The sequence below is a fragment of the Ligilactobacillus salivarius DSM 20555 = ATCC 11741 genome, assembly GCF_001435955.1.
Classification (GTDB): Bacteria; Bacillota; Bacilli; order Lactobacillales; family Lactobacillaceae; genus Ligilactobacillus; species Ligilactobacillus salivarius.
Genome location: NZ_AYYT01000016.1, coordinates 1 through 45580, shown reverse-complemented (window position 1 = coordinate 45580; position 45580 = coordinate 1). Strand labels below are relative to the sequence as shown.

The following is a 45580-nucleotide window of genomic DNA, read 5'->3' as shown; positions in this document are numbered from 1 at the left end:
ATGTCTTTAGACTGGGGTAGTTGACAAGATGATTATACCATTTTAAAAATAAGTTGATTATTTATTAAGAAATTTATAAGTGTAATTTTTACTGATAAAAAAATGATATAGTATAACTGTAAAATATTTTAAGAAAGAAGGTTAAAGAAAGTAAAAAATTTAAATTTTGGTTTTGTGTATTGTAAGCGTGAATAATTTCCTAACTATTTTTGTTTTGCAAGATTTAAGACATAAATTAGGAAAGGAAAACTTATGAAAGAACCATATCAGATAAAGAAAGAAGAATTATCTAACGTTTATAAAAATAATAATTTCAAGCAAGGATTGACTTCAAAGGAAGCATTAGAGAGATTAAATGCAGATGGACCTAATACTTTAGAAGTGAAGCAGACTCCCAAATGGAAATTATTTTTACGACAATTCAATAATGTAGTTATATATATTCTATTGTTGTCGGCACTGTTGACACTTTTTATCAAACACTATACAGATGCAATCGTGATTATTGCGGTAGTGGTTATTAATTCCTTGATAGGATATTTCCAAGAGACTAGTGCTGCTAATGCTTTAGCTAAAATTAAGAATTTAATGGCTCAAAAAGCAACAGTTTATCGCGATGGAATACGTAAAGATATTGCAGCAGCTGATTTAGTTAAAGGGGATATCGTGTTTTTAGAAGCTGGAGATAATGTTCCAGCAGACTTGAGAATTGTAGAAGCAGATAATTTAAGGATAGAAGAGTCAGCTTTAACTGGTGAAACTAATTCTGTAACTAAAAGTGACGTTGCTTTAAGTGAAGAAAATATTCCACTAGCTGAACGTACTAATATGGCATATGCTTCAACTGCTGTAACAACAGGTAGTGGTCTAGGTATCGTTGTAGCAACAGCTAATGATACTGAAATTGGTAAAATCTCTCGTGAAGTTTCACAAATAAAATCAACTAAAACACCATTAATTAAGGAAATTGATGGCGTTGGTAAGGTTGTATCATATATTTCAATTATCGCATCGATCATCATCTTTGTAATAGGGTTCATGTTGAAGATATATGCCTTGCCAGCACTAGCTTTAGCAGTTGTAGCGATGTTAGTAGGTGCTATTCCAGAAGGGTTACCAGCAACTACTTCTGTGATTCTGGCTTTTGGTGTAAGTAAAATGGCTCGTGAACATAAGACTATTATTAAATCGATGCCAGCAGTTGAAACTCTAGGTTCAGTAGATATTATCGCCACAGATAAAACTGGTACTTTAACTAAAAATGAAATGACAGTTACCGATTTATGGGTAGGAAATCAGAAATATCAAGTAACAGGTAGTGGGTATGAGCCTTTAGGTAAACTTCTACAGGACAAGAAAGAAGTAACTATGACTGATAAGATTGAACAGTTTATTGAAGCTGGCTATCAAGCAAATGATACAATCTTATCTGAACATGATGGTAAGTGGCAGATAAATGGTGAAGCGACTGACGGAGCTTTCTTAACTTTATACCATAAATTAAAAGGTAAGAATGCCAAGAGTCCATACCATGAAGTAGATTTATTACCATTTGATTCAGACTATCGTTATATTGCGAAATTGGTAGAAAACGATGCTGGTCAACAAATGATATTTGTAAAAGGATCACCAGATAAATTATTGGAAATGGCGCAAATAGCTGATAATAATTTTGAGACAAAACTATGGATAGATCGAGCAGCAACTTGGTCTAAAGCAGGTAAACGAGTGATTGCTGTGGGTTACCAAGAAGTGAAAGGTAAGAAATTATCAGAAGTAACCCATCAAGATTTGTACCAAGGAATCACATGGCTAGGAATGGCAGCTTTACAAGATCCACCAAGAGAAGAAGTAGTGGTAGCTCTTCAAAAGATGAATCAAGCTGGTGTTGCAGTTAAGATGATAACTGGTGACCATCCTGAGACAGCTCGAGCGATTGGAAAGCAATTAGGTTTAACTAAAGGTAAGATTAAAGCAATAACTGGGCAACAATGGGATGCTTTAACTAAGGAAGAAAAGCAGAAGGCAGCACTTGAAAATCAAGTTTTTGCTAGAACTACTCCTCAAAATAAGCTAGAAATTATTACGTCTTTACAAGAAAAGAAGAAAGTAACCGCAATGACAGGTGATGGTGTAAATGACGCACCTGCCTTGAAAAAAGCAGATATTGGAATTGCGATGGGGATAAAAGGTACTGATGTGGCTAAAGATGCTGCTGATATGATTTTGGCAGATGACAACTTCGCAACAATGGCAACTGTTATCAAAGAAGGACGTAGGATTTACGATAATATCAAGAAAAGTATTCTCTTCCTATTACCAACGTCTTTTGCTGAAGGGTTAGTGGTAGCTTTTTCAATCCTGACAGGACAACAAGTACCGCTACAACCTGCACAATTACTGTGGATCAACTTGATTTCAGCAATTACAATTCAATTTGCTTTTGTTTTTGAAGAAGCAGAAAGTGATTTGATGGATAGAAAACCACGTTCATTGTCACAAAAGTTAATGAATATGAGTGAAATTAGACAAATGGGATTTGTTGCAGCTCTAATGGCAGGTTTTGCCTTAATTGCTTATGAGTGGTTCATCAGTATGGGAGTCAGTGAGATCAGTGCCTCTACAATGATGGTTAACATGATTGTCATAAGTAAGATTTTTTACTTCTTTAGCATTCGAACAGATGATTTTGCACTAGGTAAAGCTATCTTAGAAAATAAGCATGCTTGGTGGATAATTGGATTAATGATCTTATTCCAATTATTCCTAACATACACACCATTTATGCAAGTAGCATTTAAAGTGACGGCGATGTCACTATTAGAATGGGTAGTAGTAATTCTATTTTCTATTTTGATTTTGCTCATAGTAGAAGGTAAGAAACGATTAACTAAATAATACAAAAAGCAGTTTCTTGAGTAGATTAGGACTAAAAAATCCTAAAATCTCAAGCAAACTGCTTTTTAGCTATATAGCAAAACTTGTAATAATCTTTCAGCGTCGCTCCAATGTTGAGCTTCTTTAATGGCAACATGTAGTTGAGAAACATTATCAGTAACAATGCCATTGACACCTAAACTCAAAGCTTTATTAATGGCTAATCTGGAATTAGGGGTCCAAGCATAGACTAATTTATGTTTCTGCCGATTAATTGCCACAAAATCAGGTGATAAAGTTGAATAACGCATGCCATATGCATGAATGTTTTCTTCGGGAATAGTTAAGTTATATGGCATTAGATAATTTAAATTTCCCTTCGGAATATCATTTTGTAAAATCATCAAAGTTTGAAAATCTAAAGTGTGGAGTTGATGATGATTTTCAATGATATTAGCGTAGTATCTCTTAGCAAAAATATTAGCGAAATCAGTAGCGTTGTTAGGAGTAGTTTTTAACTCAATTAACAACTTTTGATGATGCTGATTTGCATATTTGAGATATGTGTCAAAATCAGTTAATTTCGTCTTGTGATTATTAGCTGTAACATTAAGCTTTTTAAGTTCAGCTAGAGTTAAATCTTCAGGATGAGCCTTAATACCAGCTAGTTTTTTTAAATTGTTATCGTGCAAGACAATGAATTTATTATCTTTAGTCATATGAACATCCATTTCGATGTAATCAGGATGATACTTAATCGTCTTTTTTAGTGATTCAAGTGTATTAGGCACACCGTTTTTCTGATTAACACCTCTATGAGCAATTGTCACAGGATTAATAGGGTGATTGAATAAAACCTTTCCTGTTGCAAAGCTCAAAGTGAAGGTGATAGCTATTAGTAAAAATTCTAATAAGAATGTTCTTCGCGGATTAGTAATCTGAACTTCTGTATAAGCCAGAGTTATACTTATGCCCAAACTAACGATGCCCCAAAGACTAAATAAAGCATAATTAATAGCTAGTAAATTATATGTTGGTAAAATCCAATCGGCTATAACTTGAAATAATAATATTACTAGATATCCACTCCAAGCAATAAGGAAAACTTTGATAAGAGCTAGCCAGAACTTTTTCCAGAAATTCTTAGTACTTGTGGTTTGCCAACTTATTTTTAAAGAGGAAAGAATACCTTCATTTTCCAAAACCATGAGGGGTAAGACAAGGTAAAATCTAATTAAAAAATACAGCAAACATATATAAAGTAGCTGCCCACCAACTAAAGTAATGGGATTCCTGGATACAAATTCAGTCACCATAGAAGTTAAAGTTAGATTGCTTAGCCAAGGTGTTTTAAATAAAAAGTGTAAAAATGGCAAAAAACCTAGTAAATAAACTCCAGTAATAATTCCACCTAACAAATGATATCTACCAAGTACTTCTAATGACTTTTGAAAAAGAGTATCCCAATTAAAACTCTCTGTAAGCAGCATTTTAAAGCCAATAATGGCAATAGTAGCTAGCCAAAAAGTTAATAGTAAGAAAACAATAAATTCTATTACTAACCCAGTGGCTACAAATGGATGTTTAATAATAATATTAGTTATATTGGTAAAAGAAATTAATGGAACAGCAGCCCGTTCTAAAAGAAAAGTTGAGAAGATTCTAAATAGAAACAAGCCTATCCAAGCAATTAAATTAATTAATAAACATAGCGTAAAAATACCATGCTTAAAGTTTTTAAATGAATGAAAGATAACTACCACAACCTTTAGACATTTTCTATAAATTATAGCATTTATATATAGAAATGAGATTGAAAAAGTTGTACTATATTGATAATAATAAAATTAAATAATGATTAGGAAGGATAGATTTCTATGAGGAAAATGGCAGTAATTGGTTTAGGACATGTAGGAGCAACAGTTGCTTATACTTTAGTTTCTCAAGGAATTGCTGATGAGCTTGTATTAATTGATACAAATGAGAAAAAAGTAGTTGCTGAAAAACTAGATTTTGAGGATGCAATGCCTCGTCTACCTTACCATGTAGAAATAAAGACACAAGATTATGCTGAATTAAAGGATGTTGATGTAATTATCACAGCCTTTGGTGACATTGATGCAAGTGTTAGAACTGGAAATCGTTTTGCAGAGTTCGAAATTAACACTAAGAATGCAGTAGAAGTAGGTAAGAAGATTAAGGAATCTGGTTTTAGTGGTGTTATTATTGATATTTCTAATCCTTGTGACGCAGTTACTTCTATCCTTCAAGAAACAACAGGATTACCACGTAACCAAGTGTTAGGTACAGGTACATTCTTAGATACAGCAAGAATGCAACATGTAGTTGGTGATGCTTTAGGACAAGATGGACGCAATGTAGAAGGTTTTGTCTTAGGTGAACACGGTAATTCTCAATTTGTAGCATGGTCAACAGTTAGAGTTAATAACAAGCCAATCACTGAATTCTTTACAGAAGAAGAATTAGAAGAATTAGGTAAGAAACCAGCAGAAGGTGGCTTTAAGGTAGCTAACGGAAAAGGATACACATCTTACGCAATTGCAACATGTGGCGTTAAGTTAGCACAAGCAGTATTATCAAATGCTCATTTCTTTGGACCTGTATCAACATATGTTGAAGAAGTTGGAACATACGTTGGATATCCAGCAATAGTTGGTGCTAAGGGTGTAGAAAAGGTAGTACCTTTAGTGCTTACTGATGAAGAAAAAGCAAAATTAGAACAATCCGCTAACTATATTAAAGAACATTTAGATAGCTTAAAATAAGAAAGAATGGTAGAGAATTATCGTGAAGATAGTTTTCTACTATTTTTTTGCAAGCATTTGCGATAACGGTTGTAATTTTAGAACAAATAAATTAAACTTAACTTGATATGTGAAACATGTCAGCGATGCTGTGTTTCACAAAATTTTGCAAGGAGTAATTTAATGACACCAGAAGAATTCCGTCAAAGTTTAGCAGAACAAGGATTGAATCTAACAGATGAACAAATGCAACAGTTTGAGCTGTATTATGAATTTTTAGTTGAAACCAACAAAAATTTGAATTTAACAGCAATCACTGAAAAAAATGAAGTGTATCTAAAACATTTCTATGATTCTTTATTATTAGCTTTGACAGTAAAGGATTTACAAACAGAAGAGTTGAGTTTATGCGATGTCGGAGCAGGAGCAGGGTTCCCATCTTTGCCAGTCAAAATAGCATTTCCACAATTGAAGATTACAATAGTTGATTCATTAAATAAGAGAATTAAATTTTTACAAGAATTAACTCAAAAACTAAATTTACAAGATGTTCATTTTCATCATGCACGTGCTGAAGAATTTGGTGGTAAACGAAGTGTTCACCGCGAACGCTATGATCTTGTAACAGCTAGAGCAGTGGCTAGAATGTCTGTATTATCAGAATTATGCTTACCACTAGCTAAAATTGGTGGAAGATTTATAGCTTTGAAAGCACAAAAATCAGATGAAGAGTTGAAGAATGCTCAAAAAGCAATCGAAGTTTTAGGTGGAAAAGTAATAGCAGATTACGCTACAGAATTACCACAAATTCATGATGAACGTCATATTATTGTTGTTGCAAAAGAGAAAGAAACCCCTAAAAAGTACCCTAGAAAAGCAGGAACACCAGCGAAATCTCCGATTGAATAAAGATTAATCGCAAAAAAGGAGTGATTTGGGATGGCATTTTCATTTTTTAAGTCTAAAAAAGAAGAGAAAGTAGAAGACGATACACAAGAAAAGGTTCAAGAATTACCAATTGAACAAGTAGAAGTTAATGAAGATCAGCCAAGACAAGTTTTTTCTGAAGAAAGTATCGCTGAATTAGCTGAAACTATCCAATCTCATGGCTTGTTACAACCAATTATTGTTAGGCCAGTTGGTGACAATAAGTATCAGATTATTGCGGGGGAAAGACGTTATCGTGCGATTAAAAAGTTAAATTGGCAAAAAATTCCAGCAATTGTGAAGAAAATGGACGAAAAAGAAGCTGCTTCAATGGCAGTTATTGAAAATCTACAACGTGAAGGGTTAACTGCAATTGAAGAAGCTGAATCCTATCGAAAATTGATGGATTTAAATCAACTTACACAGTTAGAATTGGCACGAGCAATTGGAAAGAGCCAAGCTTTTGTAGCTAATAAATTAAGGTTATTAAAGTTATCTCCATTAGTACAAAGAGCTATTTTACAAAGAAAAATCAGTGAACGACATGGTAGAAGTATTGTTTCTTTACCAGAAAAGAAGCAAGTAGAAATCCTAAAAAAGATTATAGATAAGAAATTATCTGTTAAAGAAACTGAAAAGATTGTAGCTCAGTTGAAGACTCCACCTGTTAAAAAAGAGAAAAAGAAGACTAATCGCAAAGGAACAGCATTAGATTGGCGCTTAGCCGAAAATACAATCAAAGAGTCAATTAAACTGGCAAGTGAAAATGGAATCGAATTAAAAACTAGTGAAGAAGATCATGGTGAATTTCACCGGATCATTATCGATATTCCAGTTAAATCAAAGAAGAAATAAGGAGGCACCAGAGTTTAATGGGAACAGTTATCGCAATTGCTAACCAAAAAGGTGGCGTTGGTAAAACAACCACAAGTGTTAACTTGGGTGCTTGTTTAGCTAGAGCAGGACAAAAAGTATTGTTAATTGATACTGATGCCCAGGGAAACGCAACAAGTGGTATTGGTGTAAGAAAACACAATATTGAAAATGATGTGTATGATGTGATTGTTAGTGAATTGCCGATTAGAGAAGCAATTATGCCTACTTATATCGATAATTTGGATGTTGTGCCGGCAACAATTCAGTTAGCCGGAGCAGAAATAGAGCTAACAGCACAAATGGCTCGTGAAAAGAAATTGTATGACGCAGTCCAAGATGTTAAAGAAGAGTATGACTTTATTTTAATTGATTGCCCACCTTCTTTAGGACTATTAACAATCAATGCTTTTACAGCCAGTGATTCAATTTTAATTCCAGTTCAAAGTGAATATTACGCTTTGGAAGGATTGAGCCAATTGATGAATACTATTCAACTTGTTCAAAAACACTTCAATCCTGATTTACAAATTGAAGGTGTATTAATGACAATGTTGGATGCAAGAACTAATCTAGGTAATCAAGTTGTTGAAGAAGTAAAGAAATTCTTCAAAGAAAAGGTATATAAAACAGTTATTCCAAGAAATGTTAGATTATCAGAAGCACCTAGTCATGGCATGTCAATCATTGATTATGATCCTAGATCACGAGGTGCGGAAGAATATGAAGCATTAGCCAAGGAGGTGTTAAAAGCTCATGGCAAGTAGATCTAAAGGACTAGGACGAGGAATCGATGCTTTATTCCAAGAATCTAAAGAAGAACAACAACCAGATGAACAAGTGGTAGAACTCGAAATTAGTGAGATTAGACCTAATCCCTATCAACCACGTAAGACTTTTAATGAAGAGGCATTAGAAGAACTAGCAAAATCGATCAAGAAATCTGGAGTTTTCCAACCAATTATTGTGCGTAAATCTTCAGTTAAAGGATATGAAATCATTGCTGGTGAACGTCGCTATCGTGCATCTAAGTTAGCTAAAAAGACAGAGATTCCAGCAATAATTCGTGAATTTAACGAAGAACAAATGATGGAAGTGGCAGTGTTAGAAAATCTTCAACGAGAAGACTTAACACCACTAGAAGAAGCAGAAGCCTATAACACTTTGATGGAAAAATTGAATTTAACTCAAACTCAAGTATCAGAGCGACTAGGAAAATCTCGTCCATATATTGCTAATTATTTGAGATTATTAGGTTTACCAGGTAAAGTAAAACTAATGCTACAAGATGGAAGCTTATCGATGGGACAAGCTCGTACTTTATTAGCAGTTAAAGATAAAGAAAAATTAATGGAATTGGCTGAAAAAACTGTTAAGGAAGGCCTAACTGTTAGACAATTAGAACAGTTAGTAGCACAAATTAATGGTAAAAAGCCAAAGAAAGCTAAGAAACAAACTAATCCATATGAACCTTACATTAAGCAAACAGAAAACTTACTTCAAGAAAAATTTGGAACTAAAGTTGCCGTTAAAGCTAATGCTAAGAGTGGTAAGGGAAAGATTGAAATTGATTATTTAAGTATTGATGACTTCAATCGAATTATGGATATTTTAAAAATTAAGTTAGACTAGTGAGAGGATGAGGGCGATGTACGATTTACATGATATTGTTGAAATGAAAAAGAAACATCCATGTGGGGTAAACCGCTGGGAAATTGTGCGAATGGGTGCAGATATTAAAATTAAGTGTACTGGTTGTGGTCGTCTGATTATGATGACTAGACGAGACTTTGAAAAACGTATGAAAAAAGTTCTAGAAAAAGCAGAACAAGAAAATAATTAGAAAGAGTGATTTAAGAAATGGCATTAACAGCAGGTATTGTTGGCTTACCTAACGTTGGTAAATCAACATTGTTTAACGCAATTACAAAAGCAGGAGCAGAAATGGCAAACTATCCATTTGCTACAATAGATCCTAATGTAGGGATGGTTGAAGTACCAGATAGTCGTTTAGCAAGAATTGACGAAATTATTCCTGCTAAGAAGATTGTACATACAACTTTTGAATTTACTGATATTGCGGGAATCGTAAAAGGTGCTAGCAAGGGTGAAGGTTTAGGAAACAAGTTCTTGGAAAATATCCGTCAAGTAGATGCGATTGTTCATGTGGTACGTGCTTTTGACGATGATAATATTACACACGTGGCAAACAAAGTTGATCCTTTGGAAGATATTGATACTATCAATATGGAATTAACTTTAGCTGACTTGGAATCTGTAAATAAACGTTATGCTAGAGTAGAAAAAGTTGCTCGTACTAAGGATAAAGATGCTGTGGCTGAATTTGCAGTTTTACAAAAAATTAAGCCAGTTCTTGAAGAAGGTAAGCCAGTTCGTAGTATTGAATTCAACGATGAAGAAAAGAAGATTGTTAAGGGCTTATTCTTATTGACTTCTAAGCCAGTATTATATGTGGCAAATATTGCCGAAGAAGATATGGCAGATCCAGAACAAAGCGAATACTACCAACAAGTTAAGAAGTTCGCAGAAGATGAAGGTTCTCAAGCATTAGCTGTATCTGCAAGAACTGAAGAAGAAATTGCTGAACTTCCTGATGATGAAAAGCAAGAATTCTTAGAAGCTGAAGGTGTAGAAGAATCAGGTTTAGACCGTTTAATTCGTGCTTCTTACAAGTTATTGGGTCTAGCAACATTCTTCACTGCTGGTGGTAAAGAAACTCGTGCATGGACATTTAAGCGTGGTATGAAAGCACCTCAAGTTGCAGGGGTTATCCACTCTGACTTTGAACGTGGATTTATTCGTGCAGAAACCGTTTCTTTCGATGATTTAGATAAGTACGGCAGTATGCAAGCTGTTAAAGAAGCTGGTAGATTGCGTCTTGAAGGTAAGGAATACGAAGTTCAAGACGGTGATATTATCGAATTTAGATTTAACGTCTAATAGCGTAAGAAGGGAAGATTTTTAAATAGATGGCTGAAGAAAAAACAGTTCGTGAAAAGAATCAAGAAGCTGCCAAGAAACAAGCTGAAGCAGTTTCTCAACAAAAGAATAAACAAATCATGGAATTCAATGAAAAATTTGAAGGTTTAACAAAGCGTAATCAAGACTACATGTTCCATTTAAATAAGGCGTTAGCTGAAAAGAATTATGCAGAACGTGAAAAAGTTGTTAGTGAAATGTACAATGAATTGATGGAAAAACAAAAGCAAGGCGTTGTAGCTAACAAGTTATATGGAACAGTTAATGAAAAGGTTGAAGCAATTCTTGCTGGTCCTAAGAAAGAACCTAAGATGCCTACTTTATGGGAATTATCACTTGATAATGGATTGATGATGTTAGCTTTATTCTGCATCATGTACGCTTTCTTAGGTATGTTCTCTAAGAGCAATCAAAATGCAGCAAATGGTGGAATAATCACATTGATTGTTACATCTATTGTTGCTGGTGTTGGTTTAGGTTATTTCTACCGTGCGATGATGCCAGGCCAAAGTAAACGTCGTGGTTGGTTAAACATTATCTTTATGATCGCAATCTTAATGGTAGTATGGGTAGCTGCATTCGGTATTGTTGCAATTATCCCACCAACAATTAACGTTGTTCTTCCACCACTAGCTTATGCAGTACTTGCAGTTGTTGCCTATGGTATTCGTTGGTACCTAAAGAAGAAGTTGAACTTTATTAGTCCAGCAGATTTTAGAAGAAATAGTCAAAATTAATATTAAAACTAAAAAATAATAAGATATTGTAAGATTATTTCAAGCAAAAAAGAGACATACTAGATGTAGTATGCCTCTTTTTTCATTATTTACTTTTACTATGCGAACGAATAAATATGTAAAGCCAAGAAATTGCTGCTAGTAGAAGCGAAAAATGGCTTAAAGTAGTTGGAAATCTTGGTCTGATGAGTACTCCAGTATAGGTAATTGTCGTAAACTGGGCACATGTCCATGAAATAAAAATACTCGCTCCCAAGAAAAGCAAAGGTATTTTATATTTTTTCATATGTACAGTGTAACACTAATTTTTGGTTTAAACATTAAGAATTATAAAAACTCTGTTAATAGTTTGCTTTAAAAATAGTTTCTGACAAGGTATCATAGATATTGAGAAGTCCTTTAAGGAAAAACGGGAGTGTTTTTTATGAAGAAAAGTATCAAAATATTCATGGCTATATTGGTGGCATTAACTTTAGCTGCTTGTGGCAATGAAAATAATAAAAAATCAAGTTCATCTGAGACGAAAACGACACAAAAGTCAAATGTGTCTAAAGAATCCAAAAAGACAGAACAAAGTAGTGAAAGTTCTTCATCTTCAAGCTCATCAAGCTCTGAAAGTTCTAGTAGTGAAGTTAGTTCTTCAAGTCAATCTGGTCCACAACAAGCCAAAGTTACAGGGGATAATAATACCCAAAGAATGGCTCAAATTGCTGGAGCATTGAAGTACTTTTTAGGAAAAGATGCCTTAGTGCCAACTAAAGCAGGGATTAGTAGTGGTGTGGTAAATGCCTACTATACTGGCGATGGTAATAATTTTACGGTTTACTATATCAAAGATACAGAAGGAAAGAATTTCAATGATCCTAGTTTAAAAGATAAAGTATCATATATAACATTTTCCAAGAAAACTTATGGTTCTGAAGAAGAAGCTGAACAAGCTGTAAATTACATTTCAGGCGAGTCAGAAATGGGTCTACCTAAGGTTCCATTAAGTGGAAATGTAAATGCTACATTGAATTCTGGTGCTGGACAAAGATATCTGCATTGGAATTCTGGTAAATGGTCAGTAACAATTCATGGTACAGCCGGTAAAGATCCTGTTCCTACAGGTCGAAAGGTAGTCGCTTTATTAAATAATGCTTACTTACCAGCTCCTGAGTCTAGAGGTGCAGCGAGCTTTACAGCAGGTTCTGGTTCTGGCAATCAAAAGATTGAATGGAACAGTGGTAAGGCAGTATATACTATAAAGGGTTCTAACATTAATTCTCTAATTGAATTAGCAGGATCAATTCAAAAATAATGATTAATTTAACAGCATTTGTAGTTAGTAAATAGCTATAAATGCTGTTTTTTATATATTTTTCAAAATTTTTAAATCGTAATGTAGAAATAAAAAATCCCCAAATAATAGTAAATTAGAATTTCTAAATCGTAATAAGCCGAAATGCTGCTATTTCAAGCAGTTGACAAGTTAATTTTATTTTATTAGGATATAAAAAGTAATGATTACTATATAAGAAAGAGTGATTTTTTTGAAAAAAATACTAAGTTTAAGTTTAGGAATAATTGCATTATGCTTATTCTTCCTACCTAGTAATGTTAGAGCAGATAAAATAAAAGTTGTAACAACGACAGATTTTTATGGACAAGTTGCAGAAGAAGTTTTGGGCAATAAAGGGAAAGTAACTTCAATTATTAATAACCCTAGTGTAGATCCACATGATTATGAGCCAACTACACAAACAGCTAAGCAAGTTTCAAATGCAAATATTGTTATTTATAATGGATTAGGATATGATTCATGGATAACAAAACTTAGTAATGGCAAAAAGAAGATAGATGTTGCGACAGACGTAATGCATGCTAAGGATGGGGATAACGAACATTTATGGTATAACTCAAAAACAATGGGTAAGCTTGCAGATTATTTAGTTAAGGAATATGCGAAGCTAGATCCTAAAAATGAAACTTACTATAAAAAGAATGCAGAAAAATATAAACAAAAATTAACTAAATTACAAACTTTAATTGCAAAGATTAAGAAAAATAGTGATAATAAGGAAGTTGCAGTAAGTGAACCTGTTTTTGATTATGCTTTAAAAGATATGGGATATAAGATTGCTAATAGACATTTTGCTAAAGCTACAGAAGATGGTAGCGATCCTTCCTATAGTGATATTAAGAAATTACAAAATGATATTAAACATAAAAAGATAGCATTTTTTGTAGAAAATACTCAATCTGATAGTAAAGTAATTTCAAGTATTGTTAGTCTATGTCAAAAGTATGATGTTCCAGTTATAAAAGTGACTGAAACAACACCTAAGGGAAAGGATTACTTACAGTGGATGAGTTCAGAATATGAACAAGTTCTAAAAATTCAAGAAGACAGGAAGTAATTATGGAAAATATAGTTTCAGTTGATGGTCTGAATATAGATTTGCCTGATCGTCGTTTATTTGAAAATTTAGCCTTTGATATTCCTAGAGGGGCTTTAACATGTATAACTGGAGAAAATGGTGTTGGAAAAACAACATTAGTTAAGCACTTATTACGTGATTTAAAAACTAATTCGCATAACCATTTTGTTAAATTTACTATTGAACGTGATGAAGCTTTCTATATGCCACAAATCAGAAATATTGATGAAGATTATCCTTTAGCAATTAAGGATTTTGTATCACTGGGTTTTAAGCATCGATTATTACCATGGAATACAGTAGTAATGAATGATAAATTAAAACAGATTTTAAAAGAAACAAAACTAGAAAATCTAGCTAAAAATCCACTAGGTAAATGTTCTGGTGGTGAAAAACAAAGAACATACTTAGCACAAGCGTTATGTTCAGATCCCAAATTATTGATCTTAGATGAGGCGACTGCTAATTTAGATCAATCATCTAAACATGAACTGATGCGACTTTTAAAAAAATTGATGCCAATTCATGGAATTACAGTATTATTTATTACACACGACGCAGAGTTAATAGAAGATTATGCAGATTATGAATTACATTTAGAAAATAAATCAGGTAAATTGATGAAGAGAGAGGCGAGATATCGTGTTTGATTATGATTTTATGCGTTATGCATTTATTGCAGGGATTTTTATTGCCTTAATTTCTTGTGTGATGGGAGTCTTTGTGGTTGCACGTCAAACTTCTTTTTTCACGCATACATTATCTGAAATCGGATTTTCAGGAGCAGCATTTGGAGTTTTTGCAGGTATTTCTCCATTGACAGGGATGCTAATATTTACGATGACATCTGCTATTTTTGTCGGATTATCTGGAGAAAAGGTAGGTAGACGAGAAGCATCTATTTCAGTGTTCTCCGGCCTATTCTTAGGGTTAGGTATCTTATTTTTATCTTTGTCCGATAAGCAAGCAAGTTATGCAACTAGCATCTTATTTGGAAGTATTGTAGGAATTGATATTAACAATTTGTACACTTTAATTGGACTAAGTGTCATTTTGTTAGTCGTCGTCAGTGCACTTTTCAGAAGACTAGCATATAATTCTTTTGATTCCCAAGGTGCTGAATATAATCAAAGATATAATCAGATTGTTTCGATTGTATTTTTGTTGTTATTAGCACTAACTATCAGTATCACAGCTCAAATCGTAGGAGCTTTGTTGATCTTTGTTTTATTAACAATTCCTGCTTCTGCCGCTAAGTACTTTGCACATACACTTTGGAAAATGATCGGTCTAACTTTTATTTTTGTATTAGTCGGAATCTGGTTAGGTTTATATCTAAGTTTTGTTACAGACTGGCCAGTAAGTTTCTTTATTACAGTTATCGAAGCACTATTTTATGGGGCTGCCATCGTTAAGGAAAGAATGTCCGCTTCTAGATTATAAAAATAAATTCATGTTTTTAGTAATGTTCGGATATAGATACTAGGAATTAGATGTATTTCGTGGTATAGTTAGGACCTAAGGGGTAGGAATCCTTGCGTAACGGACTAATGGAACGGAATGTGAACATTAGTAGATTAAGTCTGATATGACTTAGCGTTTGGTTTCCGCATTCACCATCAATAATTTAATATCAATGGTGCTTGTCTCTACCCTAAAAAATTATTAGGGAGATGTCTATTATGACACTATTATCATGGAAAAGTCCGAAATTAACCGCCCGGACGATAGCAATGGCGGCAATTTTAATTGCGATGCAGATTGTCTTATCTAAGCTTTCAATTGGACCTGACAATCTAGTTAAGTTTTCATTTGGCTTTATCGCTACAATGTTAATGGGTTACTATTTAGGCCCATGGTTGACAGGTGTAGCAATGGCAATAAGTGATATTCTTACTAACAGTGTTTTTTCAACGGGTGGTAATTTCTTTATCGGATTTACTTTTAGTGCAATTATTTCTGGAATAATCGCCGGAGCATTTTTGTATAACCAAGAGATAACATTGAGAAGATTGTTCATTTATGAGTTTGTTCAAACTCTAGTTACGAATATTTTCTTTACAACTCTTTGGATTCATATTATGTACAAAGCACCTATTATGGCTTTGTTAACTGTTCGAGTACCTAAGAATATTCTTACATGGATTGTATATTCAATCGTAGGATTCTTAGTTTTACGTGCAGTTTCAAGGTTAAACTTACGTAGTAATGATAATACGTATTAATAAGTGAAGTTGATGCCAATGAGAAGTAATTCTTGTTGGCTTTTCTTTTAGAGGAAAGGGGATTTTCCAATGGTAAATGAATATCCGCAAGTAATGACAATTGCTGGTTCTGATTCAGATGGATCTGCAGGAATGCAAGCAGACATGAATACTTTTTTGGCTCGTAAAGTATATGGTACTTCAATTTTAACAGCCGCAGTTGCGGGGAATTCTTATGGAATCCATGCTAGTCATGCTTTACCAGTTGATTTTATCAAAGCAGAGTTTAAGGCAATTGCAGATGATTTTAAAATTTTGGCGACTAAAACCGGCATGTTGACAGATACTAAGACGATTCATTCTGTAATTGAAAGTTATAAAAAATACGATTTTGGACCACTAATTGTTGATCCAGTTATTATTACCAAGCATGGAGCGATGTTACTGGAACAAGAAGCATATGAGACAGTGCGCGATGAATTGATTCCATTGGCAACTGTGATTACACCTAACTTCTATGAAGCACAAAAGTTAGTAGAGTCTGAACTCCAAAATGAAGATGAAATTATTGAAACAGCTAAAAAGTTACAAGCTATGGGTGCCAAAAATGTAGTTATTAAGGGTGAACATAATGGTGACTCTGAAATTGTTAAAGATTATGTTTTGCTCGAAGATGGTAAGAATTTCTGGTTAGAAGATGAGTATATCGATACAGAACATATCAATGGAACTGGCGATACTTACTCAGCATGTATAGCTGCAGAACTTGCCAAAGGAGCAAGCATTGAAGAAGCAATTAAAATAGCTAAAAAATATACTCATGATGCAATTAAAAATGAAATTGCAGTAGGTCATAAATTCGGACCAATCAATCATTGGGTATAGGATAAATTAAAAAGATCACGTCTAATTAGTGTTATAATGAAAAAAGTAACATTAATAGGACGTGATTTTTTTGAAAGTACTAGGTATTTTAGGCTCACACAAGAGTAATGGAGTTACTAGAATGATGCTAGATGCAGTTCTTAATGGAGTTGAAGCTTCAAATGAAGTAGAGTTACTTAACTTGAATGACTATCAAATTAAGCCACGTGTTCCAGGTGAAGATAATCCAACATTAGACTTAATAATTGAAAAGCTCAAGGCAGCTGATGTATGGGTTCTAGCAGCTCCTACTTACTGGGGTGGACTATCTGGAGTAATGAAGAACTTTTTAGACTGTATTAGACAAGAAGTTTTACGTTTTGATCGAAAAGGTGATCCACATCCTATTCCAGAATTCGCACACAAGCATTATGTTACATTGACGAACTGTTACGTAGGTAAAGCAGAAAATATGCTAACTGGAATGACAGACTCAGCTTTTAGAACAATGGATAAGGCGATGACAACAGCTGGCCTAATTAAATTAGGTGAAGGGGTTCAAACTGCGACTTATGGTTTAAAACAATTAACTGATAAAAAGCAGACAGAGCTAGAAAAATTAGGCAACAAGATTAATCGAACACAGAGAAAGGATGACCAAACCTTGAAACGTTATATTGAATTGTTCTTTATTGTAGCAGCGATGGCATTAATAACAATGGTAATTCAAGCAGGAATATTAAAATTATTAGGACAAGCACTTAGCTTTTGGACAAATTATATTTCCTTTGTCTTGATATTCTTTATTTTATTAGCAATCACACTCCACTTCTTCACAGTAGTAAAACATAAACGTAAATGATAGAGAAATACCCCATGGAATCGGCTGGATTTCATGGGGTATTTGTTACTCTTCCGATAGTTTCAAATCATTTGTTGCTTGGGTAAGTTGTGAGTCATAGACATTAATCTTATGTTGCAAATAGGCTCTAGTTTCTTGAAGACTAGCAATTCTTTCATCTAATTTTTCAGCTTCTTCTTCTAAGATTCTTTTACGTGCTGGAATGGTACGATCGTCATTCAACGAATAAAGATGCATGTATTCGTGGAGGCTTTCGATAGATAAACCAGCATGACGCATGCATTTGATGAAGTCTAGTCTTTGGATGTCTAAGTCGGTAAAATCACGTACACCATTTTTGTTGCGATTAATAGGTGGAACAAGTCCAATGCGTTCGTAATAGCGGATAGTATCAGGGGTGATCTCTAACTGTTCACTAACTTTTTTGATATTCATAGTAATTACCTCATCTATAATTCTTACTGTCTAAAGTTTACACCTTGGAGTAGACTCTAAGGCAAGGATTTTAAGCAAGAGAATTCCATTCATTTTTAAATTCTGTTAGAAAATCAAGCATGACTTGTTGGCGATGCTCCGCAATCTTCTTAGCAGTTGGAGTATTTAACATATCTTTTAACTTCAAGAGTTTTTCGTAGAAGTGGTTAATGATAGTTTCATCATCGAGGTTACGGTATTCTTCTCTAGTCATATTGGTGCGTGGAGCTAATACCGGATTATAGATTTTTTCGCCATGATGACCACCGTAATAAATTGCTCGAGTGATGCCAATTGCGCCAATCGCATCTAGCCAGTCAGCATCTTGTACAATTTGTCCGGATAGGGGAAGTTGGAAGTCATCATCTTGTAGTGAATGTGCAAAAGACATATGTGTGATGATAAAGCTAATTTCTTCAATTTGTGCTGAAGTAAATTCTAAAGATGCTAGAAATTCTTGAAGTTCGGCCAAAGCAGATTTTGGATCAGAGACAAGTTTATCATCAATCGTGTCATGTAAATAAGCTGCAGCTAGTGTAACTAACTTATCGGCAGATTCATTTTCTAGAATTTTTTTTGCCATAGTTACGACGCGTTTAATATGATCATAGCCATGTCCAGTTTTATCGGCTCCAAGCTTAGATTTAGTATATGCTTTAATTTTGGATAATTTAGTAAGTTCGTTCATATAGTAGATCACTTCTTTCTTAGAAGATAGTATAACAAAAAAGAAGTTGAATCTACATCCAACTTCCACGTGTTTATTATAATCTGAAAGAAAGCTTAGGTCTAGGAATAATAAGCAAGGCGATGATTAGAAGGATAATATCGATGTATTTTTTAGCATCGTACTCGCCCAGATAACCAGAAAATAGGACAAAAGCCATAATACCAACTGAAAATAATAATCGTAAAGTCTTACCGTTCATAATTATCACCATCCTTAAAAAGCTATTCTATTCATATAAATTATAGCATAAAATTATCGTCTTTGGGAACCGTTTACATTTAAAAATAAGAATAAAAAAGATTTTATTTACAAAATTACTAATTTACAAAATTTCTAAATAGAACTATGATAATAGTGTAAAATTTATTGAAGAGAGTTGAGAATGTATGATGACTAAAGCCCAAAGAAAAGCTTTTGTATTTACTTTATTGTTAGGAACTTTTACCATGTCGATTAGTCAGTCCTCTTTATCGACAGCTTATCCTACTTTAATGAAGTTTTTCAATGTAGATGCACCAACGATTCAATGGCTAACAACCGGTTTTATGCTGATTATGTGTATCATGATGCCGGTTAGTCCTTGGTTGTTGAAGAATCTATCTTTTAAGAAAATGTACTTAACGGTACTAGCAATCTTCGAATTAGGAACATTAATGATTATTTTAGCTCCTAATTTTCCAATCGCTCTATTAGGGAGAGGTCTAGAAGCAGTTGCGGTAGGTATTTTATTTCCATCTTATCAATCAGTCTTAATGACGATAACCGCTAAAGAAGGACGCGCCGAAGTCATGGGATTGGCTGGTTTAGTTATGGGATCAGCCTTAGCTTGTGGTCCAATTATTTCTGGTATTATTTTAAATTATATTAGTTGGCAAGGCTTATTCTGGTTCTTCTTGTTAGTAATTGCGTTAATCTTTGTCAGTGCGATCTTTAATATGCGCGATGTAATGGAACGTAAAGAAAGCCAGTTAGACTTCATCTCCGTTATCTATTCACTTAGCTTTATCGGATTGTTGTATTTTGTAAATGAATTAGGCACTAAGCAGTTAACTTTGCCATTATATTTGATTTTAATTGTTAGTGTAATCTTGTTTATAGCCTTTATTTTGCGTCAATTTAGAGTTAAGGATCCCTTGCTTCAATTACGAGTTTTGAAAGTAGCGAACTTTGATATTGGCGTTCTATTAACAGGTTTTGCTTACATTTCATTGATTGTAGTAACAATCGTATATCCATTGTATTATCAACGAATTTTGCATGTTAATCCGTTAGTGTCAGGTTTAGCATTAGTTCCACCAGCAGCTTTATTGAGTATTTTGAATCTAGTTTCCGGTCGTTTAGCTGACAAAGTAGGATTTAAAATTACACTGTTGATAGGTATGGTAATGCTAGTTGTAGGTTGGGCAATTCTATTTATCTTCAGCTACCATCTAAATGTACTGGGAATGATCCTAATTGCCTGTATCATTGAAGGAGGTAACGCCTTTGTCATGATGCCAGCTACAACTATGGGAGCCAACTCACTTCCTGAAAATATGATTCCTCATGGAACTGCGATAACTACGACTGTACGTCAGTTGTTAGGTAGTCTAGGGGTAGCTTTGGCGATGATTATTATAGTAGCTGGCGGACACACATTAAGTGAAATAATTGGTTATCACTATGCCTTTGGATTTTTCTGCATCTTGGAAATTGTAGGATTAATTTTGGCAATTATCTTGCGTGATGACAGTAAAAAATAACGAATAGAACATATCCTGCGACCTTTCTAGTGAAATTTGTTAGAATGATAATAGTAACTTTTAGATATTAATCATGGAAGGGTAGGACTATGAATTTGGATTTAGTAATATTTGACATGGACGGCGTTATTTTTGATTCAGAAAAGGTTTATTATGAAGCTAATCAAATAGCTGCTGATAAGCTTGGCATGGATTACTCATTGGCTTATTACAAGCAGTTTATTGGTGCTGGAACAGATGCGATGAGAGCACAAATGATTGAAGATTATGGTGGCGATGCTCAACTCATTGATGACTTTTTGCGTATTAGTGAAGAAAATGTTCATCCTTTAGTTGAAGCAGGAGAATTGAAATTAAAACCAGGTTTCGTAGAGCTATCACAATATCTTCAAGCAAATGACATTGCTTATACTTTAGCTTCAAGTAACTACAAGAGTGAAATCGAATTTTTCTTAGAACATACAGATGTTGATCCAGCTTCTTTTGAGACGATTATTTCTGCAGATGATGTAGCTGAGGCTAAACCAGCACCAGATATATTTAACAAGGCTTGGAAGAAGAGTGGGGCACCTGCCAAAGAAAAGACGATAGTAATAGAAGACTCATTTAATGGAATTAAGGCTGCTAATAACGCTGAAATTCCAGTAATCATGGTTCCTGATATCATCCAACCAACAGAAGAACAAAGAAAGACGACAGTGGCTGTTTTGGATGATTTGATTTCTGTGCGTGAATATCTAAAAAATAATTATTAGAAAAGGGAGTCAATTTTGAAGAAACCATATCTAACAATTAAAGAAAACGGCGAAGCAACGATTGAAATAAAAAAATCAGAGTTTATCTGTTCTTTGGCTCGAACTGAAACGGAAGAAGAGGCCAGAGCGTTTATAGATGAGATTAAGACCAAACACCGTAAGGCTACACATAATTGTTTTGCTTATATGATTGGATTGAATGATGAAATTCAACGTGAAAGTGATAATGGTGAGCCTTCTGGGACAGCAGGAGTACCAATTCTAGAAGTTTTGAAGAATCTTGAATTGCATAATGTCACAGCAGTAGTTACTCGCTATTTCGGTGGTATCAAGCTAGGTGCTGGTGGTCTAATCAGAGCTTATAGTAATGCGACTTCTAATGCAATCGAACATGTTGGAGTAGTAAGAAAAGTAGTTCAGACAGAATTATCATTAAAAGTTAGTTACTCTGCCTGGGGTAAATTGCAAAACTATCTTGAAAATAATCAGGTAAATGTAAGTGATACGGTATTTATGACTGATGTTACGGCAGTAGTTTATGTTGATACGCCAGAAGTTGAATCTTTTACTGCGACAATTGTTGATTTAATGAACGGACAAGTTGAAGTAGAAGAAGGTCAGGAAAAATATGTCGAAGTGCCATATGAACTATATAAATAAAAATGAGGTTGGGATTTGAGTCCCAGCCTCATTTTTAATTGAACAATACTGCAATAAACGGAGCGTTATTTAAAATATGAAGGGTTAAACTGTTAGAAAGATTTCGAGTATGTACATAGACATAAGCTAAAATCCATCCCATTGTAACGTAAACTAAAGCAGAGATGAAGTTTGTGCTAGAATGCATTAAACCAAAGATAACCCCACTCATAGCTACTTGCCAAAATGGCTGGTTTTTAAAGAAGAAACTCGTAAACACACCACGATAAAGCAATTCTTCAGTAATAGGAACCAAAACAACAACTAATATAGTCATTAATAAAGCAGTTCTATCAGTGACTAAAGCATTTAGAGCTTTATCATTAGCGCTTGTTGTTTGATGATAAACTTTTGTCATTAAAGTCAACAAAATACCCTTAGCGAGAATCATAACAACATAAGCTGCAAGAATGAATCTAACATTTTTCCCTGTGATTTTTTTAAACGGTGATTCACCTTTTACGCGTTTAACGATATAAAGCAGGATTCCAATTAATATTAGATAACAGAGGATAACGAGTGGCGCGATGATCCCCATTGAATAATGACTTTCAATAAGTAGCAATGGCAACTGTGATAACACGATAAAAACAATAAACAAGAAGATCTTACCAAGTAATGATAAAAAATTTCGCATAAAATACCTCACTTTCGTAATATCTATATACTACTAAATTTATGGAAATTAGTGAAATGGACTTTAATAAAGTTTAAAGAATAATACCCATGACAAAATTTTTTAAATACAATTTGCTAATATTATGATATAGTAGTGAAGGTAGTAATTAATTTTATGAAATTGATTACAGAATAGATTTCTTAGTGAAATTTTATTTAATTATTTGTATATCTAAGTGAGGAGAAATCTCTTGGAAAAAAAGGTAGAAGTAGTAATTGCTACTCACAAGAAATATAAAATGCCTACGGATGATTTGTATTTACCAATTCATGTAGGTGCCGAATTGAATAAAGATAAAGACTTAAGATATCAAAAAGACAATGTTGGAGATAATATTTCTGATAAAAATGATAGATATAGTGAATTAACAGCTTTATATTGGGCATGGAAGCATGTAGATGCTGAATATATCGGCTTAGCTCATTATAGACGTCATTTTGGTGGAAAGAATTATCATCATGGTAAGGATAGGCTTAATTGGCTTGTTACAAAAGCTGAATTAGAACCAATGCTAGATAAGTATGATGTGATATTACCTAGAAAGAGAAGATATTATATTGAAACTCTATATTCACATTATAAGCATACACATTATTCAAACCAGTTAGATGTAACTTCCGATATTATTAGGGAAAAATATCCAGAATATGCTGATACATATGAGAAGGTAATAAATAAGACTTCAGGATATATGTTTAATATGGTTATTATGAGAAAAGATTTGTTAGACGCCTATTGCACATGGTTATTTGATATCTTATTTGAACTTGAAAAACGTCTGGGAACGCAAAATTTGGATGCTTTCCAACAACGTTTCTATGGACGTGTAAGTGAAATTATCTTTAACGTTTGGCTAGAAAAACAATTTGAAAATGGTGTTATTGATAAGAAACGTGTCAAAGAGCTACCAATTGTATATGTAGAGGGAGTAAATTGGTGGAAGAAAGGCACAGCATTTTTAAAAGCTAAATTTTTTAATAAAAAATATGAAAATAGCTTTTAAGCATTACCAATAAGGGGAGAAGAGCTAGCAAATTTTGCTGGCTTTTTATTTTATCAGGGCAAAAGAATAGGATGTGGAAATATGGATATCACATTTTCGTTTATAATACCTACATATAATTCGAAAAAGACAATTATTAGGGCAATTGAAAGTGTTACGAAACAGCTAGATAAATCAGAATACGAAATCATCATAGTCGATGATGGTTCTCAAGATGGAACGGTTGAATTAGTCCATGATTTTATGAAAGACAATGGCAACATCCATTTTACTAGTACAATTGGTGGCGTATCTTTCGCAAGAAATAAGGGAATTAATCAAGCGCAAGGTGAGTATCTCTTATTTTTAGATTCTGATGATTATTATGTAGAAGGATCATTAAAGAATTTAAAAAATATAGTTGCACAAAGTAACAGTGATTTGGTGATATTCAACTTTGAACATGGTAATACTCCAGTATTACTAGCAGAAGTACCTAATACTAGGGTTGAAGCTTTATCTGTAATGTTGAGTAATCCAACCAAATATATGACGGTTTGGGGAAAAGCCTATCGAACTGAAACAGTACATGAGAACAATGTAAGGTTTAATGAAGACTTGAAATTATCAGAAGATAGTGAGTTTTTAGTAAGATATATGCAAAAATGTAAGAAGATAACCTCTGATAATACAATTCTATATCATTACTCAATAGATAATGTTTCAGTAATGAGAGGAAAAAATAAACAAAGTAAGATTCCTGGATATATAGAGTCTCTAGAGGTTGTACAAGAGGATATCTTCAATAATATTCCAGAATTAAAACAAGCATTTTATCAATACACAGTAATTCAAATGAATATCATGATGGTTAGAGAGATATTTAACTATGGTGATAATAGTGATTATGGCTCTAAAGTACGTAAATCTAACGAATTATTAAAAAATAAAACAATCAATGAAGCTATCAAGCAGATGAAATTAAAGGATTGCATGTCACCAAGATTTTTACCAGTATTTTTCATAAAACTGAAAATGCGAGCGCTAGCTAGATTGATGTTTAGGTTGCGAAGCTGGAGTAATTATAGGAAGGAATTAAAATAATTGAGGGGGGAAAAGATGAAAAGAAGTAACCTAATATCTAAAATAATGTTAGCACTATTTTTTTTAGTACTAGCTTTCATATCAACTTATCCAGCGTTTATAGGACATTTCTTTAAATTAACAATGGATGGTCAAATACATTTAATAAGATTTGAATCTGTCGCAGATGCTATAAAAAATAAGGAATTACCACCAATTGTAAACTTCATGGGTTATGGTAATGTGGGAGAGGTATTCAATGGAATGTATCCGTGGCTATCAGGATTAATATTTATTATCCCTAGAGTACTGTTAAATAGTCCTATGCATGCATTATTCATAGGTTTTTATCTATTGAACATATTAACAATTTTAAACACTTATTTGTTAGTGAGGAAGTTGAGTAATAATCATTATATAAGATTAATGGGTGTAATTCTTTATCAACTTAATGCTTATCATTTAACGTTGATGTACTCGAGAAATGCGCTAGGAGAGGCTTTAGCCTATGCTTTTTTACCATTGACGATGTTAGGGTGTTATCTAATTTGGAATAATAAAAAGATAGGAATATTATACTTAGCACTAGGTATGGGAATGATTATTAACTCACATATGATATCATCGATTTTGGCATTTTTATTAATTATTGTTGCTGAAATATATAGTATATTTACGAGAAAATTAAGTTTAAAAGAGATAGGTTATTTTACTAGTGCAGGAATATTAACAATACCAATAATTATATTCACAGTTGCCAATATTGCAAACATATCACTGCAAAATAGAATAGCAACAACTTGGCGTGGAATAAACTCTATTGATATGTGGGAGTCATTAAAGGCGATGTTGCAGAATAACATAGCTGATAAAAGCATAATTTTCAACATAGGAATTATATGTTTTGTATTACTATGTATCTTGTTAGTGACATCTATAGTATCTAAAGCTAATGGAAGCTGGAAAAAATATATTTTAGGAGCGGGGATTATATATATATTGACCTTAAATATAATTCCGTTGCCAGCTAGCTTACCACAAACTCCAGTAGGGATCATTCAATTTACAGGAAGATTGTTATCAATAGTAATGATTTTATTAACAGTAAGTTGTGTTTTATTTTTGAAAGAAAATTCTAACAAAGTAAATACAAAGTCAAGTTTTATTTTCCTATTCATGATTATGTCATTACTGACTGTAGGATCTGTTAGGACATATCATAATACTGTGAATGACGATCCAATCAGATATTATATAAACAATGACAATTATGTTGGAGAGATTTCAAAACTAACAGAAGGGGATATGGACTACGCTTTAATTGGGAAAAATAAACAAGTTATAATTGGCAAAATGAGTCATAGATACACTGTGTCTAAGACAAGTTATAATAGTATTATTTTAAAGGTAGATAAAAAAGCAAATCAAGTACCATTTTTTCTATATAAGGGTATTCCTTATGAAGTAAGGGTAAATGACAAAAATACAAAGATAAAAGTAGGTAGTATTTTAAAATTAAAAGTTGAACGCGGAGATATAATTCAAATTAATTCTAAGGCTACATGGTGGAACTATGTGACGTTCATAATAAGTACTATTGCAATACTTATTATTAGTATAAGTATTGTATTTTGTAGGGGGTTGGAATAGTGAAAAAATTAAACTTTTTATGTAGTGAATTATCCGGTACAGGTGGCACAGAAACCGTATTAATAAAAGTATTAAATCATTTAGTTAATAAATATGAAATTACACTCACACTAAGTAATATTCCTGAAGAAAAAGAATGGCTAGAGAAGATAGATACGAGAGTAAAAATAAATATGTTTAAAGGGAAGGGAAATATTTCTAAGTTACTTTTTATTTTAAGATTATTTTTATTTGAAAAAAATACAGACTATATATCACTGAGTCCCAAAATGGTTTTACTAGGTAGTAAAATCAAAAAATTCTTGAATAAAAAATATCAAGTTATATCATGGTTCCATTATTCATTAACTGATCAGGATATGTTTGATACTGAACATACTTTGCCTTATGCAGACGGGCATCTAGCCATTAGTAGAACAATTGAAAAACAACTAGAAGATTTAAAAATACCTAGAGAGAAGATTAAATTAATCTTCAATCCAATAGAAGAATATGATGTGTTACCGGAAACGAATAATAGTAAAAAAATTAATCTATTTTATGCGGGTAGAGTCATGTTAGACGGACAAAAGAATTTACGTGAAATGTTAATGGGAATTAAAGAGATAGATAATGTTCATCTAGATATTTATGGTACGGGTGAAGAACTTGAGTTTTGTCAAATTTATGCTGGAAAGATGGGAGTTTCAAAAAAAATCACTTGGCATGGTTGGACTCCAGATTTATGGGATAAGATAAAGGAAAGGCCATCAGCTTTAATAATGACTTCAAAGTATGAGGGACTTTCTATGGTAATGTTAGAAACTGTGGCTAGAGGTATACCTGTGATAACAAGTAAATTTAAGAGCTATGATGATATTGTAAAAGAAAATATAAATGGATATAGCTATCCACTAGGAAATATAAGAGAATTAACTAAAGCAATTGAGAAAGTAGCTAATAATAATTTAAACCCAATAGATGTAAAAAATAGTATTAGTGAGTATTATCCTGAAGAGTATTTTAAAAGATTAGATTCATCATTGGAATATTTTTTAGATAATTAGGAGAGAAAGAATGAAAAGAAAAAATTTAATACAGAAACTGATTTTACTAATGTTCTTTTTATTATTAGCTTTGATATCAACATACCCAGCTTTTATAGGGCATACATTTAGATTAACATGGGACGGTCAAATACATCTAATAAGATTTGAATCTATTGCAGATGCCATAAAAAATAAGGAATTACCACCAATTGTGAACTTTATGGGTTATGGTAACGTGGGGGAAGTATTCAATGGAATGTATCCATGGTTATCTGGATTAATGTTTATTATCCCTAGGGTACTACTGAATAGTCCTATGCACGCATTGTTTATAGGTTTTTATCTATTGAATATATTAACAATTTTGAATACATACTTACTAGTCAGAAAGTTAAGTAAAAATTATTACATAAGATTGATAGGTATAGTTCTTTATCAACTTAACGCCTATCATTTAACTTTGATGTATTCAAGGAATGCACTAGGCGAAGCTTTAGCCTATACTTTTTTACCATTAGTAATGTTGGGATGCTATTTAATTTGGAATAATGAAAAATTAGGAATATTATATCTAGCATTAGGAATGGGAATGGTTATTAATTCGCATATGATATCATCAATCTTAGCATTATTACTGATTGTTGTTGCTGAATTATATCGTATTATTTCTAGAAAAATAAGTTTAAAAGAAATATATCATATAGTTAGTGCAGGATTTTTATCAATTCCTCTTGTTGCGTTTACAATTATCAATATTGGCAATATAGCATTGAAAAATAGAATAGCAACAACTTGGCGTGGAATAGGTGCTATTGATATGTGGGAAACACTACAAGCAATGTTGCAGAATGATATAACTGAGAAAAGTACAATTTTTAATATAGGAATTATGTGTTTTATATTACTAAGCATCTTGCTAGTAATAGCTGTGACATCTAAAAATAATGGAAAATGGAAAGGATATATCTTAGGGGCAGGAATTGTATACATATTAACTTTGAATGTAATTCCATTACCAACTAAATTATCACAATCGCCAGTAGGTGTTATTCAATTTACAGGAAGGTTATTGTCAATAGTAATGCTTTTATTGACAATTGGTTGTGTTTTATTTTTGAAAGTAAATTTTGACAAAATAAATGTGAAATCAAGCTTGTTTTTTTTATTTATGATGATGTCAGTATTAGCTATAGGATCTGTTAGAACGTACCACAATGCTGTGAATGACAACTTAATAAACAATAGTAATTATATTAAGAAAATCTCTACTCCATATAGTGGTTGGGACGATTATATTTTGATTAATAAAAATAAACAACCTGTACTAAATCGAGGTATTCCAAAATCAAATATAGTTAAAGTAAGTTATGACAGCATAACTTTGAGAATGGATAAAAAAGCTAACCAAGTACCTTTCCTACTGTATAAAGGTATTCCTTACGAAGTAAAAGTGAATGGAAAAAATACAAAGATAAAAGTAGGTAGTATTTTAAAATTAAAAGTTAAACGCGGAGATATGATTCAAATTAGTTCTAAGGCAACATGGTGGAATTACCTCACATTTGGAATAAGTGTCTTAACGCTATTATTAATAGTCCTTGGAATAGTTGCAACCGAATTTGTAAATTCAGGGAAGGAGTATAAGAATGAAACTATCAATAGTAATGACGACATATAATGGAATAAGATATATAGAAGAACAACTTGAATCAATTGTTAATCAGGAAAGAAAAGCAGATGAAGTTTTAATATTTGATGATGGATCAAATGATGGAACTCCTGAATTCATAGAAAAATATATTATTAAGAACAACTTGAATAATACTTGGAAAGTAATAGTTAACGAAGAAAATAAGGGTTGGAGAAGAAACTTTGTAGAGGGGATATGGAGTTCTACCGGAGATTTAGTATTTCCTTGTGATCAGGATGATATATGGCATAAGGATAAATTAAAAGTCATGGAAGATATTATGATTAATAATCCTCAAATAAAAGTTTTAACAACAAATGTAACTAATTTATATGATAACAGTAAGCGAGAACAAAGTAGTGATCAAAACGAAAAATTAGAAAAAGTTTCATGGGGAAAACATATATTCAAAGTTGATGCACCAGGGTGTGTATTTTGTATTAGAAAAGAAATAGTAGAAAAAAGTAAGAATTATTATAATTTAGAATACGCACACGATGACTATTTTTGGAAATTAGGTCTATTTGCAGATGGACTATATAATTATAACAAAGATATGATAGATTATCGTAGACATGATGATAGTACTTTTTCAGTTGAAGTTAGGAAAAATAGAAACTCAGAAGCACGTATCAAGTGGATTAATATGGCATTGGATTATTGTAAAGATCTAATTGATTATGTAAAGGACGATGATACAATAACTGAAAAGGATAAGAAATTAAAAATTATAAAAAGAAATAGAAAATATCTAAACATAAGGAATAAATTTTATAAAACAGGTAATCCATTACTAATAGTACCTATGTCAATGTATAAGGATTGTTACCTTCAATCTAGACAGTTATTAGGGGATATATATATAAAGTATGTCTCTAGATAATTAGTACCTAGATTATAGAGTAACGGTATAGTATTATAAAAGTGTATTATATTATTAATTAGTTAGGGTAGGTAGTTATATGAAAGGTATAATTTTAGCTGGTGGTAGCGGTACACGTCTTTATCCTATAACTAAAGGTATTTCTAAGCAATTAATACCAATTTATGATAAACCGATGATTTATTATCCATTATCAACTTTGATGTTAGCAGGCATAAAAGATATTTTAATTATCTCTACTCCAGAATATACGCCATTATTTGAACAATTATTAGGTGATGGTTCTGAAATAGGAATATCATTAACTTATAAGGTTCAAGAAAAACCTAATGGATTGGCAGAAGCCTTTATTTTAGGAGCTGATTTTATCGGCAACGATTCAGTTTGTTTAATTTTAGGGGATAACATTTACTATGGATCTGGCTTATCTAAGCTTGTGCAAGAAGCTGCTCAAAAGACAGATGGGGCAACAGTCTTTGGCTACCATGTAAATGACCCAGAACGATTTGGTGTTGTAGATTTTGATAGTAATATGAGGGCTTTATCAATTGAAGAAAAGCCTGAAAATCCTAAGAGCAATTATGCAGTTACTGGTTTATACTTCTATGACAATACAGTCGTAGAAAAAGCCAAGAATTTAAAGCCTTCTGATCGTGGTGAGCTAGAGATTACAGATATTAATAAATTATATCTAGATGAAGGTAAACTAGATGTTAAGTTAATGGGACGTGGATATGCTTGGTTAGATACAGGTACTCACGATTCTATGATGGAAGCTGCTAGTTTTATTGCTACAATTCAAAAACGTCAAAATTTGAAAGTAGCTTGTTTAGAAGAAATTGCTTACCGTATGGGTTACATAAGTAAAGAAAAATTAGTTGAACTAGCACAACCAATGAAGAAAAATGATTATGGTCAATATCTATTAAGATTAGCTAAGGAGCAATAATAATGGGAAAATTAATTGTAAAAGAAACAAAATTACAAGATGTTAAATTAATTACACCGGCAGTGTTTGGAGATAACCGTGGATTCTTCACAGAAAGTTATTCAGATCGTGATTTCAAAGCAGCTGGAATTGATTTTGATTTTATTCAAGATAATCACTCTCTTTCTACTCAAGCAGGTGTCTTACGTGGTTTGCATTTTCAACGTGGTAAAGCTGCACAAACAAAGTTGATCCGAGTAGCAACTGGGGCAGTTTTAGATGTAATTGTTGATTTACGTAAGGGATCTCCTACATACAAACAGTGGGAAGGATACATCTTATCTGAAAGTAATCATCGTCAATTGCTAGTACCTAAAGGTTATGCTCATGGATTTGTTACTTTAACAGACAACGTTAACTTTCTTTATAAATGTGATAATTACTATGATGCAGAAGCTGATGGTGGTATTTCCTTCAAGACTCCTGAACTTAATATTGATTGGCCAATAGACTTAGACAAGGCCATTACATCTGAAAAAGATGCTAACCAACCTACTTTGACAGAATTTGAAAAAGACAATCCGTTTGTCTATGGCGAAATTTAGGAGGTATCTTGATGTTTAAGAATATTATTGTGACTGGTGGAGCTGGATTCATCGGTTCAAACTTTGTACATTATGTAGTTAATAATCATCCTGAAGTTCATGTGACAGTATTGGATAAGCTAACATATGCTGGAAATAAAGAAAATCTTGCTGGCTTGCCACAAGATCGTGTAGAGTTAGTTGTCGGAGATATTTGTGATAAGGAATTAGTAGATAAGTTAGTTCAAAATGCTGATGCGGTGGTACATTATGCTGCTGAAAGTCATAATGATAACTCACTTAGAAATCCTGATCCTTTTATTCAAACTAATATTGTTGGGACATCAGTTCTAATTGAAGCATGTACTAAGTACGATGTACGTTTCCATCATGTTTCTACTGATGAAGTTTATGGTGATTTACCATTACGTGAAGATTTACCAGGACATGGTGAAGGTCCAGGTGAAAAATTCACACCTGAATCTCCATATAAACCAAGTAGTCCTTACTCATCTTCAAAGGCAAGTTCAGATTTGTTAGTTAGAGCATGGGTACGTTCATTTGGATTAAAAGCAACTATTTCCAATTGTTCAAATAACTATGGTCCTTACCAGCATATCGAAAAATTTATTCCACGTCAGATAACAAATATTTTAAGTGGTATTCGTCCAAAATTATATGGAACAGGTAAGAATGTACGTGATTGGATCCATACTAATGATCATTCAAGTGCTGTTTGGAAGATTTTGAATGAAGGTAAGATTGGCGAAACATACCTAATCGGTGCTGACGGTGAAAAGAACAACAAAGAAGTTTTAGAATTAATCTTGAAATTAATGGGACAACCAGCAGACGCTTACGATCAAGTTAAAGATCGTCCAGGACATGATTTGCGCTATGCTATTGATGCAAGTAAATTACGCAATGAATTAGGTTGGGAACCTCAATACACTAATTTTGAAGAAGGCCTAAAAGCAACAATCGATTGGTATACTAACCATCGTGAATGGTGGCAAGATCAAAAGGCTGCAGTTGAAGCTAAATATGCTAAAAATGGGCAATAAAAATTTCCCCAGGTTTTCCTGGGGTTTTACTTTATCATTGGAAGGAAGATATTAAATGAAAATTTTAATTACTGGTGCAAATGGACAATTAGGTCAAGAAATGCAACATCTGTTAGATGGACGTGGGCAAGAATATCTAGCAGAAGATTCACAAGGATTAGATATAACAGACAAAGAGGCAGTAGATGCTTACTTTGAAAAGAATAAACCAGAAGTAGTTTATCATTGTGCAGCCTATACAGCGGTGGATAAGGCTGAAGGAGAAGGTAAAGAACTTAACTGGAAAGTTAACGTTGATGGAACAGAAAATATTGCTAAGGCATGTCAAAAAGTTGGGGCAACATTGCTTTATGTAAGTACTGATTATGTCTTTGATGGTAATCGTACAAGTGGTGAGTATTTACCAGATGACCCTAAAGGTCCACGCAATGAATATGGTAAAGCAAAGCTTGCTGGTGAAGAAGCAGTACAAAAATATTGCGATAAGTACTACATAATTAGAACGGCTTGGGTATATGGACAATGGGGACATAACTTCGTGTACACTATGTTAAATCTAGCAAAGAATCATGATAAGTTGACAGTTGTTGATGATCAGGTAGGACGTCCTACATGGACTAGAACATTAGCAGAATTTTTGACATACTTAGTAGATAATAAGGTTGAATATGGTGTATATCATTGCTGTAATGATGGTCAATGCTCATGGTATGAATTTGCTAAAGAGATATTGAAAGATACAGATGTGGATGTTCAACCTGTAACTTCAGATCAATATCCAACAGCTGCATTTAGACCACATTATAGTGTAATGAAGTTAGCTAAAGAAACTGGCTTTGTATTTTCGGATTGGAAAGAAGCGTTGGATGAATTTTTAAGTGAAGTTAAGTAAAATTAACAAGTAAATAATTTTTTTTGAGTCTATTATTACAACCATAAAGTAATGATAGGCTTATTTCAGTTATTTGCGTATTTAGACACCGAAGAAATATAAAAATTTATGCAAGTAAGCGTTAAATTTGCAGAAATTAGAAAATTGGTCCTGTGTCTAGATTGGCAAAATAGGATAACATTGGCATTTTTTTATAAAGATATTATTTAAGATACATATTTTGTTTAGTATATATAATCTTGTGTTACTATTATTTTTAGTTGTCGATGTAAAAGGAGAATTTACGTGAAAAAATTTTTATTAGTAGCTATGATATTCTTGTCATGTATAATAGTTTTTCAAGACAAGGCATTCGCTAAGAATATTTCTGATAAAAAAATTCAGAAAATTGTAAATGGAATGACATTAGATGAAAAGATAGGGCAATTGTATATGAGTCCTAGTTCTGGCGATACTAATAAGATGACAAATGATATAAAAAAATATAATTTAGGGGGAATTGTTCTATTTGGAGAAGATTTTAGTAATCAGAATGTAGATTTAATGAAACAGAAAGATATAAAATTTCAAGACGCTAGTAAGTACGGATTATTTATCGCTACTGATCAAGAAGGTGGGACTGTATCTAGATTGAGTATAAGTCCACAATTAACAAACGGAAGAAGTTTTCCTTCACCACAAGAGATATATAAATAATCCGGAATAACTGGAGTGGTAAAAGAATATAGTAGTGTGGCTAAAGTTTTACGAAGTTTAGGTATTAATTGGAACTTTGCACCAGTTGCTGATGTTTCGGATGATCCAAATAGCTTTATATATAACAGGACACTGGGACAGAATTATAAATTGACAGCACAATATGTATCAAAAGTTGTACCAGCAATTCAAAAGCAGCAAGTGGCTGCAACATTGAAACATTTTCCAGGATATGGCTCATCTGGAGATACTCATACAGGCTTTGCAAGTGATGAACGTAGTGCAGCAGAAGTTAAGAAAAATGATTTTTTGCCATTTAAAGCTGGAATAAGAGCTAAAGCCGATTCAGTACTAGTAGGCCATGTCGTTGTTAATAGTTTGGATGCAAGTAGACCAGTTTCTGTATCAAAACCAGTACATGAAATTTTAAGAAAAGAATTGAAATTTAAAGGTGTTATTATTACGGATGATATGGGAATGGGAGCATTGACTAGCTTTGCGCAGAAACAAAACACGAATATAGATGTGATGGCGATTGAAGCAGGAAATGATATGTTACTAAGCAATGGTTATGTAGATGGAATACCAGCTATCAAAGATGCAATAAAACGTGGAGATATATCACAAAAGTAAATTGACAATTCAGTGAAAAGAGTATTGAAACTAAAAGCTAAATTGAATGTTCTGAAATAAATTAAATTTTATAACAGCATAGTACAGACATATTTGTGTTAGGAAGATTTATCATGGATAAGTTTCAAAATTATGGTTCATCATAAAAGAAGACGCAAAATTTTGTATATTTGGTGGATATCAATTAGTAAGGAAAAATATTAATAACGGTTAATATTAACAGATACAAATAGACTTTAGATAGTAAAATGAAAGAAGTATTTATGAATTATTGGAATTGGTTGGTTACTTCATGGAAACATACATTTTAAATGTGAGATTAGTGAAAAATACTGGGATAATTTCATCTAGTATAAGCAATCCAGTAAATTTCAATGTATTTGTAGTATTCTTTCTAGTGTAAAGTGCAATAATTCGGTACTCAAATTGAAAAAGAAGATGGAGAATATAAGGTAAAATCCATTGGTAAAACAGGTTCCAGTCCAGAATGGGAACATAGATATGATGATTAAAATTTAATACTGTAATTTATGAGATATGGTATTCTTTCTTTGGTTAGAAAGATGTTTATTCTCTCTTTTATTTTTAAATCTATTACTGCTGCTATAAAGTAATAATAGGCTTATTTTGATTATTGGTATATTAAAATATAGAAGAAATATAAAAGTTTATGCAAGTAAGCGTTAAATTATAAAATTGGTCCTGTGTCTAGATTGGAATATCAGAAAAATCAAGAAAATAAGAAGCATAGATTAAATTTATATGAAACAGAAATATTATTATAGTTACAAGAATAACACTTGCTATATATTGAATAAGAAAAAAATATAAGATAGAATAAAACATGTTTCTAGTTATTTTAGTTGTAAATTATGATAACATAGAAGTTTTTTTAAATTTAGATTAGATAAGAAATTATAGGGGGAGTATATGTCTATAGACTTAAGTGTATGTATAATTGCCTATCATAATTTCGATGATATTAGAGTGGCTATTTCATCACTTGAAAAGTATACATCTAATAAAATTAGAAAGCAGATATATATTATCGACAATGGTAGTGAGAATGCGACTAAAAATGAAAAAGAAAAAATAGACAATATATTAAGTAGATACAATGATGTAATATATATAGATGCTAAGGAAAATTTAGGTTTTGGTAAAGGAAATAATTATATATTACCAATACTTACTTCTAAATATCACTGCATTATGAATCCTGATGTTATTTTTAACGAAGATGCTTTTTCACCTATAATAGAGTATTTAGACAATAATTCCTCTGTTGGAATGGTTATTCCTAATATAGTAGATGAAACAGGCAATAGAGTTGCTGTATATAGGCAAGAATTAACTATATTTGATATGTTTGTTAGAATGTTTTTTAAAAATAACTTCAAAAAACGACAAGAATGGCATACGATGCAGTATGAAGACTATTCAAAACCATTTCAAGTTCCCTTTGGGCAAGGAAGCTTTCTCGTAATCAAAACGGAATTATTTAAAAGAATTAACGGTTTTGATGAAAGATACTTTATGTATATGGAAGATGCTGATCTTTGCAAGAGGGTAAATCAAGTATCTAAATTAATGTATTTTCCAGGTGCAACTGTAGTCCATAAATGGCAAAGAGGTTCACATAAAAATAAGAAACTTTTTAAGTATCATATAGAATCAATGAGACATTACTTTAAAAAATGGGGCTACAAGTGGATCTAGACTTAATATTACTAGTTATATGATATGGTAAAAACTAAAAGAATGGGGGATTTAAAATGAAATATTTTGTGACTGGTGTTGCAGGTCAATTAGGCCATGACGTTATGAATGAGTTAAATAAGCGCGGGTATGTTGGGGTAGGAACTGACTTAGCTCCAGAATATGCAGGCATACAAGACGACAGTTACGTAACAACTGCTGAATATGTTTCACTAGATATTACAAATAATGACGAAGTGCAAAAGATAATTGAGATGGTTGATCCAGATGTTATCGTACATTGTGCAGCTTGGACGGCGGTAGATGCAGCAGAAGATGAGGACAAGCAAGCTAAAGTTCGTGCAATCAATGTAGATGGGACTCAAAACATTGCAAATGCGGCCAAGAAAATTGATGCAAAGATGGTATATCTATCTACTGATTATGTGTTTGATGGTCAAGGAAAAAAACCATGGAAACCTGATTGCAAGGACTATAAACCATTAAATGTATACGGTCAAACTAAATTAGATGGTGAATTAGCTGTGGCTAACACTTTAGACAAATATTTTATTGTCAGAATTGCTTGGGTCTTTGGTGTCAATGGTGCTAATTTCATTAAAACAATGTTGAAGTTAGCAGAAAACCATGATGAATTAACTGTTGTTTCTGATCAGATTGGAACCCCAACATACACTTATGATTTGGCTAGGCTTTTAGTTGACATGACAGAAACAGATAAGTATGGTTACTATCATGCAACTAATGAAGGTGGTTATATTTCTTGGGCAGACTTTGCAAAAGAAATCTTTAAACAATCAGGTAAAAATGTAAAGGTTACTCCAGTGACAACTGCTGAATATGGAGTCTCTAAAGCTGCACGACCATTTAATAGCCGTTTAGATAAATCTAAATTAGTTGAAAATGGCTTTGATCCACTTCCTACTTGGCAAGATGCGTTATCACGTTATTTGAAGATAATTAATGATTAATATTATTAGGCAAATTATGTTTGTAAGCTATAAATTATAAAATATTAGGAGAGAGCTTAAATAATGATATCTGTTTGTATGGCAACATATAATGGCCAAAAGTATATTTCAAAGCAATTAGAAAGCATTATCAAGAATCTTTCTAACAATGATGAAATTATTATTTCTGATGATGGTTCTAAAGATGAAACTTTGGAGATAATACAGGATTACAGGAAAAATTTCAAAAATATAAAAGTGTATGAAGGCCCCCATAAGGGAGTTAAAGCTAACTTTGAAAATGCACTACGTCATGCTTCAGGTGAATATATATATTTGACAGACCAAGACGATATTTGGATGGATAATAAAGTTGAAATGACACAACGATTTTTCAAAGATAGTAACGTAACACTTGTAATACATGATGCAGCTGTTATAGATAATAATATGGATATAGTGATTGGTTCTTTTTTTTCGACGAGAAATTCTAAAAGTGGAATTATAAAAAATATTGTTAAAAATTCATATATAGGTTGTTGTATGGCGTTTAGAAAAGAGATACTGGATTACATATTGCCAATACCAGATAATATACACATGCATGATCAATGGATAGGTATTATCTCTGAAGTAGTTGGAAAGAGTGTCTTTATTCCAGAAAAATTAATTTATTATAGAAGACATGGAGAGAACGTATCGACAATGCAGCATTTGCCGTTAAGAAAGATGATTCGTAACAGATTAGTTTTTGTTATAAATTTATTGAAATGGGAGGTGAGGATAAAACATGGTTAATGCTTTGAAAAAAAGTAAATTTTTAAGATATATAATTTGGATGAAACCAGCTAGACAATTACGTGATTCTATGTTACCAAGTATACTTAAGGCGTTACTGTTCCTACCACTAGTACTGTATGGATTTTTTAAGTATTTGACATTTTTTACACGTCCTAAAGAATTAGATAGCTATAAATATGATTATGCAATAGTAGCAATTGTTAAGAATGAGGCTCCATATATAAAAGAGTGGATTGATTATCATAAAAAAGTAGGGTTTCAAAAATTTTATATATATAACAATAATAGTACTGATAATATAGAGGCGATATTAAGTGGATATATTAAACAGGGTATAGTTGATTTAATTAACTATCCTGGTGAAAAAAGGCAGTGTTTTGCCTATAATGATGCTGTTGAAAAACATAGATATGATTGTAAATATATTGCAGCTTTAGATTTAGATGAATTTATTTTTCCAAGAGAAACTGGTAATATTTCTGATATAGATAAAATATTATCTAAGAACTATAGTTATGGGGGCATGGGAATTCATTGGTGCTGTTTTGGCAGTTCGGGACATATTCATAAACCCGCCGGAAACGTGTTAGATGAATATACTTATAGAGCAGCAGATAATTTTAAAAACCATATTGCTGTAAAAACTATTTTTAATCCTCGTAAAGTAATTGTGATTTCTAATCCACATTTTCCGTGTTATAGGCATGGAGTTTATAATATAAATGAAAATGAACATAAGTTTAATGGAGCAGTTGATTATGAAGTAACGTATTCAAAATTTAGAATTAATCATTATTTCTGTAAAAGTAGAGATGAAGCTATAAAGAAATTTAACCGTGGTATGGCTGATGTAGACGGAAAAAGAAATTGGGATTTCTTTATTGAATACGATAGAAATGAAGTATATGATGTTGGAATACAAAAAATTTTGAAAAAGGAGATGGAATAAGAAGTATGGGTAAAAAAGTTCTAGCAGTCCATTTACCGGCATTTCATGAGATTCCAGAGAATAATAAATGGTGGGGAGATGGTTTTACAGAGTGGACTAATGTAAAATCTGGAAAGCCCTTGTTTAAAGGACATTACCAACCTATGAAGCCTAAAGATGATTATTATTATGATCTTTCTAATGTTAATGATTTAAAATATCAAGCAGAAATAGCTAAAAAGTATAATGTTTATGGCTTTATTTTCTATCATTACTGGTTTGGAAATGGAAGAATGTTATTTGAAAAACCGGCAGAAATGCTTTTAAATAACCCAGATATTGATATTAATTATTGTTTTAGTTGGGCTAACCAAACTTGGATTACTACTTGGCATGGAAGAGATCCAGAAACTTTATTAGAGCAATTATATCCTGGAGAGCAAGATTGGAAACAACATTTTGATTATTGGGAAAAATTTTTTAAGGATGAAAGATATATAAAAGTAGATAATAAACCAATGTTATATATATATAATCCCTCGGAAATACCGAATTATGATAAAATGATTGAATATTTTGATATGCGTTGTAAAGAAGCAGGTTTTGCAGGAATATATACTGTTGAGTACATATATCCTAGAAATCCAAAATTATTTTCTAAAAAAAGTGATGCTGTTTACGAATTTGAACCAAGGTATTCTTTATTTTTTGATATTAGTAAGTTTAATTTACTAAAGAGATTTATCATAAAGAAGTTAAAGATGACGGATTATCAATCTTTCGACAAAATCTGGTCTTATATTTTGAATAGGAAAAGAACTTATGATTCAAAAACTATTATTTCTGGTGCTTTCAGTGGTTGGGATAATTCCGCGAGAAAAGGCAAAGAAAGTATGATAGTAAAGGGGAAAACAGTTCCTAAATTTAAAAAGTACTTTGAAAAATTTTACACCTCAGATAGAGAAAATATAAGTGAGGAATTTTGTGTGATTAATGCTTGGAATGAATGGAGTGAAGGCGCCTATCTCGAACCTGATGATAAAGATGGTTTTGGATATTTAGAGGCTATAAAAGAGGTTGTTGATAAATATAATGATTAGAAAAATCAAGTGTTTCTTTAAAAAAGCTTTTTCAAATACATTTTATTATGCTGTACGGTATAGAATGTTTGGAAGTAATTTGTTTGTTGGGGTGAGGTCGAGAGTTACAGGTAAGGGATTTATGAAACTTGGGGAAAACGTTACAGTGCATTCAGATTGTTTTATCGCAACATTCCCCAAAAATAAAGGTCTCATTATAGGAAATAACGTAATGATAGGTCAGTTTTCAAGAATAGGTTGCAAAAATAGTGTTATTATCGAAGATAATGTATTTACTGGCCCTAATGTTTTTATAGCTGACTACAATCATAATTATTCTAATATAAATATTCCAATTCTAGAGCAGGACGATGTTGTATACACCAAAGGTGTGGTAATTAGGAGAGATACATGGATAGGGACAAATGTATCTATTATAGGAAATGTTAATATTGGTAAACACTGTGTTATAGGGGCAAATAGTGTAGTCACTCATAATATTCCCGATTACTCGGTTGCGGTTGGCTGTCCTGCTAGAGTTATAAAAAGGTATGACTTTAATCAAAATAAATGGGTTAAAGTAAGATGAATATATTGAGTAACAAATGAATGGGAAGTAGATTTTTGATGAAGATATGTGTATTTAATGGTGATGCGTTCCTTTCAGGTGCTAATATGTCACTTGTTGATTGGATTAAAAATGATACTAGCAATGAATATTGGATTATATTACCAAAATCAGGTGTAAAAAGTCATGATTTTGATAATATAGCAAAGAATGTTCATGTAGTAAATGGTAATTATTTTGCTACTGCAAAACATTTACGAAAGAAAAGTGGTTTAGAAAATGTAAAGCTGACCATCAAAAGTTGTTATATGAAAGTGTGTTATAAACAAAGTATAAGGAAAAGACTCCTATCACTTATACAAGATATTTCCCCTGATGTTATATTATCTAATACATTTTCAGTTTGGATAGGTGCAGATATAGCAACTAGTTTAGATATTCCACATTTTTGGCATGTTAGAGAGTTTATGGATTTAGACCATGGACTAGAACATGAGAATCTTGAAATGATTCGTGATTTGGCTTCTAAGTCAAATGCTATTTTTATAAGTAAGGCAATAGAGAGTTATTATTTGAAAAAATACAAATTCAAAAGTAGTAAAGTTATATATAACCAGATTTCTTATAATAAGAACATTGTAAATGAAAATCCAAGATTTAATGATAAGAAAGTAAGAGCGATTTTTGTAGGACAATTACTTGAAAATAAGGGTGTAATGGATGCAGTAAAAGCTGCTTCCAAAGTTTATGAGGATGGATATGAATTTTCGTTAGATATATATGGTAAAGGATCTCTCGAAAATACTTTAAGAAAGTATATTAATGATAATAGTATTAGCAATGTCCACCTAAAGGGATTTACTAAAGATATAAGCACTATCCGTAGAAATTATGATATGGAATTAGTATGTTCAAAAATGGAAGCATTAGGTAGAGTGACTATTGAGGGAATGTATTATAGAAATTTAGTTATAGGTGCTGATAGTGGCGCAACTGCTGAACTTGTGAAAGATGGAATTACTGGATATTTATATAAAAGTGGAAATATAGACGATTTGGTCAAAAATATAGAAAAAGCGATTGCTAGCGATGATAGTAATAAGATTATTATTAATGCACATGAATGGTCAGTGAAGAATTTTTCTAATAATATAGCACCTAAAATTATTAGTTTTATAGAAGAAAATAGAGGTATCTGATGATAGTATATATATTACTATTTATGTCAATAATAGTTGGAAGAATTATTTTTACTAGAAGTAAGATTAAGGTTTATACATTGGATAGCGAGATTCCAATAACCAAAAATTTTGGAGTATTAGTCTATTGTATAGTTATAGGTATTCTATTATATCTATTGGTTGCACTGCGAAGTGTATATCTAGGAGTAAATGATACATTAAATGTGTATTATCCGGCATTTAATGTTGCAAATTTGGGTAGTTGGTCAAATGCTATTGATAATTTTAAGCAGATGGGGCATATTTTTGCACTGATAACCAAATTTTTAACCATTTTTACTGGTACGAACTATAGATACTATTTAATGATAATTAGCATACCATATATATATTCTGTTTGTTATGTGATTTATAAATATTCTGATGAGTATTTATTGAGTTTTATTGCCTTTGTGTCAATGTTCTATTTGTACTCATTCTATTTGATTCGGCAAATGGTAGCTGTATCTATTTTATTATTATCACTAAAATATGTATATAATAAAAAAATCGTGAAGTTTTTATTACTAGTTTTTATTGCTACGTTAATACATGAAACAGCGATCTGCTTTATAATTGCGTATCCTGCAGCACATTTGCTAAAGGCCGATAAAAAAAATTACATAATAATAATAAGTACATATTTTATTTCTAAATTAGCACCTAATGTAGCGTATTTTTTTATGTCTGATAGATTACGAGGATATACAGAAAATGGAATATACGATACAAGTGGTAGCATTTCAATTTTTCCAATGCTAATTTATATCGTTATTCTATTATTTACGTCGTATAGTAAGGCTAATAAAACTTATGAAGGAAAGATACTATTTAATATTGTCACTTTAGGAGCAGCTATTTATCCGTTTGCCAATGTTATTAGCGATACTTATAGATTAACTATATATTTTGGAATTTTTAGTATTCTTTTGATTTCAAAGGCAATTTCTAATATTAGTGATAGAAGAAATAAAGTGATTTCTTATAGTATGATTTTCTTATTCTATGTGATATATTTCTTTACACGTACAGTTATAAATATGAATGCAATACCATACGAATTTTTCTGGAACTCTGGATTTGTATAATTATTTATATTGGGAAGTAGCTATAAGAAAGAATACTATAACACTAACAGAAAGAGGTGATATTGCTAATTATGCAAAAATTAATTTCGACGTGTAGAAGATATATTTATGGCATAAGAAAAAGGTTAAAAATTCCATATGTCAAGTTTATGAGTATAAAAAAGATAGGTATTGAAACGAATAGTAAAAGAAATAAAAAAATTATTGTCTCATTAACAAGCTATCATAAGAGATTTTCAACTTTAGATTCATGTGTGAAGACTCTTTTATTACAAACTATGAAGCCTAATAAAATTATTTTGTACATAGTTGAGGATGATAAAAAATATCTTCCTGAAAAAGTTCTGAAACTACAAAAATACGGCTTGGAGATAAGGTATGTTAAGGATGATTTACGGCCACATAAGAAGTATTATTATGCTATGAAGGAATTTCCTAATGATATTGTTATAACTACAGATGATGACTGTCTCTACAGTAAATATCTTGTTGAGGAGTTATATAAAACTTATAAGAAATTTCCACATGCTATTACAGCCGGAAGAGCAAGAAATATTAGGGTAAAAAATGGAGAATTTTTATCATATAATACTTGGGATCTAACTGAAAAGTCTTTTAAACCATCACTTAGTTTATTGGCTACGGGTGTGGGAGGTGTTCTTTATCCGCCTCATTTATTAAAGTTATCTGAATTGTTAAATGTCAATGAAATTAATAAGTATATATCAGTTGATGATCTATGGCTTAAAGCTGTTGAATTAGTTGGAAGGGTACCTGTTGTCTTATGTGACTCTAAAGTAGATAGAGTACGTATTGAATTACCAGGCGCTGCAGAGAATGGGCTAACTAAGGTTAATGTTGAATTAAATCAGAATGATATGTATTGGTCTTTACTGAATAGAGAGTATAATCTTATTAGTAAATTTACTGATTAACATAGTTGAAAGGATTTTTATATGCAATCAGAAAGTTATTCAATTAAAAGGGCTGCCATGATTAATGCGATTGGTAAATATTCTAAGGTTTTACTTTCAATTGTTGTTGAGGTAGTCTTAGCTAGACTTTTAACTCCACATGACTATGGAATTGTAGCTGTTGTAACTGTTTTTACAACATTCTTCTCTATTTTCTCAGACATGGGGTTAGGAACTGCTATTATTCAAAGGAAAGATTTAACAAAAGAAGATATTAATCAAATATATACATTTTCTGTTTATCTTGGACTAATTTTAACAGTTGTTTTCTTTTTTGCTTCGTATGGAATTGCAAGTTTCTATAGAAGTAACGTCTATATCAGAGTCGGACAGTTATTGGGCTTTTCCTTGTTATTTAATACTTGGAATATGGTTCCTAATGGAATTTTAAATCGTGAAAAGAAATTTGTTGCGATTGCAGTTAGAACTTTAGTTGTCTATGTAATTTCTGTTGTAATCACGATTGTATTAGCATTTTTTGGTGCTAGATACTATGCATTGGTATTTCAAGCAATATTATCGGCATTTTTTACTTATCTGTGGAATTATTTAACTACTAAGCCTAAGTTTAAATTTAAATATAATAACTCGGCTGTGAGAAAAATTGCATCGTATTCAGGTTTTCAATTTTTGTTTAATTTACTCAATTATTTTTCAAGAAATTTGGATAATTTATTAGCTGGACGTTTTATTGGAAGTACACAGTTGGGTTACTATAATAAATCATATACTTTGATGCAATATCCAGTAAGTAATCTAGCTGGAGTGATTACCCCTGTATTGCATCCAATTTTATCAGACTATCAAGATAATAAAGATATTCTTTATCAAAAATATATGAGTATTTTAAAATTGTTGATGGCAGTAGGGGTTTGGGCAGAGGCAATATGCATTTTTGCTGCACCAGAAATTATAAACATCATGTATGGAAGTAATTGGAGTAATTCGATTATTTGCTTTAAGCTACTTGCCATATCGATTGCTACACAGATGATGAATTCAAGTTCAGGTGCTGCTTTTCAAGCTTTAGGAAATACGAAGATGTTATTTTTGCAAGGGTGTATAAATACAATAGTAACAGTTATTTCAATATTGATAGGTATATTTAGTGGTAGAACAATATATGCTTTGGCGCTGTGGGTATCACTATCTTTTATAGCTAATTTTGTGGTTAGTTATTTCTTCTTAATTGTATTTGCTTTTAAAAAGAGATTCAGTAAATTTCTGAAAGAACTATTACCATACATAATAATAGGAGTAATTTTATTTATAGCTGCTATTATGTATCCTGAAAAGTTAGTAAAAACTATATATATATCTGGACTTTTAAAAATAGTGTATATTACTTTAGTTTATATAATTAGTATAATACTGACTGGTCAAAAAAAATATATATTACGAATTATATCTAAATAGTTGTGGAGGCATTCATAATAGCGCCTTTTTATTGGGTGTCTGCAATTAGGGTTAGTGCTCACCCTGTTAAGTAGACAATAAAATATGGATTCTTTGTCAAAAAGAACTGATGCTAA

44 protein-coding genes, 1 pseudogene and 1 riboswitch are annotated in these 45580 nt (G+C 32.0%); of the genes and pseudogenes, 40 read left to right on the top strand and 5 right to left on the bottom strand.

What is annotated here, in order from left to right; all coding sequences use genetic code 11:
* Positions 1-252: 252 nt before the first annotated feature.
* Positions 253-2898 (top strand): HAD-IC family P-type ATPase, encoded by a 2646-nt coding sequence (locus FC55_RS07385; RefSeq protein WP_003701070.1) that lies wholly within the window; start codon positions 253-255, stop codon positions 2896-2898.
* A gap of 65 nt (positions 2899-2963) precedes the next feature.
* On the opposite strand, the gene FC55_RS07380 is transcribed toward FC55_RS07385, so the two are convergent.
* Complete coding sequence (locus FC55_RS07380; RefSeq protein WP_035150137.1) at positions 2964-4640, bottom strand: glycerophosphodiester phosphodiesterase; 1677 nt, start codon at positions 4638-4640, stop codon at positions 2964-2966.
* Between the two features lie 114 nt (positions 4641-4754).
* Between FC55_RS07380 and FC55_RS07375 the strand changes: the two genes are divergently transcribed.
* From FC55_RS07375 to FC55_RS07305, 15 genes are all read left to right on the top strand, one after another.
* Positions 4755-5663 (top strand): L-lactate dehydrogenase, encoded by a 909-nt coding sequence (locus tag FC55_RS07375; protein WP_003701076.1) that lies wholly within the window; start codon positions 4755-4757, stop codon positions 5661-5663.
* 162 nt (positions 5664-5825) lie between these two features.
* Positions 5826-6551 carry a 16S rRNA (guanine(527)-N(7))-methyltransferase RsmG gene (gene rsmG, locus FC55_RS07370; RefSeq protein ID WP_003701077.1) on the top strand — a complete coding sequence of 242 codons (726 nt, stop codon included), beginning with the start codon at positions 5826-5828 and terminating at the stop codon, positions 6549-6551.
* A gap of 30 nt (positions 6552-6581) precedes the next feature.
* Positions 6582-7424, top strand: coding sequence for a nucleoid occlusion protein (gene noc, locus FC55_RS07365; RefSeq protein ID WP_003701078.1), 843 nt, complete (start codon positions 6582-6584; stop codon positions 7422-7424).
* Positions 7425-7441: 17 nt separating this feature from the next.
* Positions 7442-8209 (top strand): ParA family protein, encoded by a 768-nt coding sequence (locus FC55_RS07360; RefSeq protein ID WP_003701079.1) that lies wholly within the window; start codon positions 7442-7444, stop codon positions 8207-8209.
* Complete coding sequence (locus FC55_RS07355) at positions 8199-9074, top strand: ParB/RepB/Spo0J family partition protein (protein WP_003701080.1); 876 nt, start codon at positions 8199-8201, stop codon at positions 9072-9074. Before FC55_RS07360 ends, FC55_RS07355 begins: the two co-directional genes overlap by 11 nt.
* A 16-nt stretch (positions 9075-9090) precedes the next feature.
* Positions 9091-9285: a DUF951 domain-containing protein gene (locus FC55_RS07350; RefSeq protein ID WP_003704318.1), complete on the top strand. Its 195-nt coding sequence runs from the start codon at positions 9091-9093 to the stop codon at positions 9283-9285.
* Positions 9286-9302: 17 nt separating this feature from the next.
* A complete protein-coding gene (ychF, locus tag FC55_RS07345) occupies positions 9303-10403 on the top strand; it encodes a redox-regulated ATPase YchF (protein WP_003701082.1) in 1101 nt (366 codons plus the stop codon).
* Between the two features lie 29 nt (positions 10404-10432).
* A complete protein-coding gene (locus FC55_RS07340; protein WP_003701083.1) occupies positions 10433-11179 on the top strand; it encodes a DUF1129 domain-containing protein in 747 nt (248 codons plus the stop codon).
* A gap of 424 nt (positions 11180-11603) precedes the next feature.
* Positions 11604-12479 carry a hypothetical protein gene (locus FC55_RS07335; protein ID WP_003701084.1) on the top strand — a complete coding sequence of 292 codons (876 nt, stop codon included), beginning with the start codon at positions 11604-11606 and terminating at the stop codon, positions 12477-12479.
* Between the two features lie 232 nt (positions 12480-12711).
* On the top strand, positions 12712-13578 hold the full coding sequence (locus FC55_RS07330) for a metal ABC transporter solute-binding protein (protein WP_035150141.1): 867 nt from the start codon (positions 12712-12714) through the stop codon (positions 13576-13578).
* 2 nt (positions 13579-13580) lie between these two features.
* Positions 13581-14249: an ATP-binding cassette domain-containing protein gene (locus FC55_RS07325; RefSeq protein ID WP_003701086.1), complete on the top strand. Its 669-nt coding sequence runs from the start codon at positions 13581-13583 to the stop codon at positions 14247-14249.
* The gene (locus FC55_RS07320; RefSeq protein WP_003701087.1) at positions 14242-15042 is read left to right on the top strand and encodes a metal ABC transporter permease; all 801 of its coding nucleotides are present in this window, start codon (positions 14242-14244) and stop codon (positions 15040-15042) included. The genes FC55_RS07325 and FC55_RS07320 overlap by 8 nt, the downstream gene beginning before the upstream one ends.
* Before the next feature lie 76 nt (positions 15043-15118).
* Positions 15119-15220, top strand: a riboswitch (THF riboswitch).
* Between the two features lie 61 nt (positions 15221-15281).
* A complete protein-coding gene (locus FC55_RS07315) occupies positions 15282-15824 on the top strand; it encodes a folate family ECF transporter S component (protein ID WP_003701088.1) in 543 nt (180 codons plus the stop codon).
* Positions 15825-15893: 69 nt separating this feature from the next.
* A complete protein-coding gene (gene thiD / locus FC55_RS07310) occupies positions 15894-16688 on the top strand; it encodes a bifunctional hydroxymethylpyrimidine kinase/phosphomethylpyrimidine kinase (RefSeq protein ID WP_003701089.1) in 795 nt (264 codons plus the stop codon).
* A 61-nt stretch (positions 16689-16749) separates the two neighbouring features.
* The gene (locus FC55_RS07305; RefSeq protein ID WP_003701090.1) at positions 16750-17529 is read left to right on the top strand and encodes a flavodoxin family protein; all 780 of its coding nucleotides are present in this window, start codon (positions 16750-16752) and stop codon (positions 17527-17529) included.
* A gap of 45 nt (positions 17530-17574) precedes the next feature.
* Here FC55_RS07305 and FC55_RS07300 read toward each other — a convergent pair whose 3' ends face one another.
* The 3 genes from FC55_RS07300 to FC55_RS10035 all read right to left on the bottom strand — a co-directional run bounded on the left by FC55_RS07300 (position 17575) and on the right by FC55_RS10035 (position 18932).
* A complete protein-coding gene (locus FC55_RS07300; protein WP_003701091.1) occupies positions 17575-17964 on the bottom strand; it encodes a MerR family transcriptional regulator in 390 nt (129 codons plus the stop codon).
* Positions 17965-18034: 70 nt separating this feature from the next.
* Positions 18035-18691: an HD domain-containing protein gene (locus FC55_RS07295; RefSeq protein WP_003701092.1), complete on the bottom strand. Its 657-nt coding sequence runs from the start codon at positions 18689-18691 to the stop codon at positions 18035-18037.
* 76 nt (positions 18692-18767) lie between these two features.
* Positions 18768-18932 carry a hypothetical protein gene (locus FC55_RS10035; protein ID WP_003701093.1) on the bottom strand — a complete coding sequence of 55 codons (165 nt, stop codon included), beginning with the start codon at positions 18930-18932 and terminating at the stop codon, positions 18768-18770.
* 187 nt (positions 18933-19119) lie between these two features.
* Between FC55_RS10035 and FC55_RS07285 the strand changes: the two genes are divergently transcribed.
* The 3 genes from FC55_RS07285 to FC55_RS07275 all read left to right on the top strand — a co-directional run bounded on the left by FC55_RS07285 (position 19120) and on the right by FC55_RS07275 (position 21890).
* A complete protein-coding gene (locus FC55_RS07285) occupies positions 19120-20475 on the top strand; it encodes an MDR family MFS transporter (protein ID WP_003701094.1) in 1356 nt (451 codons plus the stop codon).
* Positions 20476-20564: 89 nt separating this feature from the next.
* Positions 20565-21230 (top strand): HAD family hydrolase, encoded by a 666-nt coding sequence (locus FC55_RS07280; protein WP_003701095.1) that lies wholly within the window; start codon positions 20565-20567, stop codon positions 21228-21230.
* A 15-nt stretch (positions 21231-21245) separates the two neighbouring features.
* The gene (locus FC55_RS07275; RefSeq protein WP_003701096.1) at positions 21246-21890 is read left to right on the top strand and encodes a YigZ family protein; all 645 of its coding nucleotides are present in this window, start codon (positions 21246-21248) and stop codon (positions 21888-21890) included.
* A gap of 34 nt (positions 21891-21924) precedes the next feature.
* On the opposite strand, the gene FC55_RS07270 is transcribed toward FC55_RS07275, so the two are convergent.
* Positions 21925-22566 (bottom strand): CPBP family intramembrane glutamic endopeptidase, encoded by a 642-nt coding sequence (locus FC55_RS07270; protein ID WP_003701097.1) that lies wholly within the window; start codon positions 22564-22566, stop codon positions 21925-21927.
* A gap of 232 nt (positions 22567-22798) precedes the next feature.
* On the opposite strand from FC55_RS07270, the gene FC55_RS07265 reads away from it, so the two are divergent.
* The 21 genes and pseudogenes from FC55_RS07265 (at position 22799) to FC55_RS07165 (ending at position 45464) form a co-directional block, all read left to right on the top strand.
* Positions 22799-23611 carry a DUF4422 domain-containing protein gene (locus tag FC55_RS07265; protein WP_035150146.1) on the top strand — a complete coding sequence of 271 codons (813 nt, stop codon included), beginning with the start codon at positions 22799-22801 and terminating at the stop codon, positions 23609-23611.
* Positions 23612-23692: 81 nt separating this feature from the next.
* On the top strand, positions 23693-24694 hold the full coding sequence (locus FC55_RS07260; protein WP_003701099.1) for a glycosyltransferase family 2 protein: 1002 nt from the start codon (positions 23693-23695) through the stop codon (positions 24692-24694).
* 15 nt (positions 24695-24709) lie between these two features.
* The gene (locus FC55_RS07255; RefSeq protein WP_099452477.1) at positions 24710-26323 is read left to right on the top strand and encodes a glycosyltransferase family protein; all 1614 of its coding nucleotides are present in this window, start codon (positions 24710-24712) and stop codon (positions 26321-26323) included.
* Positions 26323-27369, top strand: a complete 1047-nt coding sequence (locus tag FC55_RS07250) for a glycosyltransferase (RefSeq protein ID WP_003701101.1) — start codon at positions 26323-26325, stop codon at positions 27367-27369. The genes FC55_RS07255 and FC55_RS07250 overlap by 1 nt, the downstream gene beginning before the upstream one ends.
* 10 nt (positions 27370-27379) lie before the next feature.
* Positions 27380-29029 (top strand): glycosyltransferase family protein, encoded by a 1650-nt coding sequence (locus FC55_RS07245; protein WP_003701102.1) that lies wholly within the window; start codon positions 27380-27382, stop codon positions 29027-29029.
* Positions 28998-29924, top strand: a complete 927-nt coding sequence (locus FC55_RS07240) for a glycosyltransferase (RefSeq protein WP_003701103.1) — start codon at positions 28998-29000, stop codon at positions 29922-29924. The genes FC55_RS07245 and FC55_RS07240 overlap by 32 nt, the downstream gene beginning before the upstream one ends.
* Positions 29925-30003: 79 nt before the next feature.
* On the top strand, positions 30004-30873 hold the full coding sequence (gene rfbA / locus FC55_RS07235; protein ID WP_003701104.1) for a glucose-1-phosphate thymidylyltransferase RfbA: 870 nt from the start codon (positions 30004-30006) through the stop codon (positions 30871-30873).
* Positions 30874-30875: 2 nt separating this feature from the next.
* A complete protein-coding gene (rfbC, locus tag FC55_RS07230) occupies positions 30876-31457 on the top strand; it encodes a dTDP-4-dehydrorhamnose 3,5-epimerase (protein ID WP_003701105.1) in 582 nt (193 codons plus the stop codon).
* 11 nt (positions 31458-31468) lie between these two features.
* A complete protein-coding gene (gene rfbB / locus FC55_RS07225; RefSeq protein WP_003701106.1) occupies positions 31469-32500 on the top strand; it encodes a dTDP-glucose 4,6-dehydratase in 1032 nt (343 codons plus the stop codon).
* A gap of 55 nt (positions 32501-32555) precedes the next feature.
* Positions 32556-33392, top strand: coding sequence for a dTDP-4-dehydrorhamnose reductase (gene rfbD / locus FC55_RS07220; RefSeq protein WP_003701107.1), 837 nt, complete (start codon positions 32556-32558; stop codon positions 33390-33392).
* 309 nt (positions 33393-33701) lie between these two features.
* Positions 33702-34721: pseudogene (locus FC55_RS07215) on the top strand (glycoside hydrolase family 3 N-terminal domain-containing protein).
* 930 nt (positions 34722-35651) lie between these two features.
* Positions 35652-36440 carry a glycosyltransferase gene (locus tag FC55_RS07210; protein ID WP_003701111.1) on the top strand — a complete coding sequence of 263 codons (789 nt, stop codon included), beginning with the start codon at positions 35652-35654 and terminating at the stop codon, positions 36438-36440.
* Between the two features lie 56 nt (positions 36441-36496).
* Positions 36497-37411, top strand: a complete 915-nt coding sequence (gene rfbD, locus FC55_RS07205; protein ID WP_003701112.1) for a dTDP-4-dehydrorhamnose reductase — start codon at positions 36497-36499, stop codon at positions 37409-37411.
* Positions 37412-37489: 78 nt separating this feature from the next.
* Positions 37490-38188 carry a glycosyltransferase family 2 protein gene (locus FC55_RS07200; protein ID WP_003701113.1) on the top strand — a complete coding sequence of 233 codons (699 nt, stop codon included), beginning with the start codon at positions 37490-37492 and terminating at the stop codon, positions 38186-38188.
* Complete coding sequence (locus FC55_RS07195; RefSeq protein WP_003701114.1) at positions 38181-39140, top strand: glycosyltransferase family 92 protein; 960 nt, start codon at positions 38181-38183, stop codon at positions 39138-39140. The genes FC55_RS07200 and FC55_RS07195 overlap by 8 nt, the downstream gene beginning before the upstream one ends.
* A gap of 5 nt (positions 39141-39145) precedes the next feature.
* Entirely contained in the window at positions 39146-40219 is a 1074-nt protein-coding gene (locus FC55_RS07190) for a glycosyltransferase WbsX family protein (RefSeq protein WP_003701115.1), read from the top strand.
* Positions 40212-40787 (top strand): acyltransferase, encoded by a 576-nt coding sequence (locus tag FC55_RS10225; protein WP_003701116.1) that lies wholly within the window; start codon positions 40212-40214, stop codon positions 40785-40787. The genes FC55_RS07190 and FC55_RS10225 overlap by 8 nt, the downstream gene beginning before the upstream one ends.
* A gap of 38 nt (positions 40788-40825) precedes the next feature.
* On the top strand, positions 40826-41965 hold the full coding sequence (locus FC55_RS07180) for a glycosyltransferase family 4 protein (RefSeq protein WP_099452471.1): 1140 nt from the start codon (positions 40826-40828) through the stop codon (positions 41963-41965).
* Positions 41965-43074: an EpsG family protein gene (locus tag FC55_RS07175; protein WP_003701119.1), complete on the top strand. Its 1110-nt coding sequence runs from the start codon at positions 41965-41967 to the stop codon at positions 43072-43074. The genes FC55_RS07180 and FC55_RS07175 overlap by 1 nt, the downstream gene beginning before the upstream one ends.
* A 149-nt stretch (positions 43075-43223) precedes the next feature.
* Positions 43224-44009, top strand: a complete 786-nt coding sequence (locus tag FC55_RS07170) for a glycosyltransferase (RefSeq protein WP_003701120.1) — start codon at positions 43224-43226, stop codon at positions 44007-44009.
* A gap of 21 nt (positions 44010-44030) precedes the next feature.
* Positions 44031-45464 carry a lipopolysaccharide biosynthesis protein gene (locus tag FC55_RS07165; protein ID WP_003701122.1) on the top strand — a complete coding sequence of 478 codons (1434 nt, stop codon included), beginning with the start codon at positions 44031-44033 and terminating at the stop codon, positions 45462-45464.
* The last annotated feature ends 116 nt before the right edge of the window (positions 45465-45580 follow it).

What these genes read in the sequence shown, in the direction of transcription:
- FC55_RS07385 (WP_003701070.1), top strand. Translation starts at nt 253, where the DNA reads ATGAAAGAACCATATCAGATAAAGAAAGAAGAATTATCTAACGTTTAT.
- FC55_RS07375 (WP_003701076.1), top strand. Translation starts at nt 4,755, where the DNA reads ATGAGGAAAATGGCAGTAATTGGTTTAGGACATGTAGGAGCAACAGTT.
- rsmG (WP_003701077.1), top strand. Translation starts at nt 5,826, where the DNA reads ATGACACCAGAAGAATTCCGTCAAAGTTTAGCAGAACAAGGATTGAAT.
- noc (WP_003701078.1), top strand. Translation starts at nt 6,582, where the DNA reads ATGGCATTTTCATTTTTTAAGTCTAAAAAAGAAGAGAAAGTAGAAGAC.
- FC55_RS07360 (WP_003701079.1), top strand. Translation starts at nt 7,442, where the DNA reads ATGGGAACAGTTATCGCAATTGCTAACCAAAAAGGTGGCGTTGGTAAA.
- FC55_RS07355 (WP_003701080.1), top strand. Translation starts at nt 8,199, where the DNA reads ATGGCAAGTAGATCTAAAGGACTAGGACGAGGAATCGATGCTTTATTC.
- FC55_RS07350 (WP_003704318.1), top strand. Translation starts at nt 9,091, where the DNA reads ATGTACGATTTACATGATATTGTTGAAATGAAAAAGAAACATCCATGT.
- ychF (WP_003701082.1), top strand. Translation starts at nt 9,303, where the DNA reads ATGGCATTAACAGCAGGTATTGTTGGCTTACCTAACGTTGGTAAATCA.
- FC55_RS07340 (WP_003701083.1), top strand. Translation starts at nt 10,433, where the DNA reads ATGGCTGAAGAAAAAACAGTTCGTGAAAAGAATCAAGAAGCTGCCAAG.
- FC55_RS07335 (WP_003701084.1), top strand. Translation starts at nt 11,604, where the DNA reads ATGAAGAAAAGTATCAAAATATTCATGGCTATATTGGTGGCATTAACT.
- FC55_RS07325 (WP_003701086.1), top strand. Translation starts at nt 13,581, where the DNA reads ATGGAAAATATAGTTTCAGTTGATGGTCTGAATATAGATTTGCCTGAT.
- FC55_RS07315 (WP_003701088.1), top strand. Translation starts at nt 15,282, where the DNA reads ATGACACTATTATCATGGAAAAGTCCGAAATTAACCGCCCGGACGATA.
- thiD (WP_003701089.1), top strand. Translation starts at nt 15,894, where the DNA reads ATGGTAAATGAATATCCGCAAGTAATGACAATTGCTGGTTCTGATTCA.
- FC55_RS07300 (WP_003701091.1), bottom strand. Translation starts at nt 17,964, where the DNA reads ATGAATATCAAAAAAGTTAGTGAACAGTTAGAGATCACCCCTGATACT.
- FC55_RS07295 (WP_003701092.1), bottom strand. Translation starts at nt 18,691, where the DNA reads ATGAACGAACTTACTAAATTATCCAAAATTAAAGCATATACTAAATCT.
- FC55_RS10035 (WP_003701093.1), bottom strand. Translation starts at nt 18,932, where the DNA reads ATGAACGGTAAGACTTTACGATTATTATTTTCAGTTGGTATTATGGCT.
- FC55_RS07285 (WP_003701094.1), top strand. Translation starts at nt 19,120, where the DNA reads ATGATGACTAAAGCCCAAAGAAAAGCTTTTGTATTTACTTTATTGTTA.
- FC55_RS07280 (WP_003701095.1), top strand. Translation starts at nt 20,565, where the DNA reads ATGAATTTGGATTTAGTAATATTTGACATGGACGGCGTTATTTTTGAT.
- FC55_RS07270 (WP_003701097.1), bottom strand. Translation starts at nt 22,566, where the DNA reads ATGCGAAATTTTTTATCATTACTTGGTAAGATCTTCTTGTTTATTGTT.
- FC55_RS07260 (WP_003701099.1), top strand. Translation starts at nt 23,693, where the DNA reads ATGGATATCACATTTTCGTTTATAATACCTACATATAATTCGAAAAAG.
- FC55_RS07255 (WP_099452477.1), top strand. Translation starts at nt 24,710, where the DNA reads ATGAAAAGAAGTAACCTAATATCTAAAATAATGTTAGCACTATTTTTT.
- FC55_RS07245 (WP_003701102.1), top strand. Translation starts at nt 27,380, where the DNA reads ATGAAAAGAAAAAATTTAATACAGAAACTGATTTTACTAATGTTCTTT.
- FC55_RS07240 (WP_003701103.1), top strand. Translation starts at nt 28,998, where the DNA reads ATGAAACTATCAATAGTAATGACGACATATAATGGAATAAGATATATA.
- rfbA (WP_003701104.1), top strand. Translation starts at nt 30,004, where the DNA reads ATGAAAGGTATAATTTTAGCTGGTGGTAGCGGTACACGTCTTTATCCT.
- rfbC (WP_003701105.1), top strand. Translation starts at nt 30,876, where the DNA reads ATGGGAAAATTAATTGTAAAAGAAACAAAATTACAAGATGTTAAATTA.
- rfbB (WP_003701106.1), top strand. Translation starts at nt 31,469, where the DNA reads ATGTTTAAGAATATTATTGTGACTGGTGGAGCTGGATTCATCGGTTCA.
- rfbD (WP_003701107.1), top strand. Translation starts at nt 32,556, where the DNA reads ATGAAAATTTTAATTACTGGTGCAAATGGACAATTAGGTCAAGAAATG.
- FC55_RS07210 (WP_003701111.1), top strand. Translation starts at nt 35,652, where the DNA reads ATGTCTATAGACTTAAGTGTATGTATAATTGCCTATCATAATTTCGAT.
- rfbD (WP_003701112.1), top strand. Translation starts at nt 36,497, where the DNA reads ATGAAATATTTTGTGACTGGTGTTGCAGGTCAATTAGGCCATGACGTT.
- FC55_RS07200 (WP_003701113.1), top strand. Translation starts at nt 37,490, where the DNA reads ATGGCAACATATAATGGCCAAAAGTATATTTCAAAGCAATTAGAAAGC.
- FC55_RS07195 (WP_003701114.1), top strand. Translation starts at nt 38,181, where the DNA reads ATGGTTAATGCTTTGAAAAAAAGTAAATTTTTAAGATATATAATTTGG.
- FC55_RS07190 (WP_003701115.1), top strand. Translation starts at nt 39,146, where the DNA reads ATGGGTAAAAAAGTTCTAGCAGTCCATTTACCGGCATTTCATGAGATT.
- FC55_RS10225 (WP_003701116.1), top strand. Translation starts at nt 40,212, where the DNA reads ATGATTAGAAAAATCAAGTGTTTCTTTAAAAAAGCTTTTTCAAATACA.
- FC55_RS07180 (WP_099452471.1), top strand. Translation starts at nt 40,826, where the DNA reads ATGAAGATATGTGTATTTAATGGTGATGCGTTCCTTTCAGGTGCTAAT.
- FC55_RS07175 (WP_003701119.1), top strand. Translation starts at nt 41,965, where the DNA reads ATGATAGTATATATATTACTATTTATGTCAATAATAGTTGGAAGAATT.
- FC55_RS07170 (WP_003701120.1), top strand. Translation starts at nt 43,224, where the DNA reads ATGAGTATAAAAAAGATAGGTATTGAAACGAATAGTAAAAGAAATAAA.
- FC55_RS07165 (WP_003701122.1), top strand. Translation starts at nt 44,031, where the DNA reads ATGCAATCAGAAAGTTATTCAATTAAAAGGGCTGCCATGATTAATGCG.